At 41.3% G+C, this 57,671-nt stretch carries 52 protein-coding genes (1 of these 52 running past the window's edge); 47 read left to right on the top strand and 5 right to left on the bottom strand.

What is annotated here, in order from left to right; translation table 11 throughout:
• From AC04Q4_RS17805 to AC04Q4_RS17680, 26 genes are all read left to right on the top strand, one after another.
• A protein-coding gene (locus tag AC04Q4_RS17805; RefSeq protein WP_173751284.1) for a DNA topoisomerase 3 crosses the window boundary here: on the top strand, positions 1 to 974 show its final stretch. The gene continues 1,099 nt to the left of window position 1, outside the view; only the last 974 of its 2,073 coding nucleotides appear in the window; the start codon falls outside the window, past its left edge; its stop codon occupies positions 972 to 974.
• 69 nt (positions 975 to 1,043) lie between these two features.
• Positions 1,044 to 7,331: a SpaA isopeptide-forming pilin-related protein gene (locus tag AC04Q4_RS17800; RefSeq protein ID WP_476389411.1), complete on the top strand. Its 6,288-nt coding sequence runs from the start codon at positions 1,044 to 1,046 to the stop codon at positions 7,329 to 7,331.
• Between the two features lie 88 nt (positions 7,332 to 7,419).
• Positions 7,420 to 7,560, top strand: a complete 141-nt coding sequence (locus AC04Q4_RS17795) for a hypothetical protein (protein ID WP_008688072.1) — start codon at positions 7,420 to 7,422, stop codon at positions 7,558 to 7,560.
• Positions 7,561 to 7,566: 6 nt separating this feature from the next.
• Complete coding sequence (locus AC04Q4_RS17790; RefSeq protein WP_476389410.1) at positions 7,567 to 8,655, top strand: DUF5688 family protein; 1,089 nt, start codon at positions 7,567 to 7,569, stop codon at positions 8,653 to 8,655.
• Positions 8,656 to 8,723: 68 nt separating this feature from the next.
• Complete coding sequence (locus tag AC04Q4_RS17785; protein ID WP_476389409.1) at positions 8,724 to 16,406, top strand: DEAD/DEAH box helicase family protein; 7,683 nt, start codon at positions 8,724 to 8,726, stop codon at positions 16,404 to 16,406.
• Positions 16,407 to 16,487: 81 nt separating this feature from the next.
• Positions 16,488 to 19,247 carry a YodL domain-containing protein gene (locus tag AC04Q4_RS17780; RefSeq protein ID WP_476389408.1) on the top strand — a complete coding sequence of 920 codons (2,760 nt, stop codon included), beginning with the start codon at positions 16,488 to 16,490 and terminating at the stop codon, positions 19,245 to 19,247.
• A 27-nt stretch (positions 19,248 to 19,274) separates the two neighbouring features.
• Positions 19,275 to 19,481 carry a PIN domain-containing protein gene (locus AC04Q4_RS17775; RefSeq protein ID WP_024728263.1) on the top strand — a complete coding sequence of 69 codons (207 nt, stop codon included), beginning with the start codon at positions 19,275 to 19,277 and terminating at the stop codon, positions 19,479 to 19,481.
• 284 nt (positions 19,482 to 19,765) lie between these two features.
• The gene (locus AC04Q4_RS17770; RefSeq protein WP_054337273.1) at positions 19,766 to 20,005 is read left to right on the top strand and encodes a helix-turn-helix domain-containing protein; all 240 of its coding nucleotides are present in this window, start codon (positions 19,766 to 19,768) and stop codon (positions 20,003 to 20,005) included.
• An 87-nt stretch (positions 20,006 to 20,092) separates the two neighbouring features.
• Complete coding sequence (locus tag AC04Q4_RS17765) at positions 20,093 to 20,830, top strand: LytR/AlgR family response regulator transcription factor (protein ID WP_055059676.1); 738 nt, start codon at positions 20,093 to 20,095, stop codon at positions 20,828 to 20,830.
• Positions 20,827 to 22,122, top strand: a complete 1,296-nt coding sequence (locus AC04Q4_RS17760) for a sensor histidine kinase (protein ID WP_118037242.1) — start codon at positions 20,827 to 20,829, stop codon at positions 22,120 to 22,122. Before AC04Q4_RS17765 ends, AC04Q4_RS17760 begins: the two co-directional genes overlap by 4 nt.
• Before the next feature lie 102 nt (positions 22,123 to 22,224).
• Positions 22,225 to 22,383: a cyclic lactone autoinducer peptide gene (locus AC04Q4_RS17755; RefSeq protein ID WP_015528432.1), complete on the top strand. Its 159-nt coding sequence runs from the start codon at positions 22,225 to 22,227 to the stop codon at positions 22,381 to 22,383.
• On the top strand, positions 22,383 to 22,952 hold the full coding sequence (locus AC04Q4_RS17750) for an accessory gene regulator B family protein (protein WP_476389407.1): 570 nt from the start codon (positions 22,383 to 22,385) through the stop codon (positions 22,950 to 22,952). Before AC04Q4_RS17755 ends, AC04Q4_RS17750 begins: the two co-directional genes overlap by 1 nt.
• Positions 22,953 to 23,066: 114 nt before the next feature.
• Positions 23,067 to 23,813, top strand: coding sequence for a thioesterase II family protein (locus AC04Q4_RS17745; protein WP_024720773.1), 747 nt, complete (start codon positions 23,067 to 23,069; stop codon positions 23,811 to 23,813).
• Positions 23,803 to 24,501, top strand: a complete 699-nt coding sequence (locus AC04Q4_RS17740) for a 4'-phosphopantetheinyl transferase family protein (protein ID WP_054335603.1) — start codon at positions 23,803 to 23,805, stop codon at positions 24,499 to 24,501. Before AC04Q4_RS17745 ends, AC04Q4_RS17740 begins: the two co-directional genes overlap by 11 nt.
• Positions 24,491 to 26,080 (top strand): AMP-binding protein, encoded by a 1,590-nt coding sequence (locus AC04Q4_RS17735; protein ID WP_476389406.1) that lies wholly within the window; start codon positions 24,491 to 24,493, stop codon positions 26,078 to 26,080. The genes AC04Q4_RS17740 and AC04Q4_RS17735 overlap by 11 nt, the downstream gene beginning before the upstream one ends.
• 14 nt (positions 26,081 to 26,094) lie before the next feature.
• The gene (locus AC04Q4_RS17730) at positions 26,095 to 30,885 is read left to right on the top strand and encodes an amino acid adenylation domain-containing protein (RefSeq protein WP_476389405.1); all 4,791 of its coding nucleotides are present in this window, start codon (positions 26,095 to 26,097) and stop codon (positions 30,883 to 30,885) included.
• Positions 30,777 to 31,508, top strand: coding sequence for a hypothetical protein (locus AC04Q4_RS17725; RefSeq protein WP_476389404.1), 732 nt, complete (start codon positions 30,777 to 30,779; stop codon positions 31,506 to 31,508). Before AC04Q4_RS17730 ends, AC04Q4_RS17725 begins: the two co-directional genes overlap by 109 nt.
• A complete protein-coding gene (locus tag AC04Q4_RS17720; protein WP_055222064.1) occupies positions 31,501 to 32,235 on the top strand; it encodes a class I SAM-dependent methyltransferase in 735 nt (244 codons plus the stop codon). Before AC04Q4_RS17725 ends, AC04Q4_RS17720 begins: the two co-directional genes overlap by 8 nt.
• Positions 32,236 to 32,534: 299 nt before the next feature.
• Positions 32,535 to 33,500 carry a helix-turn-helix domain-containing protein gene (locus AC04Q4_RS17715; RefSeq protein WP_015528443.1) on the top strand — a complete coding sequence of 322 codons (966 nt, stop codon included), beginning with the start codon at positions 32,535 to 32,537 and terminating at the stop codon, positions 33,498 to 33,500.
• 130 nt (positions 33,501 to 33,630) lie between these two features.
• On the top strand, positions 33,631 to 34,227 hold the full coding sequence (locus AC04Q4_RS17710; protein WP_015535748.1) for an MptD family putative ECF transporter S component: 597 nt from the start codon (positions 33,631 to 33,633) through the stop codon (positions 34,225 to 34,227).
• The gene (locus AC04Q4_RS17705) at positions 34,227 to 34,979 is read left to right on the top strand and encodes an energy-coupling factor transporter transmembrane component T (protein ID WP_055222061.1); all 753 of its coding nucleotides are present in this window, start codon (positions 34,227 to 34,229) and stop codon (positions 34,977 to 34,979) included. Before AC04Q4_RS17710 ends, AC04Q4_RS17705 begins: the two co-directional genes overlap by 1 nt.
• Positions 34,976 to 36,442 carry an ABC transporter ATP-binding protein gene (locus tag AC04Q4_RS17700; protein WP_054335617.1) on the top strand — a complete coding sequence of 489 codons (1,467 nt, stop codon included), beginning with the start codon at positions 34,976 to 34,978 and terminating at the stop codon, positions 36,440 to 36,442. Before AC04Q4_RS17705 ends, AC04Q4_RS17700 begins: the two co-directional genes overlap by 4 nt.
• A 126-nt stretch (positions 36,443 to 36,568) precedes the next feature.
• The gene (locus AC04Q4_RS17695) at positions 36,569 to 38,353 is read left to right on the top strand and encodes an ABC transporter ATP-binding protein (protein ID WP_138344132.1); all 1,785 of its coding nucleotides are present in this window, start codon (positions 36,569 to 36,571) and stop codon (positions 38,351 to 38,353) included.
• Positions 38,354 to 40,102 (top strand): ABC transporter ATP-binding protein, encoded by a 1,749-nt coding sequence (locus AC04Q4_RS17690; RefSeq protein WP_015528447.1) that lies wholly within the window; start codon positions 38,354 to 38,356, stop codon positions 40,100 to 40,102.
• 11 nt (positions 40,103 to 40,113) lie between these two features.
• Complete coding sequence (locus tag AC04Q4_RS17685; protein WP_015528448.1) at positions 40,114 to 40,482, top strand: metal-dependent transcriptional regulator; 369 nt, start codon at positions 40,114 to 40,116, stop codon at positions 40,480 to 40,482.
• A 123-nt stretch (positions 40,483 to 40,605) separates the two neighbouring features.
• Entirely contained in the window at positions 40,606 to 40,842 is a 237-nt protein-coding gene (locus tag AC04Q4_RS17680; RefSeq protein WP_015528449.1) for a hypothetical protein, read from the top strand.
• A gap of 15 nt (positions 40,843 to 40,857) precedes the next feature.
• Here AC04Q4_RS17680 and AC04Q4_RS17675 read toward each other — a convergent pair whose 3' ends face one another.
• Entirely contained in the window at positions 40,858 to 42,237 is a 1,380-nt protein-coding gene (locus tag AC04Q4_RS17675) for a relaxase/mobilization nuclease domain-containing protein (protein ID WP_118721484.1), read from the bottom strand.
• Positions 42,204 to 42,527, bottom strand: a complete 324-nt coding sequence (locus AC04Q4_RS17670) for a MobC family plasmid mobilization relaxosome protein (RefSeq protein WP_015528451.1) — start codon at positions 42,525 to 42,527, stop codon at positions 42,204 to 42,206. The genes AC04Q4_RS17675 and AC04Q4_RS17670 overlap by 34 nt, the downstream gene beginning before the upstream one ends.
• Before the next feature lie 249 nt (positions 42,528 to 42,776).
• Here AC04Q4_RS17670 and AC04Q4_RS17665 point away from each other — a divergent pair, with 249 nt between their 5' ends.
• The gene (locus AC04Q4_RS17665) at positions 42,777 to 43,148 is read left to right on the top strand and encodes an MmcQ/YjbR family DNA-binding protein (protein WP_054335618.1); all 372 of its coding nucleotides are present in this window, start codon (positions 42,777 to 42,779) and stop codon (positions 43,146 to 43,148) included.
• The gene (locus AC04Q4_RS17660; protein WP_054335660.1) at positions 43,148 to 43,579 is read left to right on the top strand and encodes a flavodoxin family protein; all 432 of its coding nucleotides are present in this window, start codon (positions 43,148 to 43,150) and stop codon (positions 43,577 to 43,579) included. The genes AC04Q4_RS17665 and AC04Q4_RS17660 overlap by 1 nt, the downstream gene beginning before the upstream one ends.
• A 58-nt stretch (positions 43,580 to 43,637) precedes the next feature.
• Here AC04Q4_RS17660 and AC04Q4_RS17655 read toward each other — a convergent pair whose 3' ends face one another.
• Positions 43,638 to 43,838 (bottom strand): helix-turn-helix transcriptional regulator, encoded by a 201-nt coding sequence (locus AC04Q4_RS17655; RefSeq protein ID WP_054335619.1) that lies wholly within the window; start codon positions 43,836 to 43,838, stop codon positions 43,638 to 43,640.
• A gap of 57 nt (positions 43,839 to 43,895) precedes the next feature.
• Positions 43,896 to 44,630, bottom strand: a complete 735-nt coding sequence (locus AC04Q4_RS17650; RefSeq protein ID WP_117457278.1) for an XRE family transcriptional regulator — start codon at positions 44,628 to 44,630, stop codon at positions 43,896 to 43,898.
• 192 nt (positions 44,631 to 44,822) lie between these two features.
• On the opposite strand from AC04Q4_RS17650, the gene dinB reads away from it, so the two are divergent.
• The 8 genes from dinB to AC04Q4_RS17610 all read left to right on the top strand — a co-directional run bounded on the left by dinB (position 44,823) and on the right by AC04Q4_RS17610 (position 49,158).
• Positions 44,823 to 46,070, top strand: a complete 1,248-nt coding sequence (gene dinB / locus AC04Q4_RS17645) for a DNA polymerase IV (RefSeq protein ID WP_138344134.1) — start codon at positions 44,823 to 44,825, stop codon at positions 46,068 to 46,070.
• Positions 46,071 to 46,084: 14 nt separating this feature from the next.
• Positions 46,085 to 46,297, top strand: a complete 213-nt coding sequence (locus AC04Q4_RS17640; RefSeq protein WP_117457280.1) for a LexA family protein — start codon at positions 46,085 to 46,087, stop codon at positions 46,295 to 46,297.
• Positions 46,298 to 46,309: 12 nt separating this feature from the next.
• Positions 46,310 to 46,549 (top strand): hypothetical protein, encoded by a 240-nt coding sequence (locus AC04Q4_RS17635; RefSeq protein ID WP_054335621.1) that lies wholly within the window; start codon positions 46,310 to 46,312, stop codon positions 46,547 to 46,549.
• A gap of 250 nt (positions 46,550 to 46,799) precedes the next feature.
• The gene (locus AC04Q4_RS17630) at positions 46,800 to 47,372 is read left to right on the top strand and encodes an ArpU family phage packaging/lysis transcriptional regulator (RefSeq protein ID WP_054335622.1); all 573 of its coding nucleotides are present in this window, start codon (positions 46,800 to 46,802) and stop codon (positions 47,370 to 47,372) included.
• A 9-nt stretch (positions 47,373 to 47,381) separates the two neighbouring features.
• Entirely contained in the window at positions 47,382 to 47,753 is a 372-nt protein-coding gene (locus AC04Q4_RS17625) for a hypothetical protein (protein ID WP_054335661.1), read from the top strand.
• A gap of 199 nt (positions 47,754 to 47,952) precedes the next feature.
• Positions 47,953 to 48,594 (top strand): DUF2178 domain-containing protein, encoded by a 642-nt coding sequence (locus AC04Q4_RS17620; RefSeq protein ID WP_476389403.1) that lies wholly within the window; start codon positions 47,953 to 47,955, stop codon positions 48,592 to 48,594.
• Between the two features lie 3 nt (positions 48,595 to 48,597).
• Positions 48,598 to 48,801, top strand: coding sequence for a helix-turn-helix transcriptional regulator (locus AC04Q4_RS17615; protein ID WP_015527881.1), 204 nt, complete (start codon positions 48,598 to 48,600; stop codon positions 48,799 to 48,801).
• Between the two features lie 99 nt (positions 48,802 to 48,900).
• On the top strand, positions 48,901 to 49,158 hold the full coding sequence (locus AC04Q4_RS17610) for a hypothetical protein (protein ID WP_055157184.1): 258 nt from the start codon (positions 48,901 to 48,903) through the stop codon (positions 49,156 to 49,158).
• A gap of 252 nt (positions 49,159 to 49,410) precedes the next feature.
• Here AC04Q4_RS17610 and AC04Q4_RS17605 read toward each other — a convergent pair whose 3' ends face one another.
• Entirely contained in the window at positions 49,411 to 49,617 is a 207-nt protein-coding gene (locus AC04Q4_RS17605; RefSeq protein WP_054752894.1) for a DUF6219 family protein, read from the bottom strand.
• A 179-nt stretch (positions 49,618 to 49,796) separates the two neighbouring features.
• Between AC04Q4_RS17605 and AC04Q4_RS17600 the strand changes: the two genes are divergently transcribed.
• The 11 genes from AC04Q4_RS17600 to AC04Q4_RS17550 form a co-directional block, all read left to right on the top strand.
• A complete protein-coding gene (locus AC04Q4_RS17600) occupies positions 49,797 to 50,114 on the top strand; it encodes a helix-turn-helix domain-containing protein (protein WP_054335623.1) in 318 nt (105 codons plus the stop codon).
• A 150-nt stretch (positions 50,115 to 50,264) separates the two neighbouring features.
• Positions 50,265 to 50,477: a sporulation initiation factor Spo0A C-terminal domain-containing protein gene (locus AC04Q4_RS17595; protein ID WP_054335624.1), complete on the top strand. Its 213-nt coding sequence runs from the start codon at positions 50,265 to 50,267 to the stop codon at positions 50,475 to 50,477.
• A 7-nt stretch (positions 50,478 to 50,484) separates the two neighbouring features.
• Positions 50,485 to 50,916: a hypothetical protein gene (locus AC04Q4_RS17590; protein WP_054335625.1), complete on the top strand. Its 432-nt coding sequence runs from the start codon at positions 50,485 to 50,487 to the stop codon at positions 50,914 to 50,916.
• Between the two features lie 325 nt (positions 50,917 to 51,241).
• Positions 51,242 to 51,715 (top strand): sigma factor-like helix-turn-helix DNA-binding protein, encoded by a 474-nt coding sequence (locus tag AC04Q4_RS17585; protein ID WP_476389402.1) that lies wholly within the window; start codon positions 51,242 to 51,244, stop codon positions 51,713 to 51,715.
• A gap of 573 nt (positions 51,716 to 52,288) precedes the next feature.
• On the top strand, positions 52,289 to 52,654 hold the full coding sequence (locus AC04Q4_RS17580) for a type II toxin-antitoxin system PemK/MazF family toxin (protein ID WP_119233043.1): 366 nt from the start codon (positions 52,289 to 52,291) through the stop codon (positions 52,652 to 52,654).
• A gap of 136 nt (positions 52,655 to 52,790) precedes the next feature.
• Positions 52,791 to 52,970: a hypothetical protein gene (locus AC04Q4_RS17575; protein ID WP_008688169.1), complete on the top strand. Its 180-nt coding sequence runs from the start codon at positions 52,791 to 52,793 to the stop codon at positions 52,968 to 52,970.
• Positions 52,971 to 52,993: 23 nt separating this feature from the next.
• The gene (locus AC04Q4_RS17570) at positions 52,994 to 54,460 is read left to right on the top strand and encodes a recombinase family protein (RefSeq protein ID WP_476389401.1); all 1,467 of its coding nucleotides are present in this window, start codon (positions 52,994 to 52,996) and stop codon (positions 54,458 to 54,460) included.
• Between the two features lie 342 nt (positions 54,461 to 54,802).
• Positions 54,803 to 55,549, top strand: coding sequence for a hypothetical protein (locus tag AC04Q4_RS17565; protein WP_054752945.1), 747 nt, complete (start codon positions 54,803 to 54,805; stop codon positions 55,547 to 55,549).
• Between the two features lie 2 nt (positions 55,550 to 55,551).
• Entirely contained in the window at positions 55,552 to 56,346 is a 795-nt protein-coding gene (locus AC04Q4_RS17560) for a ParA family protein (protein WP_464525957.1), read from the top strand.
• Positions 56,327 to 57,256: a ParB/RepB/Spo0J family partition protein gene (locus AC04Q4_RS17555; protein ID WP_476389400.1), complete on the top strand. Its 930-nt coding sequence runs from the start codon at positions 56,327 to 56,329 to the stop codon at positions 57,254 to 57,256. The genes AC04Q4_RS17560 and AC04Q4_RS17555 overlap by 20 nt, the downstream gene beginning before the upstream one ends.
• A gap of 4 nt (positions 57,257 to 57,260) precedes the next feature.
• Positions 57,261 to 57,671: DUF6050 family protein (locus AC04Q4_RS17550; protein ID WP_476389399.1), on the top strand; the 411-nt coding region annotated here is incomplete at its 3' end.

The raw sequence follows: 57,671 nt of genomic DNA, 5'->3' as shown, positions 1-57,671 counted from the left end.
AACTGAAAGAACGAAACTGCAAGATTTTGTATCTGATCAGTGCCAGGGTACTGACAGCAACCGCAGGTCCTTATATTTATGAAAGCCATAAATGCCAGATTACCTGTAATTATCATACGTTTTATCTCTCAGCAAAGAAAACAAAGCAGGAAGGATTCAAGTCGATCGAAAATAAATTGAAACAGTTCTTTGGCGTAAAGAGTGAAAAAGAAGAGCCGGAGCTGGATATCTGGGATGGCAAGCATTACGGTCCCTGTGATTCTTTTGTATCGGAGCATTTTACACAGCCACCGAAACAGTACACAGAAGATACCCTGCTTTCTGCTATGGAACGTGCAGGGAATGAAGAACTGACCGAAGATACAGAAAAGAAAGGACTTGGCACACCGGCAACAAGGGCAGCAATCATTGAAAAACTGATTCAGTCTGGTTTTGTGAAACGGGAAAAGAAAAATCTTGTGCCGACAGATGATGGCAACGTACTGATTACGGTTCTGCCGGATGAGATTAAATCTCCGAAGATGACAGCAGAGTGGGAAATGGCATTGAATCACATTGCCCAGAATACAGAGACAGCAGATGAATTCCTAAATGGGATTACAGAGCTGATGCAGGAACTGGTTGCCAGATATCAGGGGATTTCAGAAGAAAAGAAAGAGCAGTTTCAGGGAAAAGCAAAAGGAGAAGTCATTGGCAAATGTCCCCGCTGTGGAGCTGATGTCAGGGAAGGAAAAGTAAACTTTTACTGTTCTGACCGGAACTGTGCTTTTGCCTTATGGAAGAATGATAAATTCCTTGCAAGCCAGGGGAAAAAGATGGATAAGGCGGCAGCAAAGAAGTTCCTGTCTAAAGGAAAAATCCATTATAAGGATCTGGTATCCAGAAAAACAGGGAGACAGTATGAAGCAACAGTGGAAATGGTTGATCCCGGAGAGGGAAATGTACAGTTTAATCTGATTTTCCCACAACGATAAGTAGTGTATTGCAGGCAGTCTAAGGACTGTCTGTTTTTAATACAAATATATGAAAGAGAGGACCTTAGCATGAAGAAAAAAGGTAATTTTAGAAAAGTAGTATCTGGCTTGCTGGCAGGCATGACAATGCTTAGTACAGTGTTATCTCCGATGACTGCATATGCAGCGGAGATCCAGCCAGAGGAAAAACCTCCACTTTATGAGGAAGTGAAAGACCTTCTGGATGAAGATGAGGTGGTGATTGCCAAAGATTATGAAATCGAAACAGGCAGTGTATTTGATGTGAAATCAGACTACACAGGACTGGAAATCAAGGATGATAACAAGGTCAAAGTCACATTTGAGGAAGCAAAGAACGAAAAGAATGAGGATTTTACGACAGATCATGCGGACACTTACAAAGCGGTCTATTATGTGGAACCGGTAAATCAGGAGCATCCGAAGTACCAGATCAGCCGAAAACTGATTGTGCGTGAGAAAGAAACAGAAGTACAGACAGAGGCGGCAGGGAGTGAAGCAGTGACTGAATCCGAAACAGCTGGCAGTGAACAGCAGACAGAAGAAGCGGAGGATTCAGAAGCAGAATCGGAGATTACCGATATTGACGCTGATGAATTTGATGATTTGGTAGAGCAGGCACAGAATCAGGATACCTATGATGAAGAATCAGGGTTAGAGCTTCATGATGTTTTGGAACAGGCAGGAGACGAAGGTGTGGATCTTGATGCTATGGAAGAGGGAGAGATTGCAACATTTGAAGCAGTTTCGGCTTATTCAGCAAGAAGCACACAGCAGGTAACAATTGAAAAAGGACCACTGTATAGATATGCAGATTATAATCTTGGAACCTATCTGACAGAGCCGTACTATATCAGCTACGGAAGCGTCAGAGCAATTGCGTATTGTGTACAGCCAGCTAAGCCAGGGCCTGGATCTGGAAATTATACAATTACAAAGATTGGAGACAATCAGGCGTTAGCAAAAGTGTGTTATTACGGTACAGATGCCGCAGGAAGCGAAAGTTTTTTCGCTAATAAACACACAGATTTTTCAGAAGGAAAAAGATTCATCATTATTCACATGGCTGCATCTTATGCCAATGGAAGCAGTGATGCATTCTATGGAACAAATGCTACAGGCGAGGCTTTGGCAAAAGAACTCTATAATTATTGTGTGAATAAGCCGGAAATACCAGATGTAGCGATGTCATTTTCCAAACCGAATGTAAAAGCTTATGTAGATGGAAATGTTCAGAGAACGGAGAACATTCAGTTCAACGCATCTTCCCAGCAGAAAATTACAATGGACTTACCAAAGGGAGTAAAGCTCCATAATGTATCTACTGGAAATGTAAGTGCGGCAGGTGCAAGCGTAACAATTGGAGGAGGAACCACGTTTTATCTCTCGGCTCCTCTGACACAGACAAAAGATGTAAGTGCTACTTTTTCTGCAAAGATGAAGGGAAGTATTACAAAAGATTATTCAGCATATAAACTGACTACGAATGCAAGTGTTCAGGATCTGGCATTTGTGTTTGGAGAAGGTGTCGCTGATGAAAAATATGTAAGCTTAAAGGTGTCCTGGATTGAACAGGCTACGATCGAAATCATAAAGAAAGACGATACAGCGGATGTCAATCTTGCAGGTGCAGTATTCGGTGTATACAGCGATGAGGCTTGTACAAAGCTGATCACTCAGATGCCGGCAACAGATAAGAATGGAAAATCTTCTGTTACGATCATCAAGACACAGGATACGGTTTATCTGAAAGAGATCACAGCACCACAGGGATATGTAGTAAATGCAACGGCAACAAATGTAAAACTGGTAGCAAGTAAGACCTCAGCTGTAACCGTGGAAAATAAAGAACAGCTGGCAGAGCTTACCATTTACAAAGAAGGACAGGTTCTGACCGGAGCAGATGTCAGTGAAAATGGAACGGTATTTCAGTATGAAAACCGCAGACAGAAAAATGCAGTGTATAACGTGTATGCAGGGGCAGATATCGTAACAGCTTATGGCACAAAAGTGTACAGTAAAGGTGACCTTGTAAAAGAAAACCTGACAACAGGTGAGAATGGTTCTGTCACACTGAAAAACCTGCATCTTGGAACCTACGTGGTAAAAGAAACAAAAGCACCGGACTCTTTCTATAACGGCAGCGAAGAAAAGTCAGTGACTCTAACTTATGCTGGTCAGAATAAAGAAGTTGTATTTGCAGATGTGACTTTTAACAACGAGAGACAGAAAGCAGATGTTTCCGTAGTAAAACAGGATAAAGACACCAAGAAACCACTGAAAGGCGGTATTTTTGCTCTGTATGCATCCGATGATATCAGAAATGCAGACGGAAGAGTTGTTGTGAAAAAAGGAACGCTGATTGAGAAAGTAACTACTGGCGAAGATGGAACTGCAAAATTTACAGCAGATCTTCCGATTGGATATTCCTATTCTGTAAAAGAAGATCAGGCGCCGGAAGGCTATGTAAGAAATACAGAAGATGTGTATACGTTCAAGTTTTCTTACACCAATGATAAAGAAGCAACCGTATCTTTTGCCCATACCTTCAGCAATGACCGTGTGACAGCAAAGATCAATTTATTCAAAGTTGATAAAGAAACAGGAAAAGCAGTACCACAGGGAGATGCCACACTGAAAGGTGCAGTTTATGGTCTGTATGCCCGTGAAGATATCGTGCACCCGGATGGAGCAACGGGAACTATTTATAAAGCAGGAGAGCAGGTAGCTTCTCTTACAACAGATGACAAAGGACAGGCTTCTGTAAATGGCTTATATCTTGGCAAATATTATGTCAAAGAGATTACTCCGCCGACCGGATACCTGGCAGATGCAGAAGAGCATGATCTTACGTGCAGTTATGAAGGAGATATGACAGCAGAAGTAAAAAGAGAGTGCACTTCCAGTGAGCAGGTCATCAAGCAGCCATTCCAGATCATCAAAGCAGCCAACAATGGAAAGACAGATGCAGATCTGTTATCTGGAGCTGGATTTACAGTTTATCTGAAATCTTCCCTTACAAAGAAAGCAGATGGAAGCTATGATTTTGATTCTGCCAAACCAGTAGTGAGCGGAGAAAATGGAGCAACTGAGATTTTCACAGATGAAAAAGGGTATGCCTGCAGTATTCCATTACCATTTGGAAGCTATATCGTGTGTGAAACTACAACACCGCACAATTATAAGCCAGTCGATGATTTTGAAGTGAATATCACAGAGCACCATCCAAATGAGCCGCAGATCTGGCGAGTGCTTCTGGATGAAGAGTTTAAGGCAAAACTAAAAATCGTGAAAAAAGACGATGAAACAAAGAAATCCGTATTGATTGCCGGAACAGAATTTAAGGTATATGACCTGGACAACAAAAAGTATGTGGAACAGGTAACAACTTACCCAGTGACAACCACTCACAAGTCCTATTTTACGGACAGCCAGGGATATCTGATCATGCCGAAGAATCTGAAGATCGGACATTACCGGATTGAGGAAGTCAATGCACCGGAAGGGTACACAATCAACAAGAACTATGTAGAGATTGCAGTGGATGCAAACACAGCATACCAGATGGATTCTGAGAGCGGAGATGCCATTATTACGGTAGATTACGAGAACCATCCAGTAAAAGGAAAGCTGACAATCTATAAAAAAGGTGAGATGCTGACCGGATTTAAAAAGGATTTTGTTTATGAAGAAAGATACCTGAAGGGTGCGGAATTTAATGTCTATGCAGCTGAAAATATCTATACACCGGATTACCAGAAAAATGAAAACGGAAACAGACAGCTGATCTATGCAAAAGATGCACTGGTAACAACGGTAACGACTGGGGAAGACGGAAAAGCAGTTGCAGAGAATCTGCCACTTGGTTCTTACTATGTAGTAGAAAAGACTGCACCGGAAGGATTTGTCCTGAACCATGACAGATCAGAAGTCGCATTTGTCTATGCCAATCAGGATACACCGGCGATTGAACAGGAAGTGCCTGTTGGCGATGACCGACAGAAAGTTGCGATTCAGGTAGAAAAACAGGATGCAGAAAATGGTGCAACCGTAGCAGGAGCTGTCTTTGGTATCTACAACAAAGAGGATATCAAAGCAGATGGAAAAGTAATCGTGAAAGCAGACACACTCTTACAGGAAATAACTTCTGATAATGATGGTCTTGCAGCATGTACGCTGGATCTGCCACTTGGACAGTATTATGTAAAAGAGTTAAAAGCACCGGCGGGATTTGTATCCTCTGATGAAGTTCTGAATCTGGATGCTTCTTACCAGGGACAGGATGTGAAGACAGTAAAACTGAAAACAGTGAAAAAGAACCAGCCGACAACAGTAGAAATTACAAAATCTGATATAACCACAGGTGTGGAACTGGATGGGGCAAAACTCACTGTTCTTGATAAAGAAGGAAATGTTGTGGATCAGTGGACTTCTGTAAAAGATCAGCCACATGTGATCAAACGACTGACAGTTGGAGAGGAATACACTCTTCGTGAGGAAATGGCACCGTATGGATATTTGAAAGCAACGGATGTGAAGTTCACGCTGGAAGATACTGCTGAGATTCAGAAAGTAGAGATGAAAGATGAAGTTCCGACAGGACTTCTGATCATCAACAAAAATGGAGAGTTTCTGGATAAGGTGACACTTTTGGATCATGTAAAAGGTACTGTGGAGCATCTTTTTGAGTATGTAACCGGAAGCCTTACAGATGTGACGTTCGACGTATTTGCTGCGGAAGATATCAAAGCGGCAGATGGTGTCAGTGAAGATTATTTCAAAGCAGATGAAAAAGTGGGAACCATTACCACAGATTCCAATGGTATTGCACAGATGGGAGATCTTCCGGCAGGAAAATACTATGTGAAGGAAGTAAAAACAGCCCATGGTTATGTGCTGGACAAAGAGCCGAGATATGTTGACCTTTCCTACCGTGATCAGGACACACCAGTCATCACTTATGATGAGAAATGGCAGAATGCCCGTCAGAAAGTAAAGGTTACGGTTCTGAAGAAAGAAAAAGATACAGAACGTGTTCTTGCAGGTGGTGTCTTCGGTCTTTATACCAGTGAAGATATCAAAAATGCAAAGGGCGAGGTACTCCTTGAGAAAGACAGTCTGATCGAGCATCGGGTAACGGATGAAAAAGGACAGATTACTTTTACGGCAGATCTTCCGGTAGACGGAAAATACTATGTGAAAGAGATCTTTGCGCCGGACGGATTTGTTACAACAGAAGAAGTACAGGAATTTACCTTAGAATATGCCGGAGAAGACCAGGCAGAAGTAAGCTACGACTTTATTTTTGAGAATCAGCCAACCACAATGGAGCTGACTAAAACAGACCTGACAACAGGTAAAGAACTTCCAGGTGCACACCTGAAAGTGACGGATTCAGATGGCAACACAGTAGATGAATGGACTTCTACGGAAGAATCCCATGTGATCAAAGAACTGGTGGTTGGCAAGGAATACACCATGATAGAGACAAAACCGGCAGATGGATATGTCACTGCAGAAAGTATTACCTTTACAGTAGAAAATACAGCCGAGATTCAGAAAGTAGAGATGAAAGATGATGTGACAAAAGTGCAGATCAGTAAGACAGATATCACAGGAGAAACTGAAATTCCGGGTGCGAAACTGACGATTCTCGATAAGGATGATCAGGTAGTAGAGAGCTGGACTTCCACAGAGGAAGCACACTATATCGAAAAACTTCCAATCGGTAAATATACCTTACGTGAAGAGCAGGCACCGAAAGGATATCTTCTGACATCGGATGTTAGTATTGAAGTAAAGGATACTGGAGAAATCCAGAAAGTAGCTATGAAAGATGACACTGCCAAGGGAAAAGTGATTCTCAATAAGACAGATAAATCATCAGGAGAACCGCTGAAAGGGGTAGAATTTGAACTCCGTGACAGCAAAGGAAAGGTACTGGAAACCTTAAAGACAGACGCTGCCGGTCATGTAGAAAGTAAGCTGTATGAGATTGCCACATTTAAGAACGGCAAATATGATACAGCAATCAAGTATTATCTGGTGGAAACAAAAACACTGGACGGATACACACTGGATCAGACCAAGCATGAAGTGACATTTGCCTATGCAGATGACAGTACACCGGTTGTAGAAGTTACCTTTAATCTGACAAATGAGAAACCGGGAGTTCCAGAAACACCGAACACACCGGATATACCACAGTCCCATGAAGAGACAAAGGTATCAAACGCACCGAAAACAGGTGACAGCACGAATATTTGGCTGCCAATCTTGCTTCTTGTAATCTCCACAGGAGGTATGGCAGGACTTTATATCAGCAGGAAAAGGAAATAAGGAAATTAAAACCAACGGTTATGATTGGGAGCTTCTATGTGAGGCTCCCTTTTTCATACAAAAAAATCACAGAAAGGAACAGAAAACTATGATGAAAGCAATGGAAAAAAGACAGGAAGCACGAAAAAACCAGGAGAAAACAGTAAAGAGAATGATGGCTTATCAGAAGAAAGCCGAGCAGATGGTCAGCAGAAAAAGAATGAACCATCACATGATCAGAAAGGGGTAAAAGCGTATGATGAACAGAAAAGAATTTTATGAATATGTCAAAGACAATGTAAAGGAGTATCTGCCAGAGTCTTATAAGGACGCAGAAATTAAACTTCAGGAAGTAGAAAAAAACAACGGTTTGAAGTTGACAGGTATTACGATTCCAAACGGAGATCAGAGAATCGTACCGACAGTCTATCTGGATTCCCTCTACCAGGAATATATCCATGGAAAAGATGTAGACTCTTGTGTTGGCGATGTGGCTGATATGCGTATTGAGGCACAGGGAAAAGCAGAATTTTTTGATATGGGAGTTCCAGATATTCTGGATTATGAAAAGATGAAGGACAAATTACAGATGAGAATTTGTGATAAGGAATGGAATACCGATCTTCTTGCAGATAAAGTAGTCACAGAACACGGAGATTTTGCAGCTTATTATGCAGTAAATCTGGAGGAAAATGGAGAAGGGATCAGCAGTATTCCGGTAACTGTTTCTCTGATGAACGAGTGGGGAGTATCTGCCGAACAGATTCAAGCGGATGCGATGGTGGCAGACCGAAAACGTGGTGTCACACTTATGGATATGAATGAGATTATCAAATCTATGATTTTTGGTGAAGAACCAGAAAACTTGCTGAATGAAAAAATGGATATGGAAGCCATGGAAAACCCAATGTTCTGTCTGACAAACAAAGCTAAGATGAATGGAGCTTCCCTGTTACTGCAGGAAGATATTCGTAAACAGATTGGGGAATGCCTGGGAAGTGATTACTTTGTCATCCCATCTTCCGTTCATGAAGTGTTGATTCTCCCTGATAACGGAATTTTTCAGGTTCCAGAATTAAATGCGATGGTACAAAAAGTGAATGAGACACAGGTGGAAAGACAGGAACAGCTTTCTGATAAGGTTCAGTTCTGTGATAAAAAGACCGCAGTAATGGAAAATGCTGAGCGTAGGGAAGCACGTCTGGAAAAAGAAAAAGCAGCCGAAAAAGCGGAAGTAAAAGGTGGAATCCATGGAAGACTGGAAAAAGCCAAGGCAGAGATCAAGGCAAAAGAGGCAGACAAAGTGCCAAAGAATAAGTCAAAAGATCTTGCCGCAGCATTATAAAGAGAAACAACGATGATTTTAAGGGGACTGTGCTAAGCAGTCCCTGATTTTATGAAAAGGAGTAGCGCATGGCAAATAAATTATATGCAATGGAACAGCTGACGGAAGAGGTGGCAAAAGATGTAGCTGCCAGTCCGCAGGAATGGATGCGGTTCCTAAACACTGCATCCAGACTGTACAAATACACTTTTCCAGAACAGCTTTTAATTTATGCACAGCGACCGGAAGCAACTGCCGTAGCATCCATGGAAATCTGGAATCAGAAGATGTACCGCTGGATCAAAAAGGGATCCAAAGGGATTGCCTTGATTGACAATACTTCCGGACCGAAAACGAAACTTCGGTATGTATTTGATGTGCAGGACACTTATAAAGTGCGGAATCTTGGAAAGGATCCTCAGTTATGGAATCTTCCGGTGGAAGGAGAACAGCTGGTGGCAGATTATCTGCAGGAGCAGTTATCACTGGAAGATACAGAAGGAGGGCTTGCTGAAAGTCTGCATCAGGCAGCGAAGGAGAGTATGCAGGAATGGCTTCCAGATGCATTGGAAGAACTGAGACTGGATGTGACAGGGACATTTTTGGAAGAACTGGACGAACAGAATCAGGAAGTAGAATTCCGGGAACTGATGACCAATAGTGTCTGGTATGTATTACTAAACAGGTGTGGACTGGATGTACAGGAATATCTGGATGCAGAGGATTTTCGGCATATTACGGACTTCAATCAGCTGAAAGTATTAGGACATCTGGGAAGTGCAGTCAACGAGATCAGCAGACCAGTTCTGATGCAGATTGGACGATATGTTCTGAATGATCTGGAAAATGACCTGAAAACGGTTGCAAAAGAAAAAGAAGTAGCTTATAATGAATTTAACACGTTAATTCGTGAAAGTAATACAGATAACACAGAAGATAGAGAAGAAAAAAAGGAGGAAACAGACTATGAGAGAGATCAGTTACAGCCAGAACGGAGAGTATCAGATTCCAGATATCAGCCTGGAAGAGACGAGAGGAACCATCGGCAAGTACGGAATGATGCGGAAAGAGTATCTGAGAAATCACAAGGTAGCCAGGTTCAACATTCTGACACTGCAGAACCGTCTGGACAGTCATCTGATGGAGATCGACAGCCAGGCAAGACAGAGAGTAGACGACCTGATGAACGAACTTCTGGAGAAAGATCCGGCACCGGACAAAATGGCAGACGGGATGGCATGGACCAGACACATGAACCAGATCAAGGCACAGGCAGAGGAGCTGGTGATTCAGGAGATTATTTACAGTTAAGTCTGTTCCCAACAGAAGAGGAACAGTTAGGAGAAATAAGGAAAGCGGCAGCTGCATTGGAACAGCCAGCCGCTTTTCTTATTTCCGATGAAGTGGTAAATGATATTCTCCGCACGGGAAGCGGACAGAAAAATACACTGTTTCATATTACAGCAAGACTGATTGAAGGTCTGGATAATGAAGAAATGCGGAGTTTTCTGAAAGATGAATATGGAACTGGTGGCAAAGGATTTACCATAGATGGTCAGAAAATCAGTATCTGGTATGACAATGATGGTATCCGTATCCGGCGAGGGGACTCTGCCAGAAGAAACTTTGACCGCATGGTTACGTGGGAAGAAGCAGCGAACAGAATTCGGGATATGTATGAGGATGGAAATTACGTGGATAATTTGATTTCCAATAATGCCATTGAACAGGAGCAGGAAGAAATGACCAATCTTCTTGCACTTCATTTTCGGGATACTTGCAGAAACTGGGAAAAGAAACAATCATATTCAGACTGGCAGGATGTAGTGAGTGGAGCATGGACAGATCAAGAGGAAGCAGATGCGATTGTCTATCGTTTTGAATGGCTGCAGAAATATATGGATGAGAATCCGGGAGATTATCACCGCTGGGAGATTCAGCATAATCCGGAATATTTCCAACGCTTTCAGGATCTTCAGAGGGAGCGTTCCTGGGTAGACCAGAAATTTACGGTCGAACGTCCGGCACTATCCTTTATCACACAGGATGAAATTGACGCAGTGTTAAGAAGAGGCGGCATTACTGCAGGAGGACGTAACCGAATCTATGAGTATTTCATGGAACATCATGATATGAAAGATGCAGCTGAGTTCCTGAAAAATGAGTATGGAACAGGTGGTTCCTCACCCGGAATACCAGGAGCAGATGCTTCCGACGCATCCCATGATGCAAAAGGATTAAAACTTGCAAAAGGGAAAATTGGCAGTCCAGAGGTAGAAGTTTTATTAAAGTGGAACAAGGTTGCAGAACGTGTTCGCCAGTTAATCCGCACAGATGATTATTTGTCACCGGAAGAAATGGAAAAGTACGAAGAACGACAGGAAGCACAAAGACTGGCAGATTTGGAAGAAGCACAGCAGATGTTAGGAGAACAGCTGGAGCAGGATACTTTGACAGCGGAAGATATAACTGATTTGCGATTAGTTGATTCAGAATATATGTCTGGTACCAGAACAAAAATCCACGATTTTGATTGCAAAGTTAAGGGAGAAGCGAATCGACTTCAATACACATTAGAATATCATGATGATGGAGAAGGTTTCACGATTCATACGGAAAAAGATGATATTTGGAATCGAATGTCAACACAAGAATTGGAACGTCTGGATGTAAAACTCGGACAAGAAGTACTTTATTATCATTATCACAACAAAACTGTAAATGCGGATACTTTAGATGAATTACGGGAAATCAGGGAAGAAATTATGGAGGAAGAGTCCTTGTATTTTACTGCTATTTCTCAACGTGTGTGGACAGATTATGATAAAAAAGAAAAAGAATTATCTGGAGAAGTTGAGGTATCGGAAGAAAAAGAATCTTTGGAAGAGATTAACGGAATATCAGAAACGATTCCAGCAACGAACTTCCGCATCACAGATGATGAGCTTGGACAGGGTACAGCAAAAGAAAAGTTCCGTGCCAATATCATGGCTATCCAGTTGTTAAAGAAATGTGAGGATGAGAATCGCAATGCAACACCGGAAGAACAGGAAATCTTATCCAGGTACGTTGGCTGGGGAGGTCTTGCAGATGCATTTGATGAGACAAAATCTGCATGGGAGACAGAATATCTGGAATTAAAGACCGTCCTTACACCGGAAGAATATGCTGCAGCCAGAGCTTCCACATTAAATGCTCATTATACACAGCCGATTGTGATTGAAAGTATGTATCAGGTGTTGGAGAATCTGGGATTTACAAAGGGAAATATCCTGGAGCCATCTATGGGAGTCGGGAACTTCTTTGGAAAGCTTCCAGAGAATCTAAACCAGTCCAAACTCTATGGAGTGGAACTGGACAGCATCAGTGGCAGAATTGCTAAACTTCTCTATCCAGATGCCAATATCCAGATCAAAGGCTTTGAGAAGACGGATTATCCCAATGATTTCTTTGACGTGGCAATCGGAAATGTGCCATTCGGTGCATATAAGGTCAATGACCGTCAGTATGACCGCTACAATTTTATGATTCATGATTACTTTCTTGCCAAGACTATAGATCAGTTACGTCCAGGTGGTGTAGCTGCGTTGATCACAACAAAGGGAACTATGGACAAGGCATCACCGGAAGTCCGGAAATATTTGGCAGAGCGTGCAGACTTGCTGGGGGCAATCCGACTGCCGAACACAGCTTTTAAGGCAAATGCAGGAACAGAAGTCAGTGCTGATATTTTGTTTTTCCAGAAGCGTGAGAGTTTCACAAAAGAGATGCCAGACTGGGTGAATTTGGAGAGTGATGCAAATGGGATTACCATTAACAAGTATTTTGTTCAGCATCCGGGATTGATTCTTGGTGAGATGAAAGAAGTGTCCGGTCCGTATGGTATGGAAACAACCTGTGCTCCAATGGAAGGAGCTGATCTGGAATTACAGTTACAAGAAGCTGTAAAACACATCAAGGGAAGCATGGTAGCGGCAGTAGATATAGAGGCAGAACTGGATGAGATGCCAGAGAGTATTCCGGCAGATCCGAATGTCCGAAATTACAGCTATACGGTGGTAGATGATCAGGTATATTACCGTGTCAATTCTTTGATGAATCAGGTGAAAATGCCTGCAGCCACTGCAGAACGTGTAAAAGGCATGGTTGCAATCCGTGATACCGTTCGTGAACTGATCGCCATGCAGATGGAAGAATTTGTCACAGACGAAGAAATCCAGAAACAGCAGAAAAAACTGAATCAGGTGTATGATACCTACACAGCAAAGTATGGAGTTATTGGAAGTAATGCTAACAAACGTGCATTTTCTGATGACTCTTCTTATTGTCTGCTGTGTTCCCTGGAAGACTTGAATGAAGATGGAACATTGAAGCGGAAAGCGGACATGTTTACCAAACGAACCATTAAAAAGGCGGTCGCTGTGACAAGTGTGGAGACAGCCACAGAAGCACTTGCTTTGTCCCTAAATGAAAAGGCTAAAGTAGATCTCCCATATATGGCACAGTTGACCGGAAAGACCGAAGAGAAAATCACAGAAGAGCTGGTTGGAGTTATCTTCAAAAATCCACTGACAGACCAGTGGGAAAGTGGAGATGAATATCTGTCCGGAAATGTTAGGGATAAATTAAATACAGCGAGAACTTTTGCAGAGAATCATCCAGAATTCACACCGAATGTCCGTGCATTGGAGGCAGTTCAGCCGAGAGATCTGGAAGCATCGGAGATTGAAGTGCGTATTGGAGCCACCTGGATTGAACCTTCGGATTATCAGGAGTTTATGGTGGAACTGCTTCATACGCCGAGGTATCTTGCGCAGAAGGAAATACAGGTAAAATTCTCTGAGATAAATGGTGAGTGGAGGATTACAGGAAAGAACGCCGACAGTCCAAGAAATGCGTTTGCCTATGCAACGTATGGAACGGAGAGAGCAAATGCCTACCGGATTCTGGAAGATACCTTGAATCTAAAAGATGTTAGAATCTATGATAAAGTCGTAAATGACAATGGGGATGAAGTGCGAGTTTTGAATAAAAAAGAAACTATGTTGGCATCACAAAAGCAGGATGCTTTGAAGGCTGCATTCCAAGATTGGATTTTTAAGGATCAGCAGAGGAGAGAAAGACTGGTAAGCGTGTACAATGAACGTTTTAATAGTATCCGTCCCCGTGAGTACGATGGAAGTCATCTGACTTTCCCAGGAATGAATCCGGAAATAGAACTTCGACCGCATCAGAAAAATGCAGTCGCACATCAGCTATACGGTGATAATGTGCTTCTGGCACATGTAGTAGGAGCTGGGAAGACTTACGAAATGGTAGCGGCGGCAATGGAGAGCAAACGTCTGGGATTATCTCAGAAAAACCTCTTTGTAGTTCCAAACCATTTGACGGAGCAGTGGGGAGCAGAATTCCTGCAGTTATATCCAGGGGCGAACATTCTGGTAGCAACGAAAAAGGATTTTGAACCGGCAAATCGAAAGAAGTTCTGTGCCAGAATCGCTATGGGAAATTACGATGCTGTTATTATTGGTCATTCCCAGTTTGAGCGTATTCCAATCTCTGATGAGAAACAGGAAGCCATGCTTCAGAGGCAGATTGATGATCTGGAAATGGCAATCCAGAGTGCAAGGTATGAACAGGATGGTGGACGTTATACCGTCAAACAGATTGAAAAGACAAGAAAAACATTGCAGACAAGGCTGGAGAAACTGAATCAGAAAGAGAAAAAAGATCAGGTAGTTACGTTTGAAGAACTGGGAGTGGATCATTTATATGTAGATGAAGCACACAGTTATAAAAACGCATTTCTTTATACAAAAATGAGAAATGTAGCCGGGATTGCACAGAATGAAGCACAGAAGTCGGCGGATATGTTTAATAAATGTCAGTATCTGGATGAGATTACCGGAGGAAAAGGCATTACCTTTGCTACGGGCACACCGATTAGCAACAGCATGACGGAATTATATGTTATGCAGAGGTATCTGCAGAACAGCAAATTACAAAATATGGGACTTGGACTGTTTGATTCCTGGGCCTCCACCTTTGGCGAGGTAGTCACGAGCATTGAGCTTGCACCAGAAGGAACAGGCTACCGTGCAAAGTCAAGATTTGCAAGATTTTATAATATTCCGGAACTGATGAATATGTTTAAGGAGATTGCAGATATCAAGACTTCCGATCAGTTAAAGCTTCCTGTGCCAGAGGCGGAATATGAAACAGTGGTGCTGAAACCAACGGAACAGCAGAAAGAAATCGTAGAAAGTCTGGGGGAACGTGCAGAAGTTGTCAGAAACGGAGGGGTAGATGCTTCGGTTGATAATATGCTGAAAATTACCAACGATGGAAGAAAATTGGCATTGGATCAGCGTTTGGTGAACGAATTATTGCCAGATAATCCAGAAAGCAAAATATCAGTCTGTGCAGAGAAAAGTTATGAGATCTGGAAAGGCACGGCAGCACAGAAATCTGCACAATTGATTTTCTGTGACTTGAGTACCCCGAAAGGCGATGGCAGCTTCAATGTTTATGATGACTTGAAGCAGAAATTGATGGAAAAAGGTGTACCGGAAAAAGAGATTGCTTTTATTCATGATGCAAATACAGAAGCAAAGAAGACGGAGCTGTTTGGAAAAGTGAAATCCGGGCAGGTTCGTTTTTTGATTGGCTCAACAGCAAAGATGGGTGCCGGGACCAATGTGCAGGATCGTCTGATTGCGTTGCATCATCTGGATATTGGTTGGAAACCATCTGACTTGGAACAGAGAGAAGGGCGTATTATCCGCCAGGGAAATCATAATAAAAAGGTTCATATCTTCCGATATGTAACAGAATCCACATTTGACAGCTACATGTGGCAGTTGATTGAGAACAAGCAGAAATTCATTTCTCAGATTATGACCAGTAAAGCACCTGTGCGAAGCTGTGAAGATGTGGACGAAGCGGCACTTTCCTATGCAGAGGTCAAAGCTCTTGCAACCGGAAATCCAGCAGTAAAAGAGAAGATGGCATTGGATGTTGATGTGGCAAAATTAAAACTTTTAAAAGCCAACCACATGAATAACCAGTACCGCCTGGAAGATGATATTGCAAGGAATTTTCCACAACAGATTGCAAAACTGACAGAAATCATTGACAGCTACAAGGCAGACATCGCTCATTATTCTGAGCATAAAAGCACAGATCCAGAGCAGTTTACTATGGAGATTGGTGGCAAAGTGTTCACAGAAAAGAAAGAGGCAGGAGCAGCACTTCTGGCGGTATGTAAAGATATTAAAACTGTAGATGCTGCGATGGAAATCGGAAACTATCAGGGATTCAATATGAGGATTCAGTTTGATGGATGGAGTAAAGAATTTATATTATCTGTCAAACATGAGGCTGTCTCGAAAGTTCATCTTGGAGCAGATGCACTTGGAAATATTACCCGTATCAACAATCTGTTGGACAGTTATCCAGAGAAGCTTTCAGAAGCACAACAAAGATTGGAAACAGTGTATGAACAGATGGCAAATGCGAAAGAAGAAGTGGGAAAGCCATTTCCAAAAGAAGAGGAGTTGAACCAGAAACTGGAGCGACGGTCAGAGCTAAATGCATTGCTCAATATGGATGAACGGGAAGATGCAGAAGCAGAAGTATCTGAATCAGATGAGAAAGAAGAAAGACCGGCACGTGGTTCTATCCATGAAAAACTGCAGATTTGTAAAGAAAAGAGTCAGCGGGAAAGTGAAACTGGCAAGGATAACAGAAAACGGGACTTTGGTCTGGAATAAGAAAACAAGGAAGATGGCATAATCTGACAGAAAATATGTTCTGTGGGTTATGCCATTTTTCAGAATACAGGAGGAACTTATATGGCAAGAAACAGGATAATAGGTAGAGAAACGCAGAAAATGCAGGAATATACGCAGGAACAGATCAATCAGGCAGAGAGTAGAGGTATAGAAATATCAACAGATGTAAAAGAACAGCTTTTTGAATATGCGAATCTGATCGGCGAGAAAGAGAAAGTTAGGGCTTTGGTAAGAAATCTGGCAGATGCAGTGAGCCAGGCAGATTCAGAAGGTGTAGAGGATTTGCTGGATGACGCAAGAATGGATATTCAGGAACTGCCAGATCCAACCATAGGTAAGCTGGAATTACGTGACTATGGATATATGGAAGAAGATATGGTGCCACTTAGAAAAGAAGCAGCTTTGGATTATCACAGAATGGGTTCTAAGATTTATTGTCTTGGCAGTGCTGGCAGTAAAGGTGAATATGCGAGTAAAGAAATGATACAGGCACATGACGGTTTGTTTGGAATGGAATCGCAGATGTGGGAACGGATAAAAGATAACAACCTAGATTATGCAGAAGAAAATTTAGGAGCATTTCAGGAGCCTATGAGTGTCATTGAGCAGGAAGAAGCACTGAAATTATACGATGCAGGAGCAGATATCTATCTGATCACTAATTTTTCATCACCTATGTATGTCACAGAACGCATGGAAATTGAACGAGGACCGGAGCATTATCAGATGTCTATGACAGAACTGGAGCGTTTCCGTAACCTGGAATGGGAAATGCAGAAATATCCACAGATTCAATCTTTGAAAGAAGCAAATCTGTTGTTAGGAACAAGAAGGACATTTGGAATTTATCAGATTCGGGATGATTTACCGGGAGAAAACTATGCATTTATGAATATGAGTTTTATTGAAAGTCATGGTATGCAGATAAAAAAAGAAGATTATAAGCTGGTCTATGTTGGTGAATTATCAGGAAATATGTCACTGGATGATATTTTTGAAAAGTTCAACATTGACAGACCGGAAGACTTCCGTGGGCATTCCCTGTCTGTCAGTGATATCATAGTTCTGAATGACGGGAAAAAGGTAACTGCTCATTTTGTAGACAGTATCAGTTTTGAACAGCTGGATTCTTTCCTGAATCTGGAAGAACAGGTTCTTAGTGAACTGGCATATGAGGTAGGAGAACGATATTTTGCTATTCAGATAACAGAAGAAGGATATGATTATTCCTTTTACGATGAAGATTTCCGCTTGATGGATGGTGGCATTTATGAGAATGATGAAATTTCTATTGAAGAAGCGGCGGAGGAACTTTTGGAAGACGAAGGCTGGACGGGAGAACGCATCAGTGGGGATTATGATCAGTTGATGGAAAAAGTAGAAGAAATGGATGAAGCTGTAATGGCAGAGATTCAGAAAAGCCAGGGCGAATATAAGCCATTGGCAAAGGTGGAGGAACTGGAAGAGGCCAATTATAACATGATTGATAATGTACTCAATAATATGCCGCCTAAGAAAGAAGCTTATCTGGAATATTATGCTGCAGAATGTGATGAAATTCATGATATGGGAGCTTATGAGAAAAGCACAGATGTGAAAGAAATCGCAGCAATCTATGAGAAGTACAGAGAAGATCCGGAAAACGCTTATAAAGGCAGTGGAATGGGGATTATTTATCGTGATCCGGAGGATAGCTTGTTTGATGAAACAGAACTGTTGATTGTAATGGGAACAACGATACACGGCGACTTCTTGGATAATGTGCGGTTTTTAAAAGATCAGCCGGTGGTGCGTGAAGGTTTGGAGAAGATTCATAAAGCATTGCCTGATTATAAATATATCCCGATTCAGGATGTGCGTGAGGCAATGTATCCGAAAAAAATGACAACAGAAGAACTGGCAGCAGCATTGGATGAGATTGCGGAAGACTTCGATCCGTATGACTATCGGGACCATGTAGAGCCAGGGCAGGATACCATACAGGAAGTCATGCTGGATCTGCAAAGTGGAAATGTTGGTTCTTATATTTCCTTTCTGAAGGATGTGATTGAAGAAGACTGTGAGCAGTCCGTGTGGGCAGGTGTTTTGCTGGAACGGCTGAAATCCTACGAACCAGATATATCCAAAGAAACAGAGCCGATGGTGTATGTGAATTACTGTGAAAAGCGAGAACTGATGGAACCACGCTGTCAGAAGCTCTCAGATCTGGATTCCCGTACTGCACAGAAGGATAAGGAATGGTACGCAGACCGTAATCCGAGGACGGATGAGCCGATGGTAACAGCCCAGATGTTTTTTACTATATATTATGCGGAAAAAGGCGATAAAATGCTGCAACATTTCAAAGGGAAAATAGATATTGGAACAGGAAATGGCGGTATTTTAAGTCAGCTGAAACTCCAAAATGAACTGAAACTTACGGATGAAAGCTGGATTGGTTATCTGAAAAACAAGGGAAATGAAGAGTTTCAGAAGTGTATGGAAGATCTGACCGATATGCAGAACCATGTGCTGCCATATTTGCAGAGCTTTTGCAGTCTGGAAGAAAAAAGTGTGCAGGAAAAGCAGGAACGGCAGGTTGCAGAAAAGCAGGACAGCAGAGTAGAAGCGTCAAGAGCAGCGAATGTGACAAAAGGGGATAATGACAAAGCTGTGAAAAAGGTAGTTTCGAGTATGCAAACAGAAAAGAATAAAGCAACTACGAAGGCAAAGAAGCCATCTATTCATGAACGACTGGAAATCAATAAGAGAAAAATCCAAGAAAAGCAGGGAAAAGATGAGCTGGAGAGAGGAGCTGATCGGGATGTAAGAACGGTATAAATTTATAGAAAGGCACTTGGCTCCGTTTTGGACATAGCAAAAGTGCTGACAGTGACGAACGAAGATGTGCTGCCTGCTTATTTGCAGAGAGTATCTGATTTTGAAGACTGCCTACTTGCAACTTGTACGAAGGAGAATCAGTGTGATGCGATTGTGACAAGGAATAAAAAGGATTTTCTTTCCTTTTGGATTACACTGCTTTCTCCGGAAGAACTGCTGAATATTTATTCGTAAAAATATGTTTTTACAATCGGCAGCAGAAGGAAAGTTGAATGATAACTCCGATCCAGCATACTGCAAAATATAAAAATTTTATAACAAAGTGGAAAACCCTGCGTAGGATCAGAAATGTTCTCACAGGGTTTCATGTATCTAATAAAATATAGAAATTTAGCGGATTTCTGCTAGAATAAGAAAAACTGTTAAAAAAATATCGTATATAGATCAAAAAGACTATATATGGGCGACCTTTTAAAGCCGATTTATATAAAATAGAAGAAAAAAAGGTGGTCGATACCGTGGATATAAAAACAGCGGTCATATATCGTTTAAACGATCTGATTAATCAGAAAGATATCACAGTGAATGAGGCGGCGGTATGTTCTGGCGTTCCTCCTTCAACATTAAAGAATATTTTGTATGGTCAGAGTAAGAATGCTGGCGTAGTTACAATAAAAAAGATATGCGATGGATTGGATGTCACAATACAGGAATTTTTTGCTGATCCCATCTTTGCAGATTTGGAACCCGAACTATAGGAAGAGTAAATGCTCATAGGATTCAGATTCTGCAGGATGGATTTTTTATGAAAGAGGGTTAGAGAAAACTAACTTAGGAGGACATAGATGTATAAAATAGCAATTTGCGATGATGATAAAAATTACAGGGAGAAAATAGAGAAGGTTATAGAAACGGAAGGGATTCTTCCTAAGAGCGAGATACGGTTTTATGAATACGAGTCAGGAAAGGAACTACTGAAAAATGCTGATATTTTGCATGATTTGGTCTTTATGGATATGCGTATGCCCGGATTGGATGGGAATAAATCGGTACTGAAGCTGAGGGAATACAATAGGGCAGCGATATTGGTGTTCTGCTCCGGATACTTTGAACCGACTTCAGACAGCATCAATATTGGGCAGCCGTTCCGGTATATTATGAAAGACTTGCATGACAGAAGTCTAAAAAGGGAAATCCCTGCAATTTTATCAAAAGTAAAATTGCACTGTGGAGATTCTTCCGTGACGGTTACATCAGCGGGAAGAGTAATTCGTATCTATACGGAAGACATTTTATATATCTGTCTGGCGAAAAGGGGTTGCTCTATATACGTTGCTAGGCAGGGGGAGATAGATGAGATGCATTGTAAGGAATCTTTAGGCGATTTATATGAACGTCTGGCCGGAAGGGGATTTGAGTATGCACATAACAGTTATATTGTAAATCTGGCGAAAGTGGAAGGATTGGAAAAGAATGTGGCGCTGCTACAGATGGGAATCCAATTGAATGTTTCAAGGTCGAGAAAAGGTCAGTTTGCTGACGCTCTGATCATGTTTCTTGGGGAAAGGAACGGCATGGTATGATAGTAAGAGATTTTTTGATCTGCCTTCTTCAGATGTATCTGTTGGAAGATCTGGAAAAGAACATGCTTCCATACAGAAGAGAAAACTTTTGGGGAAAATTTCTCATATATTTTGTCGTAGCACTGATAATGCTCGGAATCAACCACTTGGAATCCTCAGTATTTAATATGGTAATGATTCCGGTAACGTATATGATTGTGTCAATGGTTGTGTTCCGGGGAAATATATGGAAGAAGCTGGTTATAGTATGCTGCTATTATGTGCTGGCAATTATTCCTGAATTTCTCTTTGCAACGCTTACGAATGCGTATGGCGTGACTGGTGCATCTGAGGGTTTTGGGACAGAAATAGAAAAAACATTAGCGCTACTACTAATGAGCACCATGACATTTCTGTTTATTAAATGCATTAATCAGGTAACGAGAAAAAGGAATTATCTGACGATTGAGAATAAAACTTTTACTGTGCTGCTCATGCTGCCAACCGCTACGATCATTATATTAGGATGTGTGTTTTATTCAAATATTTCTTTTGAAGGAATGAACAGGGTTATGGTTCCGGTAGGAGCTTCGCTGCTGCTATTGACGAATATCTTCATTTTCTCAGTGTTTGACCGGTTTGTAGAGAAATCAGAAGAAGTGAAGAAGATGGACCGGCTTTACCAGAAAAGCAGGGCGGAGATTGCTAATTTACAGTATATGAATAAGGTCAATGAGGATAACAGGGCATTCTTACACGATATAAATAAATTTATTTGTACAGTAGCCGGTTTGATGGAAGAAGGAGAAAATCAAGAGGTTAAGGAGATTATGGAACATTTAGGTGTCCGGATTCAGAGCCTTCAAAAAGGTGTGTATTGCGAACACCCGATCTTGAACAGCATCCTGTGCGAAAGGAAATTCCTTGCGGAATCTAAGAATATTTCCTATAAGATTACCCTGGGTAATGATCTCAGGCTGGACTTTCTGGAAGAACTGGATATGATCTCAATCGTAGGTAATCTTTTGGATAACGCACTGGAAGCGGCAGAAAAGACAAAAGATGGCCGATATGTGGAATGCAGGATGTATATGGGAAATGAGGAACATTTCCTTGTTATGGAATTTTGCAACGGGTATGTTGTTCCACTGTTAAAGGACAAGGACCGGTACATAAGCACCAAAAGAGATGCAGACAGTCACGGGATCGGACTGCATACGGTTGGAAAACTGGTTAAAAAGTATGCTGGAATTATGAGAGTGGAGGTCGGAGAACAGGAGTTCTCTGTTAAGCTGATCTTTACAATAAAATAAAGATGTGCAAAAATCGCCCAAAAAGTTACCGTTTTTGCCACGGTAATTGAAAAAAGGGCGATTTTTGTGTAAACTATCGGAAAAAAATGGAGGCATGTAACTATGAAAAAAACAATCAGAAAAAGCTTGGGTATCAAAGTACTTGGAGTTGTAAACTGTCTTGCACTCTGCCTGACGGCATATACGGCAAATCTGGCGTGCAACTGGCTGTACTATCAGGAAGAAGAGCCGGAAGAAGTTAAGAAAATGAGGAAATTCTAGTGTGGAAAAAAACTATCGGCTGGCTTTTTGAAGTGCAAAACAGGAACGGGATTCTTGAAGAGAAAGACCGCAGGCTGTATGAATATGCTTACGGCGTACTGCTGGGCAGGGTGGCGATATACCTTATCATTGTCATACTTGGCATTGTAACGGGGAATTGGCTGGAGATGCTAGTCTTTTTATTGCCCTTTACTGTTCTAAGGCAGTATGCCGGAGGGATTCATTTAGAAAAAGCAGGGAGCTGCATGGTTGTTTCTAGTATCCTTGTCCTTCTGTGCGGTCAGTATCTGGCGTCTGGTTCGGCTGTGATGTGGCAAATACGGATCATATGGCTTGCTGCAGTTGGAGTCATATTTGTTATGGCACCGGTGGATGCCAGCAGTAAGAAACTGGATGAGAAAGAAAAGAAAGTTTATGGTATGCGCGCGAGGGCAATTTTAATTATTGAATGCGCGATAGCAGGTGTTTTTTCTGTAACCGGATATTTCCTGGTCGTAAACGGGATTATGGTAGCACATATTGTTTTGGCGTCCGGTTTAATATTGGGATGGATCAAAAATTTTTTTTGACAAAGAGTTAGAGTTAACTAATCTTGGATAGGAATAAGAAATGCTTGGGAAAAGCATATCACAAAATGATAATAAACAGAATAAAAAAGAACATGATGCAAGAGGAACATAAAAGTGAATTTGAAGTTGATAAAAAATACAGAAAATATTAACAAAGAGAAAATAACTTTGTTTTGTCTGCCGTTTGCGGGGGGCGGCGCTTCTGCTTATAACCAGTGGGCGAAAAAGATGCAGGGAAAAGTAACGGTATGTCTGGTTCAGCTTCCGGGAAGGGAAGAACGGATCATGGAGAAGCCGTATATAGATATGCCGGTTATGTTAGATGATCTGGAAGAGGCAGTAAGAGAGGTTGTGGATGGACCGTATGCCTTATGGGGGCACAGTATGGGCGGTAAGATTGCCTATGAGCTGGAAAAGAGATTGGAAGCGGTCGGATATACAGCGAGCTGTCTGTTTATTTCCGGTAGCCGGATTCCCAGTATTCCGGAGCCGAAGCCGATCTATCATCTTCCGGATGAAGAGTTTAAGAGGGAACTGGGAAGATTTGAGGGGACGCCAAAAGAGATACTGGAGAATCAGGAATTATTGGATTTCTTTCTGCCTATGCTACGGGCAGATTTTACCATGGATGAAACATATTATGACAAGACGGGAATAGTACTGCATGCGCCTATCGCTGCATTTGGCGGAGAAAAGGATGGCGAAGCGGATGAGAGCGCAATCTGCGAATGGGGAAAGTATACGGATAATGATTTTAGCTACCGGATATTTCCGGGAGGACATTTTTATTTGCGGGATTACGAAGACGAAGTAATAAGTGAAGTTATAAGGCGCCTGCCGGGAATAAAAGATGGAGATTAAACGGTATGGAGCGAAGGAATTTCTGGCGGCAGGCAAACTTTGTATCCGTGAAAATGAGATACATATATGGTGCATCTGCTGGCCGGAAATGACAGATTTCTGGGTGAACCATGAGTATATCCTGAGTGGGCAGGAATCGGAGCAGGTCGGAAGATTCCGCTTTTCGGAAGACAGGATGCGTTATATAGCCGGGAAGGTTGTCGTGCGGCTTCTCTTGAAAAGATATTTAGATGTGGAAACGATTGATTTTTCTGTCAGTGAACGGGGCAAGCCTTATCATAAAAAGATTGCAGGAAAGCAGACCGTAGATTTTAATATTTCGCATTCGGGAGAATTCATACTGGCGGGATTCGCTGTTGGAATGGACATCGGAGTGGATGTGCAGGAAATGGCGGGATGTCCGGATTACTGGGAGATAGCCGGGAATTTTTATACGGAAGAAGAAGCGGAAGATGTAATAAAGGAAGGATCGGCTTTGTTTTTCCAGTACTGGGCGGCCAAAGAAGCGTATGTAAAAGCGCTCGGTATTGGATTAGGAAGAGGAATGGATTTCTTCTCTGTCAGAAACGGGGAAATTATAGAAAAAGGCAGGAATGATCAGGGCTGGTTCCTGTATCCGGTCAGGATCAAAGGATATGCTGCGTATGTGGCGGTGCATAAGAAAGGAGATAAATCAAATGGGTTATAAGAAAGATATGAGCAAATATGAGTATCTGGAAGGTTGGGAGAGATGTAGTTTTGGAGAACAGCTTGATAAGTGGGCGGAAAAATATGGAGAAAGAACTGCGGTCACGGACAGCGAAGAGGAGATCAGTTATATGGAATTAAAGCAAAAAGCAGATTGTCTTGCGACAGCTTTTCTGCGTAAAGGGATTTTAAAGGGAGACAAAGTGCTTGTACAGCTTCCGAACAGGATTTCTTTTGTGGTCGTGTTTTTTGCGCTTTCCAAGATAGGGGCGGTGCCGATCATGATGCTGCCGGCCCACAGGGAGGCGGAACTGGAAGGAATTATTGAACTGGCAAAGCCGGCCGCTTATATTGTGGTGGAGAAATATCTGGGATTTTCATATGTGCCGATGGCAAATGCGATGAAAGAGAAATATTCATGTATCCGGCATATATTTGTAGATAGCGAATCCGGGGATATCAGTGGAATGATTGCGGAAACGTGTGGAGAAAATGGAGCATTTCCGGCTGTGGATGGGTATGAAACGGCGGTGCTTTTGCTGTCCGGCGGGACGACAGGGGTTCCGAAACTGATTCCGCGCACCCATACGGATTATATGTATAATGCCCGCATGTCCGCGAAGAGATGCCGCCTGGATAGCAGTGACGTTTATCTGGCGTCTCTTCCGGTAGCTCATAATTTCCCATTATGCTGCCCGGGGCTTTTAGGCACGCTGGACGTGGGAGGAAAAGTTGTGCTTGCGTCTGCGACCAGCCCGGATGATATCCTTGACGAAATTACAGAGGAAGGTGTCACGATAACGGCATTGGTTCCTGCTATGGTTACTGTGTGCATGGAAATGCTGGAATGGGATGAAGATTTTGATATATCCAGCCTGCGGATTTTGCAGGTAGGCGGCGCAATGCTGGAAGATTCCCTTGCGGATAAGATCATTGAAGAATGGCCGTGTAAACTGATGCAGGTATTTGGTACGGCGGAGGGGCTACTGTCCTTTACTAGCCCGGAGGATGAAGGTTCCCTGATTGCAAGATGCCAGGGAACTCCGGTGTCTCCTGCGGATGAAGTGAAGATTGTGGATGAAGAAGATAAGGCCGTACCGGAAGGAGTTTTTGGGGAATTATTATCCAGAGGCCCGTATACGATTGATGGTTATTATATGGCGGAGGAAGCGAATAAAAAGAGCTTTACGCCGGACGGATTTTACCGGACGGGCGATAAAGCTATGTGGACGAAAGACGGAAGGTTACGTTTGGGCGGGAGGATCAAAGAGCAGATTAACCGCGCCGGAGAAAAGATCATGCCTTCAGAGATTGAAGCTTACCTTTGCAGGCATTCGAAAATCAAAGAGGCAGCCGTTGTCGGCGTTCCGGATGAAACCCTTGGAAACCGGATATCTGCATTCCTTGTGACCGATGATGAAGCCGGGATCGATTTACAGGAAATCCACAGGTTCCTGCGGGAAATAGGCGTTGCGGCGTATAAAATGCCGGATCAGATAGAACGGGTAGAGACATGGCCACTGACCAGCGTAGGAAAAATAGATAAGAAAGCATTAGAACGGATGGCACAGGAAAAATAGAAGGAGACAGAATCATGGAATATATAGAGATAAAGGAACAGATCAAACAAAAGCTGCCGGTAGCCAGAGATTTGGGGGATTCCGAAAATCTGCTGGAGCTTGGGCTTTCGTCCCTGACGATCATGCGTCTGGTAAACCAGTGGAGAAAACAGGGGGTTAAGGTTTCATTCGGTTCATTGATGGAAAATCCTACCCTTGAAGGCTGGTGGGCGCTGATCCAGCGCAGCATGAAGAAAAAAGCGGGCAAAAAACGGGCGCAAGAATCTAAGATAACGCCGGAAAAGGATATGAAACAGCCGTTTCCTTTAACAGACGTACAGTATGCATATTGGGTTGGCAGGGATGAAGAACAGGCTCTTGGAGGAATAGACTGTCATGCGTATTTAGAGTTTGATGGGGGAAATATAGATCCGGAGCGTCTGGAAAAAGCATGGAATGTGCTGCAGTATCATCATCCCATGCTGCGTGCCTGCTTTCTGGAAGACGGGACACAGAAAATCCTGGATAAGCCGTATTGCGAAAAAATAAAGGTTCATGATTTTTCACGGATGTCATCTGAGGAAGCAGAGGCAATGGCAGTATCTGTCAGAGAACGTTTATCCCATCGGAAGCTAAAGATCGAGGAAGGCGAAGTGGCAGGAATAGAGCTTACGCTTTTTCCTGAAAATAGGGCACGCATGCACGTGGATATGGCACTTTTGGTTGCCGATGTACAGAGTTTGCAGATCTTATTGAGGGATTTGGCGGCTGCCTATCGCGGAGAAAGCCTTCCGGCAGAATCAAAAGGGTGGAATTTTGCTTCTTATCTGGAACGGCAGAAAGAGGAAGATAAGGAAGAGAGAAACAATGCAGAAGGATACTGGAAAAAACGCTTGGAGCATTTGCCGAAAGGGCCAGGCCTGCCACTGGCAAAACGGCCGCAGGAAGTGACAAAGACTGTATTCAACCGCAGGATTGTAAGGATTGGCAAGGAAGAGTGGGCTCATCTGCAAGTACGGGCAAAGGAATACCAGACAACTCCGGCAATGGTTCTTCTTACTGCATATGCGACGGTTTTGGAACGGTGGAGCAGGAATCATCGTTTCCTTATTAATATTCCATTTTTTAACCGGAAAACAGAGCAGCAGGGATTGGAAGACGTGATAGCAGATTTCACTACACTGTTATTGCTGGAGATTGACTGCGAAGGGAATCCGACGTTTGCAGAATTGCTAGACAGGATCCAGAAGCAACTCCATGAGGATATGAAGTATACGGCATATTCCGGCGTGCAAGTCCAGAGAGATCTTGCACAGATGTATGGAGACGCATCGGCAGTGGCGCCGGTTGTTTTTGCCTGCAATCTGGGAACGCCGTTGGTAAATGATACGTTCCGGAAAGAACTGGGGCAGTTTTCCTATATGATTTCCCAAACGCCGCAGGTGTGGAATGACTTCCAGAGTTATGAAGATGAAAATGGCGTACAGCTTACATGGGACAGCGTGGATAAGTTATTCCCGGAGAATATGATCCCGGATATGCTGGAGTGTTTTGAGAATCTTCTGCATGAATTGGGAAAGAAGGACTGGAATCAGCGATTTGATGTGCTTCCTGAAAAAAGAAAAAGAGAAATTGAAGATACAGCGCGTACAGGAGTGCCGGAGCGTGTGGAATGCCTGCATTGGGCTGTTATGAACCATGCGGAAGTTTGCCCGGAAGATATTGCGCTTATTGATGCGGGAAGCGGAAGATCGGTTTCCTATGGGGAATTAAAAGCACGGGCGACAGCAGTGGCGGCAGGGATTTCAGAAAAGGATATTAAGGGAGTCCCGGTTGCACTTACCCTGCCGCGCGGGATAGAACAGATCGAGGCGGCACTAGGAATTTTGCTTTCCGGAAATTCATACCTTCCGGTCAGCTTAAGCCAGCCTAAAGATCGGAGAGCGTTAATCCATGAGAAGACGGGAGTCCGCTATGTGGTCACGAATCGGGAATTATCCGAAAAACTGGACTGGCCGGAAGGTACGGAAATCCTTGTGATGGAAGGTATGGAAGAGGGACAGGAAAATGTGAGACTGCCAGAGGTGTCGCCGAAGGACAGCGCCTATATCATCATGACGTCAGGCTCTACAGGTGTTCCGAAGGGTGTAGAGATTGCGCATGAAAGCGCATGGAATACGGTTCAGGATATTAATGAAAAGTACCATGTGACAAGTGCAGATCGGGCGCTGGCTGTATCAGCTATGGATTTTGACCTGTCGGTATATGATGTTTTTGGAATTTTAGGCGCAGGAGGAACATTGGTATTGCTTCCAGAGCAGGAGAGAAGGAATGCGGATTACTGGCTGGAACAAGTGTTGAAATATCAGATTACCGTTTGGAATTCAGTGCCGGTGCTTCTGGATATGCTTTTGATACGGGCGGAATCCATGAAACAGAAACTGCCGATCAGGGCGGTTATGCTTTCTGGAGATTGGATTGGGATGGATCTCCCGCAGAGGGTTGCGGCATGGACAGAGGATTGCCAGTTTGTCGCTATGGGAGGAGCTACAGAGGCAAGTATCTGGTCCAATTATCAGAATGTTACCCTGCCGATGCCGAAAAACTGGAAATCTATTCCTTATGGAAAGCCACTCAGATATCAGGCATATCGTGTTGTGGATGAGTATGGAAGGGATTGCCCTTACTGGGCAGAAGGCGAACTCTGGATTGGCGGTTTTGGTGTAGCAAAAGGATATAGGGGAGATTCTGCGCTTACGGGGCAGAAATTTATCACAGATCAGTATGGAAGATGGTATCGGACCGGCGATCTCGGAAGAATCTGGGATGATGAGACAATTGAATTTTTGGGAAGAAAAGACCATCAGGTAAAGATTCGCGGACACAGGATTGAATTGGGAGAAATTGAACATGTGATTCAGGAGTTTCCGGGTGTGGCTCATGCAGTTGTTGATACAGTTAGTGATGGTCATGGCAATAAAACGCTGGCTGCTTATATCGGAGCGCCGATACAGGAAGATTCTAAAGTTACAACGTATTTGTACGGCACAGATATCTTTGGCGGGGGCTGGAAAGAACTGAAGGATGATGTCAGCAATTGGCAGATGCAGCAGGAACGGAAGACAGCATACAAAAATTTCCTTGCCTATGCAGACCAGAGATGTGTACAGCTTATGCTGGAGACACTCATAGAGTTAGGCATTTTTGTATCAGAGAAGGAAGTTCTTTCGCAGAAGGAAATTTTTGAAAAAGGGAGCATTACGGAAACACAGAAGAATACTGTGGCAAGATGGTTGGAAATTTTAAAGAAGGAAGGAATCCTGAGAGAAGAGGACGGCAGACTATCGCGTACCGGGAAGGAAGTGGCTGTACCGGAAAAAGCTGGAGATACGGAAACGTATTTTAATAAACTGAAGCCGTATCTGAAGCATATGGTTACTGGGAATGAAGTTCCGCTGGACGTATTTTACCAGAAAGAGCCGGCTTTGGCTCCGAATATGCTGCTTCGGAGGATTCCGGGCTGCGAGGAAACAGTGGAAAGACTGGTGCAGGGATTAAGGCTTCTGGCAGAAGAACGCAGAAAAGAGCCACTCCAGATTATAGAAATTGGTACAAGGGACACTGCAATTACAAGACAGTTTTTGAATGCACTGGAAGATGTAAGCGTGGCTTATACTTATGCGGATTCTTCAAAATATTTTCTGCAGGAAGCAGAGAAAGAACTTGCGGGATATGAGAGAGTCGAGTTTGAGATGCTGAATCTGGAAGAAGGCATGGATAAGCAGCAGATGTCCTTGCATAGTTATGACATTGTGATATCGGTAAATGCTTTACATAGAAATATTGATGCTGCGGATGCGGTAAAGAAAGTAGCGGAATTACTGAAGCCAAACGGAATATTGCTGATGACTGACCTTGTGGTAAGGACATACCTTCAGGAACTTACAGCGGCTTTTTTGGAAAATGGTTTTGCGGATATTCGGGACAAGAGAAAAGAAGCAGGGCTGGTTACCCCGGATTGCCTGCTGTGGAGAGAATGTTTATCAGAGGCAGGATTGGGCGAAGACTGTGCTGTGACAGAGAGATATGGAAGATGTATATGCTGCAGCAGACAGCAGGCGTCTGTCCTGTCCTATCATAATGGAGCACTAAGGGAATATCTGTCAGAAAAACTGCCGGAGTATATGGTTCCACAGAATTATCATTTCATGGAGCAGCTCCCAACATTGTCCAATGGGAAGATTAACAGGAAGCAATTGCGGGAAGATTTTAAAGAAGAAACTGCGGTTATCCGATTTTCAAAGGCAACGACAGAAACAGAAGAAAAGCTTTTAGATATCTGGAAACAATTATTTGGATATGAAAATATCGGAATTGAAGATAATTATTTTAGCCTTGGGGGAGACTCGCTGATTGCCACAAGGTTGATCTCGGAAGTACAGAAAACCTTCGGCTGCAAAATAACGATCAGCACGATTTTTGAAAATCTGACCGTAAAATCTCTGGCAAAAGCTATTGAACAGTCCGAACAGAAAGAAGAAGATACACTGCAGATCAAACCGAATCTGGAGGAAGCATATCATCCGTTCCCATTAACCGATGTGCAGTATGCTTACTGGCTTGGCAGAAGCGGATTGTATGAATTGGGGAATGTTGCAACGCACTGTTATTTTGAACTGGATGCAGACGGCCTTGATACTGAGTGCGCAGAGACGGCATGGAATCTGTTGATACAGAGGCATGGGATGATGCGTGTTATTATCCAGCCGGATGGTATGCAGCGCATACTGGAGAATGCGCTATACATGTATTATATGATGGAATAGATATATTGGGGTGTGCGTTGGGAGGCTTATCAACATGGAAATTGGGAAATGTAGCAGAATCTTATACAACTTCTATGGCAGGAGGGGGTAACAGAGTTATTAGTGGTATAATTGGAATGGTTCCGGTAACATTTATAGTGAATACCAATGTGGATCGTAACGATATAGACCATCCATTACATTTATATCATAGAATAGAATTGACATTTTCCACAGGGCGGCTCTGTCTGGTCAATACCCATGGTCCGGTAATATGGCTTCCTTTCTTGCATATGCCAAGAGATGAATATGGAACACTAAGTATTAATGTAGAAGAGGAAGTAAATATACCCTCTGGTGTTACTATAGGAAATGTAATGTTACCATCAGTAAAAGAAACGTTTGAACAAATATGGCCGGATGCAGTAAAGAAAGCTTTAGAGATTTTATTTAAGCAAAATAGAACAGAAAAAATGTCCATGGCGCAATATCAAATATATGTATCAAAATTATGGTCTGAAATATGTCAGAAAGTGGGCTATATGAATATCGTTGATTATGACAATTTTGGTGACATAAAAAATATATTTTATGATTTGGAAAAAAGACATTTAATAAAAAAGGAGAATGACGGGATTGAATGAAATTGAGAATGTATACGGAGAGACAGTAGAATTTTATGATTTATCAGCTCTTTCACAGATAGGGAACAAAAAAATTGTTTTAAACAAATTTGCTGATATGGTTAAGGATTTAGATGGAATCATTTTGGATATAGGTGCAGGAACTGGAAAAACAACAATAGAGATGGCTAATATGATATGTGATAAAGAAATAATTGCTTTAGAACCATCGGCTTATATGAGAACAGCGTTTATGGCAAGATTAATGGAGCATAATGAAGTTAAAGAGAGAATTTCTCTATTGCCGATAGATGTAGGTAAATATTCATTTCGAGATAAAATAAGTGGTGTAATGTGCATGGGAGTACTTGGTCATTTAAAAAGGGATGAACAAGAAAAATTATTGTATAAATTAGATAAAAATTTGAATATAAATGTCCCAATCCTGATAGAACTTTTAGAACCGAAATTTCTTGTTGCGCCAGTAGGAAGCAGAATATCGGTGGCTACTCAAGGAAGATTGCGCTATGAGACGTATATTACCGATATAAAGCAAGTGGGGATGGATCAATGGACATGGAGATTGACCTATAAAGTTTTTTGTGGTAAAAACATAGTTAGTACTGTAGATAGCCTAATGTCGTGGAATTATCAGAGTGTGGAAAAAATTTTAAACCAATTGACAAAAATGCACTTTAGAACAGCTAAATTATCAGAAACATTATTACTTGCAATAAAAGCACGATAAATATGAACTTCAGATAAAATTAACTCTCGAACTGTCAGGTGTTCCTAAAATGCCATATTTATAAGATAATTTAGCGATGTGCAGGGAGAATAATGAGAATTAATATTAAATTGTCAGTACAATGGGTTTTAAAAGTGACTTTATCGTCTTGTGAGATGCAGAAAGAAATGGAAGTAAGTGAAGTTTGTAATTTACATTAAGTAGTGTCTGCTTTTTACATGATTACAAAATTTGACTTTTTACTTTGGAAGTTGTAAAATTTAATTAGTCTTATCTAACTTCGGGAGGAATGCTTGTACATGACAAACCAATACATGAATAATCTTTATCGTGATCTGCTCTCTAATTCACCGCAGACAATAACCATAGATATTCCAGCAGACATGGGGACAGGGCAGATTTTACAGGTGGTCACGAAACAGGGAGCAGTTGTTTCGGACTGGAAAATGAATTATTTTTCAGATATGAACGTGCAGGGAGTGAGTAGCGAAGAATACATTCAAATGTTGTTCTGCTTCAATGATGGTGTTTCCTGGAATATTGCAGATAGCCGACAAAGTATCAGCATACAAAAAGGTGAGTCCTGTATTTATCGTGGACACGGGAAAATGGAATATCTGTGCTATTCCAAACAAAACGATTTCCTTTTCAAAAATGTAAAAGTACCACTGTCGTATTTCCGTAAAATTATGAATGACTATTTTGATGTTGGTGAGATTGAGGTTTATCAGAAAAAACTATTGGAAGGTATATCAAAAGTAGGTATTACTCCCTATATGGAGCACATTTTTGCGGAACTGAAAGACTTCACGCAATATCGCGGCGGATTGGGATACCTGTTTTTGGAAAGCAAAGTTTTTGAGTTGTTATCTGTATATTTGAGTGAGATTTTGGAACTGAGTATTCTTGCGTCAACTTATATAGCAATTTCCAGAAGTGACCGAGAATCCATCATAGAAGCGAAGAGAATCATTGACAGTCAGCTTGCTTTGGCACCAAGTTGTGAGGAATTGGCGCGAAAAGTCAATATTAGTACTTCAAAATTGTCAAAGGGTTTTTCCTCGCTGTTTGGAACATCGGTTCATGCGTATATTATAGATCAGCGATTGGAAAAGGCGGCAAGTCTACTATTAGAAAGTAATTTGAACGTAAGTCAGGTGGCAGCATTTGTAGGCTATTCAAAACCGAGTAACTTTGCTGCGGCATTCAAAAAGAAGTATGGGGTAATTCCTAAAAACTATAAAACGGAAAATACGATTGGTTAAAATTAAAAAATACCGATTTTGGGTAGAATAAAACCGTTTTTGGGTTGGAAATGTAGGCGTAAATTGTTATTATATGTGGTGTAGTTAGAAAATGCTAACTACACCATTTTTTAGATAGGAGGATACTGGTATGAGTTCCCAGAAAAAAAGTTCCCGGCTTGAGGGAAAAGATTTAATTACTATCGGCATCTACACCGTCATCTATGTCGTCATTGTTATGCTGGTGGCGATGCTTGGCTTCATCCCCATTTTTATTCCGCTGATGGCGGTGCTGTGTCCTTTGATTGGCGGCATCCCCTATATGCTGTATGTTACAAAGGCTAAAAAATTCGGGATGACTGCAATCATGGGTTTCCTGATTGGCCTAATCATGGTGTTCTTCGGCAACGGCTATCTTACTATGGTAACTGGTCTTGTTGGCGGCCTGTTGGCTGACGTGATCCTGAAAAAGGCAGACTACAAAAGTGCAAAGAGTACAGTTCTTTCCTGCGGTGTGTTCAGCATCTGGGTGTTTGGCAACTTTGCTCCCATTTTCCTGAACCGTGAAAGCTATATGGTAATGCTGACTGAAGGATACGGCGCTGAATATGCAGCTACCCTTAATACATATATGCCTATGTGGATTGCGCCTATTTTGCTGGTTGCCTGCTTTGTGTTTGGCCTTGTCGGAGGTATGATTGGGAAAGCCATTTGCAAAAAGCACTTCCAGCGTGCCGGTATTGCATAATGGCGCGGGAAATTCTGCTCAGCAAAAAAACAGAACAAGGGTTGCGGCTCGATCCGCGTACAAAACTGTTGCTCATCTTCATCATAAGCATTTTTGTCATGGGTGGAACAGGCGGAGAAGCTATGGGACTGATCCGCCTTGTTCTTTGTGTGGTTCCGGCTATATTGCTGCTTACCTCGAAACAATGTGCAAAAGCTGTGGGCTATATTGCTGTGTTTTCTGTTTTTTATGCTGTCCAAATTTATGTTTTGCCGCACCTTACGGGGATATTGAATTTCCTTGTTCTGTTTACAATAGGATTCTTCTGCCGAATCCTTCCCAGTGTTGCGATTGCTGCCTATGCAGTGAAAACAACAACGGTCAGTGAATTGATTTCCGGCATGGAAAGAATCCATATGCCTAAAGAAGTGACGATCCCCTTAACGGTCATGTTCCGCTTCTTTCCAACTGTCTTTCAGGAGTCAGAAGCAATCAGTGACGCTATGAAAATGCGTGGGATTAAACTTGGAGGGAAAAAATCTTCAAAAATATTGGAGTATAAGCTGATCCCGATGATTACCTGCTCCGTGAAAATCGGTGAGGAACTTTCCGCTGCGGCAATTACCCGTGGCCTCGGCGCTCCTGTCAAACGCACAAACATTTGCCAGCTTAAATTCAATTTTGCCGATGTGGTGCTGATCTTGTTTTGTTGCTTTGTAGTGTTTTGGGCGATTGCTTCCCCGATAATTTCCGCAGGAGGGATTTTGCCATGATAGATTTTCAAAATGTTTCTTTTTCTTATGGTGAAGAATCCAGCGGCGGAGGGATTAGAAATGTCAATCTCACCATAAACACAGGGGAATTTGTTTTACTCACGGGAGAATCCGGCTGTGGGAAAACAACGATTACCCGTTTGGTAAACGGGCTGGTGCCTCATTATTACGAGGGCAAATTAGAGGGCGATGTCCTTCTGGACGGAAAAAGCGTATCAGATACGCCGCTTTATGACTTGGCTGCTATGGTGGGATCTGTATTCCAGAATCCCAAAAGTCAGTTTTTCAACGTGGATACGGATAGTGAATTAGCCTTTGCCTGTGAAAATTTAGGCTATCCTCAGGAGGATATCCTGAAAAGGATTGACCGGACAGTTTCCGATTATCATATTGAAGATTTGATGGGGCGAAGCGTGTTTGCTCTGTCCGGAGGCGAAAAGCAAAAAATAGCCTGTGCTTCATCAAGTGTATTGCTGCCGGGAATTATGGTCCTGGACGAACCATCTTCTAATTTGGATATGGCTGCTATTGATGACCTGCGGCAGGTCCTAAGCCTCTGGAAAAAGCAGGGCAAAACAATTCTGATCGCAGAACACCGCCTTTACTACCTTCACGATCTTGCAGATCGTGTGCTGTATGTAAAAGATGGGGAGATTGAACGGGAATACACGCCTGCTGAATTTGACAGCTTATCGGATGGCACTCGAAAAGAAATAGGGCTGCGGCCGTTTTCTCTCTCGAAGTTGAAGCCTGCGAATCAGTATCAGGCGCATACAGCTAAACAGATGGAATTTCAAAATTTCTGCTTTGCGTATAAAAAGCGGGAACCGGAAAGCCTCCATATTCCGAGTGCAGAACTGCCTGTTGGAGAAACGATTGCCATTATCGGTCTGAATGGCGCTGGAAAATCTACTCTGGCCCGCTGTATTTGCGGACTGGAAAAGAAGTGTGGCTTTTTGCAGGTTGAGGGGAAAACCCTTGATTGGAAAGCCCGGCTCAAACATTGCTACATGGTAATGCAGGATACCAGCCATCAGCTATTTACCGAAAGCGTGGCGGATGAAGTGCTTCTGAGCATGGACAACAAGGATGAAACTGTTGTGGATAAAATCCTTAAACAGTTTGATCTGCTGGAATATAAAGACAGGCACCCGCTTTCTCTTTCCGGCGGGCAAAAACAGCGGGTAGCGATCGCGTCTGCCATTGTGAGTAACCGGGAGATCATTGTGTTTGACGAACCAACAAGCGGGCTTGATCTCAAACATATGAGGGAAGTTGCGCGGAGTTTGAAGTCACTCGCGGATCAGGGCAAAACGCTTCTTGTTATTACGCATGATCCGGAGTTGGTGATGGCGGGATGTTCGTATGTAGTCCATATGGAAAAAGGGCAAGTAAAAGAAAGCTATCCATTGGACGAATCCGGCAGTAAAAAGGTTTTGGATTTTTTCCGAATCCGCCAGTGAATTTTAGAAATTATGAATGTCAGGGCCGCCTTGACTGGACAGAAAGATAATGATAAGAGGCCGCTTTACTTTGGCGGCCTCTTGTTTTTGAAGCACAGACAGTACGGCTCAATATAAGGAGGGCTTATGTTCAAAAAAATCTTTGAGTACGCAGGGCCATATAAGAAAAATATGTATGTGGCCACGGTTGTCGTACTGGTCAGCGTTCTTACGGGTATCCTGCCTTTTGTGCTGGCCTATCAGGTCATTTCGCCATTGGTTATGGGCGATTCTGTTGAAACAGAATTTGTTTTATTGCGTGTTATAGGGGTTTTGATCTGTCTTGTTTTGCAGGCGTTTTTTTATGGATGGGGATTATCAATTTCTCATAAAGCAGCATATAACACATTGTTGCGGCTGCGGGTATCTCTGCAAAAGAAGTTTGAGAAACTTCCCCTTGGCATTGTGGAGGAAAAAGGGACAGGGACAATCAAAAAGCTGTTTGTCGATGATGTGGACAGCTTGGAATTGCTCCTTGCTCATTCAGTCCCAGAGGGTATCGCAAATTTACTGATCCCGCTGGTGATTTATGTTGCTATGTTTTGTGCGGACTGGAAACTGGCTCTTATGTCTTTGGCCTCTATCCCGATCAGCCTGCTCTCCATGGTCATTATGTACTCTGTTGGAATGAAGCGCATGGGTCCCTACTATCAGTCTGCACAGAAAATGAACAACACGATCATTGAGTACATCAATGGTATGGAGGTTGTCAAGGTTTTCAACCGGGAGAGCGAATCTTACGAGAACTTCCGCAAGGATGTAACGGACTATCGGGATTATACCTTGGCATGGTATAAGGCCGCCTGGCCCTGGATGGCGATATACGGAAGTCTACTGCCCTGCACTGTTATTCTGACTTTGCCTCTTGGGGCATGGTTTGTTCTCTGTGGCATAAGCACTTTACCTGATTTGATTTTAGTCCTCTGCCTTTCCCTCAGCATTGGGATTCCTCTCCTGAAAGCATTGGGCTTTATGGAGACGATTCCGAATCTGAATTATAAGATCACGGCACTTGAACAGATGTTAAATACGGCACCGCTGCAAGCTGCTGAGGATGATTTCCACGGACAGGATTTTAACATTTCTTACGATCATGTTTCCTTTGCGTATCAGACGACACAGCCTGGCCCAGATGGGAAACCGATAATAGCGGAAAACGAAGTCCTCCACGATATTACCTTTGTGGCACAAGCAGGACAAAAAACTGCCCTAGTTGGTGAATCCGGTTCTGGCAAGAGCACCCTTGCAAAACTGTTGATCCACTACTATGACCCGCAGAAAGGGAGCATTTCCATTGGCGGGCATAAACTTTGTGATATGAGCCTGGAGGCATTGAACAGCCGCATTTCCTATGTGGCTCAGGATCAGTACCTGTTTAACACCTCCCTGCTGGAAAATATCCGTCTTGGACGTTTGGATGCTACCGATGAGGAAGTAATGCAGGCGGCGAAGAAAGCCCGGTGTATGGAGTTTCTGGAAAAGCTGCCGCAAGGTATTCACTCCATGGCGGGCGATGCGGGGAAAATGCTTTCCGGGGGGCAGCGCCAGCGAATTTCCCTGGCGCGGGCAATATTGAAGGATGCCCCGATTGTAGTGCTTGACGAGGCTACGGCCTATGCTGATCCAGAAAATGAGGAAAAAATGGAGGCTGCTATTGCGGAGCTGGTGGAGGGAAAAACCTTGGTAGTTATCGCTCACAAACTTCCCGCTATAATGAACGCAGATCAAATATGCGTTATGGATCACGGAAAGATGGTGGCAACCGGAAAACATCAGGAGCTGATTCAAGCTTGCCCAGAATACCAAAAGTTGTGGAAAGCGGCTCAGGACAGCGCCGAGTGGAAAGTATCTACTGCAAAGGAGGGAAGATAAATGTTTGCATTGATTTCAAGAATCCTGAACCTCTCCGGGAGGTATAAAAGCCGTATTCAGGCTGCATTTCTATGTGCATTTGTCGAGTCCATTCTCTCCAAAATGCCGATCTTCATGGCGTTTATTGTCTTGGCCGGGTTTGCTGATAATACGCTGACTGGAAAGACCTGTCTGTTTGTCGGACTTGGATTATTAGCTGTTGTAGTGGTTCAGACAGTGGTTCACTATTTGAGCGACCGTCTGCAAAGTGCCGCTGGATTTATGATCTTTGCTGATAAACGGATGGAGTTGGGAAATCATTTAAGAAAAATGCCGATGGGTTACTTTACATCGGGGAATATTGGAAAAATCAGCTCTGTTCTCAGTACGGATATGGTATTCATTGAGGAAGTTTCTATGAGTACCATTGGCAACATGATGAGCTATATGCTGTCTACTTTGGTTTTAGCTGTTTTTATGTTCGTACTGGATTGGAGACTTGGGCTGATTGCGGTAATCATTACCTTGCTGGCATCACTGGTTGCAAAATATATGAATAAGGTTTCCTTCAAGGAGGCTGTCGGGCGTCAAAACCAAAGCGAGAATTTGACGGATGCGGTCTTGTCTTTTGCTGAAGGAATTGGGGTTATCAAAAGTTACAATCTGCTCGGAGAAAAATCTGACGAATTAACGGAAAACTTCAAAAAATCAAGGGATGTCAATACGAAGTTTGAGCAGAAAATGACACCGTGGACCACTGGCTTAAACATTCTCTATGGCGTGGGTATTGCCGCTATCTTCGGTTTATCCGTTTTTTTACATCAGGAAGGCGTACTCTCCCTGGCTTATCTTTTGGGCGTGCTGCTGTTTGTCTTTGATCTCTTTGGACCTCTGAAAGCTCTTTATGGAGAAGCAACCCGACTGACCGTGATGAATGCCGCATTAGACCGCATTGAAGCTGTTTTGGACGAGCCCGAACTTCCCGATAACGGAAATCAACATATTCTGTCACAGGCACAGCCGGATCAGCCAGAAGTACAATTTAGCGATGTGGGCTTCGCCTATCAGGACAAGGAAGTCCTGCACAACATCAGCTTCTCTATGCAGAAGAATACCATGACCGCACTTGTGGGACCGTCTGGCGGTGGCAAATCCACGATTGCGAACCTTCTGGCGCGGCTGTGGGATGTGAAATCCGGCAAAGTGACAATCCGTGGTACAGATATTCGGGATGTACCTCTCGCCGAACTGATGGAACAGATCAGCATGGTTTTCCAGAGGGTGTACTTGTTCCAGGATACCATTTACAACAATATCAGCATGGGTAAACCGGACGCTACCGAGGAAGAAGTCTATGAGGCTGCAAAAAAAGCCCGCTGCTATGATTTTATCATGGCGCTGCCAGATGGATTCCAGACAGTCATCGGTGAAGGCGGCGCTACTCTGTCCGGCGGCGAAAAGCAAAGAATCTCTATCGCCCGATGCATTTTGAAGGACGCACCGATTGTCATTCTGGATGAAGCGACTGCAAGTGTTGATACCGATAATGAAAGCTATATCCAGGAGGCAATCAATGAGCTGGTAAAGGGTAAAACATTACTTGTGATTGCACATCGCCTGAATACCATCCGTCAGGCAGATCAGATTTTGGTGATCTCTGATGGACGGATCAGCGAACAGGGAACCCATGACGAGCTTATGGCAAAAGCCGGGATTTATCAGGATTTTGTAAATATCCGTAAAAAGGCTTCCGGCTGGAGCCTTGCATAAAGGAGGAACCGATGAAGATTCATGCGTCCGGGGAGGATTATCTGGAGGCTGTGCTGATTCTTCAAAAGAAGCAGGGTATGGTCCGATCCATTGATCTTGCCCGGCACATGGGATTCAGTAAACCGAGCATCAGCCATGCAGTAGGTGTGTTAAAGAATGGCGGTTTCCTGACTGTCGATGAAGATGGATACCTCAATCTGACTAATGCCGGGCGGGAGGTTGCCGAGAAAATTTATGAACGCCATCAGTTCTTTACGGAGCAGCTTGTAGCTGTCGGGGTTGATCGGGAAACTGCAGAAAGAGATGCCTGTCGGATAGAACATGTAATCAGTGAAGAAGCTTTTGAAAAATTGAAAACTTCGGTTGAAAAAAAGTATTAGTACAATGTTGATTCACCGAATCTTTTATGTTCATCATACTATAGAATTGTTGAGAAACGTGAAACAGGGTATGAAACTCGTATACTAAAAGACATTCAGAGTGGAATTACACTAGAAACACTTATGGCAAAAGGACATAGGAAAACGCCGGAAGAAAAAGCAGCTGTTGCGAAACAAAAGAGGAAACAGAGGCGAGCAAAACGGAAAAAAGAAGCAAGAGATAATCTGACCAAAGAAGAGATCTTGCAAGATGACCGATTTTTCTGTATTGCTGGTTATACCTCCGGAGGTGCACCGTATGGTGTCACCTGGGAGGAAAAGGATTTGAAACCTTGGGAAGATTTGGAAGAAAATGAGTGAGTTGCCAGTGCAATCTTATTTTTCTCTTGTGACAGAAACAGGTTCCTTTTTTGCCGGAAGTAAGTCTGAACTGATCTCTGGAGCATCGAGCAGTACAGTGAAATTTTGCTGAATGATCTCTAGGGTTTTCTGCTTTTTCTGCAATTCCTGTTTTTCCCGGACAGTAGCATCCTGTTCAGATTCAAGATTTTCAATCCGCTTCTGGATTTTATTAGAGCTTGGGATTTTGGTGATACCGAGATCCTGAAGCTCTTTTTTTAGTGAATCGTGGAGCTGGTATTCTGCCTGATGTTTGGTGCGGTATGCTTTTGGATTTTTAGCAGATTTACAATCTTCAATTACTTTACGACAAAGCCGGTAAGAATTGCAGTGTTTCTGAATGACTTTCTGCGTGCTCAGCTCACTGTTGATTTGTGCTATTCTTTGGTCGGCAACTTTCACAGAAGCTTCAATGTCAGATACATGCTGCCTGAAATCGTCATAATTCAGCAAGTTATTTTCGGAAAGATAGTTGAAGGTGCGGGCTGCCTCTTTTAGATTATTGAGCTTTGCCCATCGTTCAAATCCCTCTCGATTTCCAGTTGTGACATAAGTGGAGATATTGATATACAAGCGAGCTTCTCTGGACAGATGTCTTGGAGTTTTTACTTTGCTACGATTTTTAGCCAGACGGATGCGAACATTTTCTTCGGAATAATAGCTTCCGAGAGATTTCATATAAGTGAAGTTCTTCTGCTCCGGTGCACGGAAGGACAGGTGCTTTCCCTGCCGGACTTCATATCCGGCTAACTGCATCTTTTGCAGAAATTCCTCATAGTTGATGGAAGTCCAGATTGATTTATCAACTGCGACACGTAGCTTGGCTTTCCAACTGGTGCCACGATGATATTCCATGTTCTCTTTATAGCTTTTACCTTTTTCTCCGGTTGGCATGCTGGTGGCAAGTCCATTTTCATGGCAGATACGATTACTGATTCTGCAGAGTTTATGGTAGCTCCGCTTATTGGAAACATACTTGTGATGATCAACAAAGCTTGCAGCGTTGAAGATGATATGATTGTGAATATGATTTTTGTCAACGTGTGTGCTGATCACGTACTCATATTTTCCTTTCAGCACTTCGTCAGCAAATTGTTGACCTAAGCGATGGGCATTTTCGGCATCAACTTCTCCAGGTTTAAATGATTGGATCAGATGAAATGCCAGGTTATCGCCTTTATCCATTCCATTCTTTTTTGCCATTTCTCTTGTCATAGAAAATTCAAGATCTGCAGTTTCCGGGGAACAGCCAAAACTGGAAACTAACAGTTTTTCATCTGTCTTATCTGGATTTGTAATATAGTCCAGAGCTTTCTTGTCAGTTACCTTAATGGGGAAGATTTTAAGATACGCCATAATTCTTTCACCATCTCTTTCAATTCTTGCATTTCTTCTGGATATAGATCTCCGGTGGTATTTACCTTTTTTGCAATCTGGTTGATATTTACACCAATCTTGTGCATTTCCTCATACTGTTTCTTCAGTGGGGTGGTATCGGTGTTGACGATGTAACCGTCGATTGCCATCTTACGCAGATAAGCTCCCATGTTTTTGGTTTTTGATTCTATCATCTTCCTGCGTATAAGCTTCCTTTCTTCTTCGGTGACATAAAAATGGATTTCTTTGTTTCTCTTTCTTTCAGCCATTGGTGGGTTCTCCTTTCTGAGAGGACAGTAGTATCGTTGCTTTCAACGTTTTTCAATTTAGGGCAGGGTACCCTAAATTGGGATTTCCCGGAAGTGTATCCTCACTTCCTGTCCTTGCTGTTTTACCCCTCTATTAGTTAAAGTCAGGAGAACCGGGAAAATGCAAAAGAATTTGGCAGGTAGCACGGGAAGTGAAAATATGGTATGATTATGGGCAGGATATCAGGAGAATCAGGAGTTGAATAGATTGTGAAGAAAGAAGAAATTTTTGAATATGTGAAGAAACAGTATGGTACGATGCCGGAGTATTTATGGGCACAATCACCAGATAATGCTGTGTTGCGACATAAGAATGGAAAATGGTATGCTGTGGTCATGAGCGTTGAAAAATGCAAACTAGGATTAGAAGGAAATGAATTTGTCGATATTATGGATGTAAAATGTGATCCGGAAATGACAAGTATGATTATTCAGACCTTTGGATTTTTGCCAGGATACCATATGAACAAACAGCACTGGATCACAATTTTACTGGATGGTTCAGTAAGTGAAGCAAAGACATTAGATTTTTTGGATATGAGCTATGATATGATTGATGGGAATAGAGGAAAGGAAGAATGATGAGAAAGGTAATCGTATATTCATCTGTGCATCATGGAAACACAGAGAAATTAGTAAAGAGCATTGCAGAAGAGTGTCAGGTTGATTTGATTGATGCTGTAAAACAGCCAGATGCAGATCTGAGCAGTTATGATACGATTGGGTTTGCATCAGGAATCTATTTTTCAAAATTTCATCAGTCGATATTGGGATTTGCAGAGAAGAATCTACCGGACGACAAAGGGGTATTTCTGATCTGTACTTATGGTGGAAGTGCGAATTATAAATCCATAGAGCAGATTTTGGGCAAGAAGCATTCTACAGCAATCGGAAAATTCGGATGCAAGGGCTATGACACATTTGGCCCATTTAAACTGGTGGGTGGTATAGCAAAAGGACATCCAGATGGAAAAGATATAAAAAATGCAGTTGAGTTTGTAAAAGGACTCTAAATAGTTTAGCGAAAAAGAAAAACCGGGGAACAGTCCTCGGTTTTCTGATATTTGCGGTTCAGTCTTCAATTTGAAAAATCTCTTCTACTGGCATTTTCAGATAATGTGCCAGACGGATTGCAATTTCGAGAGAGGCATTTCGCTCACCACGCTCAATGCGTCCGATGGTATCACTGCAAGAACCGACAGCTTTTGCAAGATCTGCCTGAACGAGATTTCGTTCTTCACGGATATCTTTAAGTGTGTTGTTAATTGCCATTTTATCACTTCCTTTATTATTTTCAGCAAGAGCAGGCTAGAAGTCTGCAGTTGATCTTTAATGAAAACCAGGGATTTCTGCTCCTTTGCATTTTCCGATTACTTTCCCAAAGATTTTAAAAGAATCAGATTCATAAATCTGGATTGGATGATACTTTTCATTCAATGAAACCAGATAAACTCCATCCGGACCGTCATGTAGCTCTTTGATATAGGTATTGCCATTGAGATAGAAGATACCGATTTCACCGTTGGAGATACTGTCTTGTTTATGAACCCATGCAACATCTCCGGTATGATACATTGGTTCCATACTGTCACCAGATATACGGATTCCAAAATCCGTCTTTTCAGGTGCGAGATGACCGACATTGTAACTTTCTTTTACACTGTCTTCAATATAATTTCCAGTACCGGCAGAAGCTGGCTCTACTGCAATCGGCTGATAATTTTCAAATGGAATGATATCGGCTCTATGCGGAAGATACTTTCTGGACGCCCGCAGAAGATTGGCAAATTCAATAATCTTAGCTTTGCCGTCTTCATTCAAATTTTCCATGACATGATCAAATGGATTTTCACCTAAAAATTCTTCGTATATATCTTCAATATCTAAAATCTGACAAACTGTCAGGATTGTGTGTAAGGAGGGTTCTCTTGTTAGATTCTCCCATTTGGAGACTGCTTTCGTAGTAACTTCAATTCCTTCCTGAGCAAGTAAGTCCACCAGATCCGCCTGGGAGTAGCCTTTCCTTTTTCTGTTTTCTACTAATACTTCTCCGAAAGCACGCATATGTTCGCCTCATTTCTTTTTGATTTTTCTATATGCATTATAACTCGAATAAAATCAAAAATCAAGAAAAATCTCCGAAAAGGAGATAATACGACCAAGATGTCGCTTGACTATCTCCAATACGGAGATATATACTAAGCATACAGAAATTGATAAGACAATAAACCAAACAGAGAGAAGGTGGTGGAGTTAATGGGAGACAGGACAATTCTTCATAGCGACATGAATTCATTTTATGCAAGTGTGGAAATGCTGCATCACCCGGAATTTGCCGGAATGCCTCTTGCAGTTGGCGGTGATCCGGAAGCCAGACATGGAATTGTGCTGACAGCAAATTATATTGCAAAGCGAAAAGGTGTAAAGACCGGAATGGCATTATGGCAGGCAAAACAGATTTGTCCGGAAATCATTTTTGTGCCACCACGGATGGACTTGTATTTGAGATTTTCACAGATGGCAAGAGAAATCTATTCGGAGTATACGGACAAGATCGAGCCATATGGGATTGATGAAGCCTGGCTGGATGTATCAGCCAGTAGAAATCTGAAAGGAAGCGGAATAACGATTGCAAGAGAAATCAGCCATCGGATTAAATACGAACTGGGTGTAACGGTAAGTATTGGAATTTCCTGGAATAAGATTTATGCGAAACTTGGTTCAGATTACAAAAAGCCAGATGCGATTACAGAGTTTAACCGGGAGAATTATAAAAGTATGATTTGGCAGCTTCCTGCATCGGATCTGCTTTATGTTGGAAGACAGACTCGGAAGAAACTTCAGAAGCTGGGGATTCGAACCATTGGGGAACTTGCAGAAAGTGATGAAGCAATGTTAGAAAGCCATTTTGGAAAGATGGGAATTGTGTTATGGTCATTTGCAAATGGCTGGGACGATGATCCAGTTTGCAAAGATGGGTATACAGCTCCGGTGAAGTCAATTGGTAATAGTACCACAACTCCAAGAGATTTAGAAGATGATCTGGATGTCTGGATCATTCAGATGGCACTGGCAGAAAGCGTTGCAGCAAGATTAAGAAAACATGGTTTTAAATGCAAAACGATAGAAATTACGGTCCGAGACAATGGCTTGTTTCGTTTTTCGAGGCAGAAACAATTACATCATCCAACAAATATAACAGATGAGATTGTTACAGCAGCATTTCAATTGTTTAAGGATTATTATAAATGGGAGCATCCAATCAGAAGCCTTGGTATTCGAGCAGTAGATCTTGTGTTGGATGATATTCCCGTCCAGTTGGAACTTTTTGGTAATCAAGAGAAACAGGAAAAATTGGAAAAGATGGATCGCACTGTAGATGAGATCAGACGACGGTTTGGTTATTTCAGTATACAGAGAGCAGTTATGTATCAGGATAAAGTCTTATCCCACTTGGACGCTGGTACACATACAGTTCATCCACACAGTTATTTTCATGGATAATGGGAGGGATAGATTTGAAACAGACATTAACCAGAAAACAGGAAGAAAGCTATCAGTGCATTTTGAATTATACGAAGGAGCATGGATATCCGCCGACAGTTCGGGAATTTGGAAAACTGATCGGAGTAAGATCAACGTCATCTGCTTTTTCCAGAATTAAGCAGTTGGAACAAAACGGATATATCCGAAGGATTCCGGCATCGCCAAGAGCAATAGAGATCTTATAGTGAGGTGTCGGTATGAATAAAGTGTATGTAGATGTAGTGGCAGAGTTTCGGAAAGACGGAAAACTGGTTCCTATATTTTTCACCTGGGAAGATGGAAGAAAATATAACATTGACAGAATTTTGAAAATTGAGCGATGTGCCAGCAGAAAGGCAGGCGGTGTAGGAATGATGTATACCTGTATGATACAGGGACAGGAAAGCCATTTGTTTTATGAAGTGGATAAATGGTTTATGGAGAGAAAAACAGCATAAGGAGAGATTGGTATAGACGATATTATTTGGATTATTAACCGGCAGGGATAGTCACTTTCCCTTTATATTCCTGTAGGTTTTACATAAGAAGATGGATTCCGGTCAGCAAAGGCAGCTCCCACAATGCCTTTTGGATATCCGCTTCTGCAAGTTGTAGTAAGTAATTGCTTCCCATCAAAATCATGGGGAAAGCGAACTGGTCTGAAAGACCGCCAGTTAGTGTGATGATGATAAGGAGATTTTGAAACTGATGACAGACAGAGATTATGCAATTAAATCAATGAAAGAGATTACCTTCCAGATGGCAAGCCATGCACAGGATTATCTGGAAGTAACGATGGAGAGACATTATACAGATATCAAGGAACTGATGACAAGCTATCAGAAATTGATTTTGGAAAATCAGATTGTGTTAGAAGAATTGGATATGGAGTGCCAGGAGAAAATCAATGAAGATATGGCATATGCGTTGAGTTATCTGAGCATTTATAACAATCAGCTGAATGTGCCAAAGATGCACCGGGAAATGAATAACCTGATGATTATTTACGGCTTGTCAGATATGATCTATCGTGGAATGACACTGGTAAAGTTCTATGCACCGAATGGTGTGATGCTCAGTGAGATTCTTCATTCCTGCTTTTGCAGTCATTATAATAAGACAGATGTGGAAGTACAGCAGGAGTTAGGCGTAGGCAGGACTTCTTTTTATAAAATGAAGAAGCAGGCACTTGGATATTTAGGATTTTATTTTTATGAGATAGTGGTACCGCAGGCAAAAGATAAAAGATTTAAACCATCACTGGGCGTTGAGGAAGAGTAGGTGAATAATATGAGATACGAAGATTCGATGAAGGGTGTAGCTGATCAGATAATCAAAGAACAGCAGCGAGCCAGTAAAATTAAAAACAATCCAGAAGAATTCCATTGGCATGACGAATATGCAACGTTGAATTTCTTTCGGTTTATCTGTAAAAATATCGGTAACTTGGGAAATGGAGAAATTGAAAAAATGGTCACACGCTTAAAGCACATAGATCAGAAAGCAGTGGAAAACCATGTGAATGGTGCTGTCTGGGCATTTGATTATGATAAGATGTTCTGTGTACTGATGGAAAATGAAATTTGCCGAAAGGTGTGTGAAAAGAATAAATATAATAGTTGGACGAAGCTGATTGGACAGTATTGTGTTTCAATGGCTTAAAGATGAAGAAAGTGTTGCTGGAGAAAAAAATACTCTCCAGCAACTTCGTTTTTGATGAATAAAGGTCAGTTTTTTGTTTAAATTATATAAAAACGATATGAGATGTATTTGTATCATTTTCTTGTTGACACCATTTATATTAAGTGATATATTTGTCTTATAAAGATACAAAAACATCACATTGAAAAGAGGGATGATTATGACAAAAAAACAAATGAAACAAGTTATCTTTATGGGAGTAGGGTGTGTAATATTACTGATTGCAGGGATAATTTACTCTTTATTATTTAACGACGCACGCTGGGTTAAAAACATGGATATGTCTAATTATGTATTTTCCATAAAGGATATACCAATGTTGATAGTCGGTGCTTTGATAGTTATTTATGTCTTATATGTAACAGTTATCTTCTTTAAAAACGCCTTTTCTAAAAATTTTAAAGACAAAAACTATTCAAGAACAGTATCTTCATATTGGGGACTGTGTGGAATATTTGGATTTCTAGGTTTTAGCGGTTTTTGGACTTATTTTGAATATGGGAAAATATATCCTTTTGTATTCTTTATATTTTTTGGCTTTTTCGGCTTTTTCTTTGAAGGAAAACTTTCTCACACTTTAGAAGATGAACTTTTTTTAGAAAATAAAAGAAAAGCAGAAATAAACGCCTATAAAGTAGGATTTAAACTTCTCTTTATAGTCATTTGGCTTATGGCAATAGGAATGTTTTCTCGTAATGTGGAATGGTGTGCAATTTTTATGCTCATTTCTGTTTCACTTATCTATGCTTTAGTCATTTTTCTTAGCAACTATTTATTATACCGCTACGAAAAAGGAGAATAAGTCATGGTAGAAGATTTCATGTGCAACTTAAAGGTATATCGTGTAGCACAAGGTTTAACACAAGAACAACTGGCAGAAAAAGTCGGGGTTCGTAGAGAAACAATTATGAGGTTGGAAAAAGCACAATACAATCCATCTCTAAAACTGGCGATTGATATTTCACGGGTTCTCAATGCACCGATAGAAGATATTTTCATTTTTAAATGAGATAGTGGTAGTAAATTCGGTTCTATGTGATATTGGGAACAATAGAATATTAAGTTTTACATCAATATAAGAGTAATGCAACTATAATGTTAATTTGTATTGCTTGGAGGAACAATACCTGATGAAGATGATAATGATGTCATCGCAGAACAACTTGCAAAAATCAGTGAACAGATGGCAATTAAGAATAGGCGTAGCAAAAAAATTTGGAAAATTGCTGGGGTTATATTCCTAGTAATTGTGCTATTGAATATCCTCTTGATAATATTTAATATGTCAGTATCTAAAAACGTTTCAACAGATAGTAGCACCACTTTCATAGAAATAGGTGAAGATGATGTGATTGATGTAGAATAATTTCCAACATACAATCCCAGTTTGACAACTTTATATCCATACACACAAAGCAGTTAGTCTTAGGATTGACTGCTTTTTAACAAAAGACACCACTCAGGTGTAAAGGGTGTCTTTTTAGTGCTATTTTATTGTCATATCAAGGCTCATTCAATTGTGGTAAATTCGTGGTAAATTAAATAATTTTCTATACTTCAAAGTGCTTGAAAGTATAGTGTTTATGCGGATAATCGCAAATTAGATATAAAATTTTGTTTAACTATTCTCACTATTATTTGATTCAGTGATTTTTTTCTTCTTTGGAGAAACCAGTTTGTGACCGGAATAAATGGACATGCCCATACAAAGCAATGAAGAATAGGCAAAATATTTATGTGCAGTCATAGATTTTCTGATTCCAGAATAAATGCATCCCAACATACAGAAAAGTGCTCCGAGGGACCAGTATTTATGCGATTTCATGATTTGATACCTCCTTTGATTTAACTGATTCTATCATAACGCTTTTTTACGAATATGCAAAGAAAATCTTGAAATATAGTTCTATAGAATTAGAACTTGGTTTTGCGATTCTGTATATTTAAGATATTCACAAGTATACTAAATTCAGAACGATTATTCGTTCTGGAGGAGGTGTTACGATGGATTTGAAAGCAGTAGGACAGCGAATCAAATCAGCACGAGAAGCAAAAAATCTCACGCAAGAGGAACTGGCTGCATTAGTACATTTAAGTCCGACGCATGTGAGTGTAATAGAGAGAGGCTTGAAAGTTACAAAATTGGATACCTTTGTTGCAATTGCAAATGCATTAGATGTTTCTGCAGATACTCTTTTGATTGATGTTGTGGCACATTCAGTTACAGGTGTTACCAATGAGCTGGCAGAGAAAATAGAAAAACTTCCGATCAAAGAGCAGAAAAAAATTATCAAAGTAATCCATACATTATTGGAAGAATAATATGACAAAACTGAGAAGAGCAAGTAGCTCTTCTTTTTTTTGCCCCTTTATCCAGCTTTAAGTTGAAAAGTGTCTTTTCATGACGATAGAAATATGCTAAATTAGTTCCATAGAACAAGATGTAATTCTTTTTATATTGGAGGAAAATGAATGAGAGAGAAAACTATTTATGAGAAGATTGCAGAAAAGTACAACACAACACCAGAAGAAGTACGAAGAGAAATGCAGATAGCCATAGATGCAGGCTTTGATAATCCTGATCCAGCTGTGCAGGAAAAATGGAAGAAAATGACACTTAAAGGAGACAGACCCACACCGGAAGAAGTAATCAATTACGCAGTAAAACAATTAAAAGGAAATTAATGAAAATATGAAGAAAAAGATAATTGCAGTGATAACAGGAGCAGTGATCTTGATAATTGCTGCAGGAAGTATTTATGGGAAAACTGAATCCGGTCATAAGAGAGGTGAACCGGATGTAGTAGGAACATTTTCCATAAATCGGGATGAAAATTTAACTGTGGTCGCTAATCGGGAAAATATTGAGGATAGGGAAGCGTTTGCAAGAGAACTTTTGCAGATGTACAAGGATGATTCTTTTCATTCGACAAAATTCTCTACAGACAGGGGATATGCGACGAGCCTTGATATGAACATCTATTTATGGAAAGAGGATATTGAAGACGGGGAATCGGTAATGACAGCCGAATACAGACCTGTAGAATATGGAAAGGACTATGATGTTGTCAATAATCCTGATAAATTTCAAATATATATAGATGGAAAAGAAGTAGAAGAATAACACGGTGAACTTTTTACACTGAAATATGTACGATTCTAATAATGGCATGAACTTATGGGAACGTATTGCGGATACTTTGTGAACTTTATCCTGATACAATGATTATGCTGATGAAAGAGGGCATAGATAACTGAATATAAGAAAGAGACGAAAGCCTCAGTAGTTAAGAAAAAACTACTGGGGCTTTTTTTGTGCCTGAATTTTTCAGCCAATAACTGCGGGTATGTCCCGGCAGGATAAAGGCGGAGCAGGCATGATCCTAAACAGAGGTCCGCCTTCTGGATTTGAAACGAGCAACAAGATTTCAAATTCAGGAGGAACGGATATGTATATTGAACACCCATATTTTTATGACGGAAAGTACTACGCAAATATTGATGGAGAAATGATCGAGATTACAAGAGAAGTTGCGTATGCGATGAACAATTTTTACAGAAGTAGCAAGGCAAAAAAAGTTGAGATTAAGAACGAACTGGGGGAAGTCGTGGATAAGATGCTGCGGGAGGTACCTTACAGTGGACAGTCCATTGATGGGGAAGGATTCATGATTGAAGATTACCCGGATCTGAATTGTGACGTGGAGCACAGTGTACTGACGAAAATGGAACAGCAGGATATTCATAAAGTGATCGATCAGCTGAATACCGAGGAACGCATGATTATTTACGGCATTTTCTTTGAAAACAAGACACAGACACAGATGGCAGAGATTATGGGGATTTCCAGACAGGTATTAGCTTACAAGCTGAAAACGATCCTTAATAAAATGCGTGAAATGTATATGAAAAAAATTTTTTAAAAAATTTCGGAAATTTTTTTGCATCTGCCGAAGTCATTTGACTTTAGTAATTAGAGGAGCTTTAAGGACTCCCTAAAATGCACCATGAAAACTGAATATCCAATAATAACTGACGTGACATTTCATACAGTGAGCACGAGGAAGATGCCGCTATAGGATTATAAGACGTAAGAAACTTTTTTGAGCTAATAATACTGCGAAAAAGCACTGACCAAAGCCAGTCGGCAGGCTGGTGATGCGATGACATGTGTGAGATGCGATACACTTGCAGACCCTGAGAAGTCTGTAACTGGTAAACCTATGAACTGCCAGAGCCTGGAAACGAGAGTTTTTGGGTTGTGGTCCGGAGTGTAGCATCCGGACAGGTTATTATTCCCTTCCTGCAGATGCAGGAGTAACGATTCGGGGTATCGAGGATAAATAGAATCGAGCGAGCACTGTTTAATAATCAAATTGGCTATAGAGGTTATGCGGCAGAGTTTTCCATCTTGGAAAGGAACTCTGCCGTATTCCTGTGGAGCCAATATAGCGCTATGAATGCTTTACAAATTAAAAAGATTGGAGAGATGACAAGTGACGATTCGAAGAGGAGATATCTTATGGGCGGATCTCGGTATGTTCCCGACAACTTCGGTTCAGGGTGGAGTAAGACCGGTGATCGTAGTAAGTAACAACAAAGCCAATACATACAGTTCAGTCATTACAGTAGTTCCGCTGACATCAAGAATATATAAGAAGCGGTATTTACCAACACATGTATTTATCAGTAAATACGATATGACAGGAATCCGAAAAGGAAGCCTGGCATTGGCTGAACAGGTTATGAGCATTTCTACAAAATGCATTATTGAGAAATGCGGAAGAGTAAACAAGTGGAGCCTGGATCGGGTACTGAAAGCAGTACAGATTCAAATGGGAATGAACGAAAGTGAGAAATGATATTCCTGCTTTCGACAATTCAACAGAAAACGACGTCATAAAGTGTAGATAACACAAAAGAATGACAATACAGGACGAGCGGTTCTGGTGATTTTTTAGAGACGATTGAATATGATTTATAAAGGGAGGGATTGCGATGGCATTAAAAATTGTAAGAAGATATGATGCAAATGGTAATGTGATCGAAGATAAAGATTTAGAAAGATTCAAATTGGATTCCCCGGTAGTTCGTCAGATCTTATATCAGATGAATAAAGAGATGGGAGCAGTTGATAATATTAAAGTCGATGCAGCTGAAAGAAGAAATTTCATATAACATACTTAGACAAATAAAATAAGTTGAAATTTTTCTGGAAGGATGGTATAGTATACGTGAGAGGAGGAAAGAGCGAGGTGAGAAACATAAGAATTGGAAAGAATACCTCAAATAATAAAAAAACAGGATTGTATATCAGAGTTTCTACAAATTTTCAGTTTGAAGAAGGATATTCAGTAGGTGCTCAGACAGAGAAGCTTGAAAGGTATTGTAATTATCAGGAGATTGATAATTATGATCTGTATATTGACGGTGGCTATTCAGGAAGCAATCTGAATCGACCGGAGATGAAACGTCTTATTAAAGAAATTCAAGAGGGCAAAGTGGAATCAGTTGTAGTTGTTAAACTTGATCGTTTGTCCAGAAGTCAGAAAGATACGATTTATCTTTTGGAAGATGTGTTTGAAGCAAATGATGTTGGATTTATTTCTTTAAATGAGAACTTTGATACAACAACACCATATGGAAAAGCAATGGTAGGTATCTTATCTGTATTTGCTCAGTATGAACGTGAAAATATTCGTGAACGTACACAGATGGGAATTACAGAGAGAATCAAAACCGGAAAATGGAGAGGGACGAAACCACCATTTGGTTATGACTATAATAACGGTGATGACGTTCTTGTGCCAAATAAAGATGCAGAAACAGTCAGAAAGATTTTTGAATTATATAAGGAAGGCTATTCCACGTATGCACTGGCAAAGATGTTCGATTTAAAAGGAGACAAACAAGTGTCCGATATGTTATCCAGAGTGACATACATTGGAAAGCTCAAATATAATAAGGAAATCGTTGATGGTCTTCACGAGCCGATAGTTGATAAAAAACTGTTTGATGAAGTTCAGGAATTGCGAAAAACAAGAACGAGAGCAACTTCTCATAAATCACAGTATTTACTTACTGGGTTAATATATTGTGGATTATGTGGGGCAAAGATGCGTTATCAAAAATGGAGCGGTGGAAGAGTGATGATTTACTGTTACTCATTAGACCATAGTAAACCGCACCTGGTTAAGAATCCAAATTGCCAGAATGGAAAATTGGATGCAGCTGAAGTTGAAGAAGTTGTTGTTAGTGATATGCTGAAATTATCAAAGGAGTATGAGGTAATCGAGGAAAAATCAGAACAGCAAAATCAAAAAGGATTTGAAGCTATGAACCAGAGAAAATCAGTTCTTGAAGGTAAGCTGAAATCCCTGTATAATTTATATGCATCCGATACCAATAATAGTGTCCTGTTGGAGACGATTGGTGAGATCAATAAAGAACTGGAAAATCTGAATACACAGATAGAACAGTACACATTAAAGAACACCAGAGCTAAAGATATGACAGCAAGAGCTAAAGCATTCAAAAGTGTTGCTGACAGCTGGGAGTTCATGTCTTTTAATGAAAGACAGAAGACTGTACGTGAATATATCAAAAAGATCAAAATATCGAATGATTATGTTGAAATTGAGTATAATGATCTTTTGACACTACAGTAAATTACATTTCTATAGTTAATACATCGCAAGGGGATATATCTTCTTGCGTGTAAAATTTCATATATCTTATTCAAGATAATTACCCTATTGGATAAAGGAAATTTCAAAATTTCCACTATAATACATTATCCCAATAGAGTAAGATAAAGGAAACGACCGGAAAAGCCTTAAAATAAGGGATTTCTGATAAAGGCATTGGATAAAAAAACAGTGCTGTCAGATGTACATTTCGATATCTTATGTTGAAATAACAGTATAGATAAGATATTGAAAACAATTCGGAATTGTTTCTGATAGGAACCTTCTTGAATGAGATGATGACCATTCAAAGGAGGTTTTTTTATGGCAAGAATTATGACAAGAAGAAAAGCCATACCCAAGGCAATCGAATTACTGCAATGTCTGCCACAGACGGAGGAAGTTGTGGAAGTGATACAGGCACTAAAAAAATATTCTTCCACGCCATTGGATAGATGGGATGCAGCCAGTGTATATGAAGCATTAGATGAATGGACAGAATCTCATAATGGTATACCACCGAAAATAAAAGAGTGTGACAGCCATAAGGAGCTGCCAAGCCATATGGTCTTTGAAAAGCTTTTTGGAAAAACAGCCAGAGAATTTCTAAATGATTATTATGGTGAGATGGAATACGTAAGGATTGGACGTCATCGAACAAGGTGTGTGGATGATCAATATGATTTTCTGGAAATATTTAAAAACGAATTTGAACGGATACAACCGGCAACGTCAAAAATATATGATGCTTGTAGAAATCCAGAAACACCATCATGGGGAACGATTGCAAGAAGATGTAAAGTGTCTTCCTGGTCAGAGCTGGTTACACTGTCCGGTGTAGAAGCGAATTGCATTAGAAGAAGATATGACACATATAATATTAGAAATAAGTTGAGCGTTTCACAAAAAACGAATGTGGAAACGAATTTGACAGTACACGAACAGCAGGAAGAAAAAGAAAGATTTGAGGCATTGCTGATAAAGACGCATGATTTAACATTGCAGGCTGAAAATCAGAAAAAGGCAGAAAAAGCAGTTTCAAAACATACATTACGAATCGGGAGGAAATAGAGATGGCAAAAGTTATAGCAATAGTCAATCAAAAAGGTGGTGTCGCAAAGTCAACTTCCTGTGTGAATTTAGGAATCGGATTGGTAAAAAAAGGATATAAAGTTCTGGCAATAGATTTTGATCCACAGGGAAGTTTAACAGAAAGTCTTGGATATCAGAATCCAGATGAATTAGAAATAACAGTAGCGACAATTCTTCATTGTGAAATGAATGGTCTTGAATTACCAAAAGGATATGGAATTCTTCACCATGAAGAGGGAATGGACATTCTTCCGGCAAATATTGAACTGTCTGGGGTAGAAGTTAGTCTGGTAAATGTTATGAGCAGAGAATATGTGTTAAAACAGTTTATCAAGACAATTTCGCCAGAATATGATTATATCCTGATTGATAATATGCCATCGCTAGGAATGCTTACTGTAAATGCTCTTGCAGCAGCTGATTCGGTTATCATTCCGGTTATGGCACATTATCTTCCTGTTAAAGGATTGGAACAGTTGATGCAGACCATATATAAAGTTAGAAAGCAGATAAATCGAAAGCTTCAGATTGACGGAATCTTACTTACCATGGTAGATCGAAGAACGAATTTTTCAAAAGAGATTATAGAGTTGCTTCATGATAATTATGGCGAATATATCAATATTTTCAAGACTGCAATCCCGTTTTCGATAAGGGCAGCAGAGACGAGTGCTGAGGGAGTAAGTATTTATAAACACGATCCGAAAGGTCGTGTTGCCGAAGCTTATAAAAAATTGGTAGAGGAGGTGATTGGTGATGGCAGTGAAAGAAAGTAGTGCTTCAAAGATAAAATTCAAAGGGGTAGATGCATTATTCGGATTGTCAGAGGAGCAGGAGTGTGTGCGAGAAATTCCGCTGGACGAGTTGGATACATTCAAGAATCATCCGTTTAAAGTGTTTAGGGATGATAAAATGGAGGAAATGATTGAAAGTATTTCAGAATATGGAGTTCTTGTGCCAGGAATTGCAAGACCTTCAAATTCAGGGGAAAAGGATTATGAATTAGTTGTGGGACACAGAAGAAAATATGCTTGCAGGGAATTAGGACTGAAAACAATGCCGGTCATTATCAGAGATATGTCTGATGATGAAGCAACTGTGGTTATGGTCGATTCCAACATTCAAAGAGAAAATCTGCTATATAGTGAGAAGGCATTTGCATACCGCATGAAGTATGAGGCATTGAAACGTCAGGGTAAACGGACTGATTTAACTTTGGTCCAAGTTGAACCAAAGTTGAAAAAAAGATGGGCAGCTGAGATGGTTGGCACAGAAGTCGGAGAGACAATGAGTACGATCAAACGATATATACGCTTGACCTACTTGTCGAATTACTTGCTGGAGTTTGTAGATAAAAATGAATTGCCATTTACTGTTGCAGTTGATTTATCTTATTTGAAAAGTAATGAGCAGTCATTGTTACTGGCGTTTATAGGAACAACAAAGAAAATGCCAAATGGATCTCAGGCAAAAAAACTGAAAGAACTTAGCCAGCAAAAAGAATTGACTGGAGAAGATATAGAGAAAATTCTTAGAGGAGAAGCAAAAGTGAATTATCAGAAAATCAGTTTTTCAGAAAAGCAACTGCAAAAATATTTTCCACCAGATTACAAGAAAGAGCAAATCGAAAAAATAATTTTCCAGTTATTAGATTCGTGGAAAGCACAAACAGAGCAAAGGGGATGATAAAGTGGAATATGAAAAGCAAATAAGATATAATGATAGACAGATGCAAAGATATCAGGCATATCTTTCTAAAGTACAGAAGATAAACAGATTAGATAAGAGGACGAAAGAAATGACGATTGGAGATGTAATTAAAAAATCAATTCTGCCACTGGCATTTATGGTATTCTGGTTTTGGATGACAAAAACAATTATGAAGGTCAGTGGGCAGACGGATTGGTTCTGGTGGGTATTTATTGCCGGACTTCCATTTGGAATACATAAAATGCGGTTGATTCTAATTCCGAGAGGAATGGATACCACAGCAACACTTGGGATGGCTACATTAAGTGTCATTATTGGAGCATTGATTGGAAGCATCATGATTCCAGTGCATGTGATCAGAGCGATATACGTGTTTATACGGTATGTCATT

This window comes from Blautia sp. HA8986, from assembly GCF_056504635.1.
Note: the sequence above shows the minus strand (reverse complement) of the source record. Positions and strands in the feature narration are given on the sequence as shown.

Coding starts and splice junctions, on each gene's coding strand:
- AC04Q4_RS17715 (WP_015528443.1), top strand. CDS start 32,535: ATGACAAACCAATACATGAATAATCTTTATCGTGATCTGCTCTCTAAT.
- AC04Q4_RS17585 (WP_476389402.1), top strand. CDS start 51,242: ATGTATATTGAACACCCATATTTTTATGACGGAAAGTACTACGCAAAT.
- AC04Q4_RS17590 (WP_054335625.1), top strand. CDS start 50,485: ATGAAGAAAAAGATAATTGCAGTGATAACAGGAGCAGTGATCTTGATA.
- AC04Q4_RS17710 (WP_015535748.1), top strand. CDS start 33,631: ATGAGTTCCCAGAAAAAAAGTTCCCGGCTTGAGGGAAAAGATTTAATT.
- AC04Q4_RS17620 (WP_476389403.1), top strand. CDS start 47,953: ATGACAAAAAAACAAATGAAACAAGTTATCTTTATGGGAGTAGGGTGT.
- AC04Q4_RS17705 (WP_055222061.1), top strand. CDS start 34,227: ATGGCGCGGGAAATTCTGCTCAGCAAAAAAACAGAACAAGGGTTGCGG.
- AC04Q4_RS17780 (WP_476389408.1), top strand. CDS start 16,488: ATGGCAAGAAACAGGATAATAGGTAGAGAAACGCAGAAAATGCAGGAA.
- AC04Q4_RS17630 (WP_054335622.1), top strand. CDS start 46,800: ATGACAGACAGAGATTATGCAATTAAATCAATGAAAGAGATTACCTTC.
- AC04Q4_RS17560 (WP_464525957.1), top strand. CDS start 55,552: ATGGCAAAAGTTATAGCAATAGTCAATCAAAAAGGTGGTGTCGCAAAG.
- AC04Q4_RS17595 (WP_054335624.1), top strand. CDS start 50,265: ATGAGAGAGAAAACTATTTATGAGAAGATTGCAGAAAAGTACAACACA.
- dinB (WP_138344134.1), top strand. CDS start 44,823: ATGGGAGACAGGACAATTCTTCATAGCGACATGAATTCATTTTATGCA.
- AC04Q4_RS17660 (WP_054335660.1), top strand. CDS start 43,148: ATGAGAAAGGTAATCGTATATTCATCTGTGCATCATGGAAACACAGAG.
- AC04Q4_RS17635 (WP_054335621.1), top strand. CDS start 46,310: ATGAATAAAGTGTATGTAGATGTAGTGGCAGAGTTTCGGAAAGACGGA.
- AC04Q4_RS17680 (WP_015528449.1), top strand. CDS start 40,606: ATGGCAAAAGGACATAGGAAAACGCCGGAAGAAAAAGCAGCTGTTGCG.
- AC04Q4_RS17800 (WP_476389411.1), top strand. CDS start 1,044: ATGAAGAAAAAAGGTAATTTTAGAAAAGTAGTATCTGGCTTGCTGGCA.
- AC04Q4_RS17760 (WP_118037242.1), top strand. CDS start 20,827: ATGATAGTAAGAGATTTTTTGATCTGCCTTCTTCAGATGTATCTGTTG.
- AC04Q4_RS17650 (WP_117457278.1), bottom strand. CDS start 44,630: ATGCGTGCTTTCGGAGAAGTATTAGTAGAAAACAGAAAAAGGAAAGGC.
- AC04Q4_RS17685 (WP_015528448.1), top strand. CDS start 40,114: ATGAAGATTCATGCGTCCGGGGAGGATTATCTGGAGGCTGTGCTGATT.
- AC04Q4_RS17740 (WP_054335603.1), top strand. CDS start 23,803: ATGGAGATTAAACGGTATGGAGCGAAGGAATTTCTGGCGGCAGGCAAA.
- AC04Q4_RS17785 (WP_476389409.1), top strand. CDS start 8,724: ATGGCAAATAAATTATATGCAATGGAACAGCTGACGGAAGAGGTGGCA.
- AC04Q4_RS17655 (WP_054335619.1), bottom strand. CDS start 43,838: ATGGCAATTAACAACACACTTAAAGATATCCGTGAAGAACGAAATCTC.
- AC04Q4_RS17755 (WP_015528432.1), top strand. CDS start 22,225: ATGAAAAAAACAATCAGAAAAAGCTTGGGTATCAAAGTACTTGGAGTT.
- AC04Q4_RS17565 (WP_054752945.1), top strand. CDS start 54,803: ATGGCAAGAATTATGACAAGAAGAAAAGCCATACCCAAGGCAATCGAA.
- AC04Q4_RS17700 (WP_054335617.1), top strand. CDS start 34,976: ATGATAGATTTTCAAAATGTTTCTTTTTCTTATGGTGAAGAATCCAGC.
- AC04Q4_RS17735 (WP_476389406.1), top strand. CDS start 24,491: ATGGGTTATAAGAAAGATATGAGCAAATATGAGTATCTGGAAGGTTGG.
- AC04Q4_RS17765 (WP_055059676.1), top strand. CDS start 20,093: ATGTATAAAATAGCAATTTGCGATGATGATAAAAATTACAGGGAGAAA.
- AC04Q4_RS17575 (WP_008688169.1), top strand. CDS start 52,791: ATGGCATTAAAAATTGTAAGAAGATATGATGCAAATGGTAATGTGATC.
- AC04Q4_RS17790 (WP_476389410.1), top strand. CDS start 7,567: ATGATGAACAGAAAAGAATTTTATGAATATGTCAAAGACAATGTAAAG.
- AC04Q4_RS17555 (WP_476389400.1), top strand. CDS start 56,327: ATGGCAGTGAAAGAAAGTAGTGCTTCAAAGATAAAATTCAAAGGGGTA.
- AC04Q4_RS17600 (WP_054335623.1), top strand. CDS start 49,797: ATGGATTTGAAAGCAGTAGGACAGCGAATCAAATCAGCACGAGAAGCA.
- AC04Q4_RS17675 (WP_118721484.1), bottom strand. CDS start 42,237: ATGGCGTATCTTAAAATCTTCCCCATTAAGGTAACTGACAAGAAAGCT.
- AC04Q4_RS17615 (WP_015527881.1), top strand. CDS start 48,598: ATGGTAGAAGATTTCATGTGCAACTTAAAGGTATATCGTGTAGCACAA.
- AC04Q4_RS17625 (WP_054335661.1), top strand. CDS start 47,382: ATGAGATACGAAGATTCGATGAAGGGTGTAGCTGATCAGATAATCAAA.
- AC04Q4_RS17795 (WP_008688072.1), top strand. CDS start 7,420: ATGATGAAAGCAATGGAAAAAAGACAGGAAGCACGAAAAAACCAGGAG.
- AC04Q4_RS17605 (WP_054752894.1), bottom strand. CDS start 49,617: ATGAAATCGCATAAATACTGGTCCCTCGGAGCACTTTTCTGTATGTTG.
- AC04Q4_RS17695 (WP_138344132.1), top strand. CDS start 36,569: ATGTTCAAAAAAATCTTTGAGTACGCAGGGCCATATAAGAAAAATATG.
- AC04Q4_RS17690 (WP_015528447.1), top strand. CDS start 38,354: ATGTTTGCATTGATTTCAAGAATCCTGAACCTCTCCGGGAGGTATAAA.
- AC04Q4_RS17730 (WP_476389405.1), top strand. CDS start 26,095: ATGGAATATATAGAGATAAAGGAACAGATCAAACAAAAGCTGCCGGTA.
- AC04Q4_RS17670 (WP_015528451.1), bottom strand. CDS start 42,527: ATGGCTGAAAGAAAGAGAAACAAAGAAATCCATTTTTATGTCACCGAA.
- AC04Q4_RS17725 (WP_476389404.1), top strand. CDS start 30,777: ATGGAATCTGTTGATACAGAGGCATGGGATGATGCGTGTTATTATCCA.